At 70.8% G+C, this 55,740-nt stretch carries 50 protein-coding genes and 1 pseudogene (2 of these 51 only partly in view); 29 read left to right on the plus strand and 22 right to left on the minus strand.

The genetic code is table 11. The features are described from left to right. Positions 1-437, minus strand: partial view of a PepSY-associated TM helix domain-containing protein gene (locus ACZ68P_RS02090; protein WP_471001181.1) — the 5' end (the start) only. 1,072 nt of this gene lie to the left of the window's left edge; 437 of the gene's 1,509 nt are visible here — the first part of the coding sequence; it begins with the start codon at positions 435-437; its stop codon lies beyond the left edge, outside the window. Between the two features lie 45 nt (positions 438-482). Continuing rightward, positions 483-1,121: a hypothetical protein gene (locus tag ACZ68P_RS02095; protein WP_471001184.1), complete on the minus strand. Its 639-nt coding sequence runs from the start codon at positions 1,119-1,121 to the stop codon at positions 483-485. A gap of 313 nt (positions 1,122-1,434) precedes the next feature. Here ACZ68P_RS02095 and ACZ68P_RS02100 point away from each other — a divergent pair, with 313 nt between their 5' ends. Continuing rightward, positions 1,435-2,427, plus strand: coding sequence for an NAD-dependent epimerase/dehydratase family protein (locus ACZ68P_RS02100; RefSeq protein WP_471001186.1), 993 nt, complete (start codon positions 1,435-1,437; stop codon positions 2,425-2,427). A 65-nt stretch (positions 2,428-2,492) separates the two neighbouring features. Further along, a complete protein-coding gene (locus tag ACZ68P_RS02105) occupies positions 2,493-3,905 on the plus strand; it encodes a DUF1996 domain-containing protein (protein ID WP_471001189.1) in 1,413 nt (470 codons plus the stop codon). 77 nt (positions 3,906-3,982) lie between these two features. Here the strand turns inward: ACZ68P_RS02105 and ACZ68P_RS02110 are convergent, their stop codons facing one another. Continuing rightward, positions 3,983-4,411, minus strand: coding sequence for a hypothetical protein (locus ACZ68P_RS02110; RefSeq protein ID WP_471002392.1), 429 nt, complete (start codon positions 4,409-4,411; stop codon positions 3,983-3,985). A 117-nt stretch (positions 4,412-4,528) separates the two neighbouring features. On the opposite strand from ACZ68P_RS02110, the gene ACZ68P_RS02115 reads away from it, so the two are divergent. The 4 genes from ACZ68P_RS02115 (at position 4,529) to ACZ68P_RS02130 (ending at position 9,588) form a co-directional block, all read left to right on the plus strand. Next, positions 4,529-5,329 carry a tyrosine-protein phosphatase gene (locus ACZ68P_RS02115; RefSeq protein ID WP_471001192.1) on the plus strand — a complete coding sequence of 267 codons (801 nt, stop codon included), beginning with the start codon at positions 4,529-4,531 and terminating at the stop codon, positions 5,327-5,329. An 83-nt stretch (positions 5,330-5,412) separates the two neighbouring features. After that, positions 5,413-7,362, plus strand: coding sequence for a hypothetical protein (locus ACZ68P_RS02120; RefSeq protein ID WP_471001195.1), 1,950 nt, complete (start codon positions 5,413-5,415; stop codon positions 7,360-7,362). A gap of 262 nt (positions 7,363-7,624) precedes the next feature. After that, positions 7,625-8,509 (plus strand): metal-dependent hydrolase, encoded by an 885-nt coding sequence (locus tag ACZ68P_RS02125; RefSeq protein WP_471001197.1) that lies wholly within the window; start codon positions 7,625-7,627, stop codon positions 8,507-8,509. Then, complete coding sequence (locus ACZ68P_RS02130; protein WP_471002395.1) at positions 8,506-9,588, plus strand: PDR/VanB family oxidoreductase; 1,083 nt, start codon at positions 8,506-8,508, stop codon at positions 9,586-9,588. The genes ACZ68P_RS02125 and ACZ68P_RS02130 overlap by 4 nt, the downstream gene beginning before the upstream one ends. 33 nt (positions 9,589-9,621) lie before the next feature. Here the strand turns inward: ACZ68P_RS02130 and ACZ68P_RS02135 are convergent, their stop codons facing one another. Beyond that, positions 9,622-10,119: a hypothetical protein gene (locus ACZ68P_RS02135; RefSeq protein ID WP_471001200.1), complete on the minus strand. Its 498-nt coding sequence runs from the start codon at positions 10,117-10,119 to the stop codon at positions 9,622-9,624. A gap of 38 nt (positions 10,120-10,157) precedes the next feature. Between ACZ68P_RS02135 and ACZ68P_RS02140 the strand changes: the two genes are divergently transcribed. Continuing rightward, a complete protein-coding gene (locus ACZ68P_RS02140; RefSeq protein WP_471001203.1) occupies positions 10,158-10,871 on the plus strand; it encodes a TetR/AcrR family transcriptional regulator in 714 nt (237 codons plus the stop codon). Here ACZ68P_RS02140 and ACZ68P_RS02145 read toward each other — a convergent pair. From ACZ68P_RS02145 to ACZ68P_RS02180, 8 genes are all read right to left on the minus strand, one after another. After that, entirely contained in the window at positions 10,856-11,188 is a 333-nt protein-coding gene (locus tag ACZ68P_RS02145) for a 5-carboxymethyl-2-hydroxymuconate Delta-isomerase (RefSeq protein WP_471001206.1), read from the minus strand. The genes ACZ68P_RS02140 and ACZ68P_RS02145 overlap by 16 nt on opposite strands. A 197-nt stretch (positions 11,189-11,385) precedes the next feature. Then, positions 11,386-16,770: a pullulanase-type alpha-1,6-glucosidase gene (gene pulA, locus ACZ68P_RS02150; RefSeq protein WP_471001210.1), complete on the minus strand. Its 5,385-nt coding sequence runs from the start codon at positions 16,768-16,770 to the stop codon at positions 11,386-11,388. Positions 16,771-16,837: 67 nt separating this feature from the next. Further along, the gene (locus ACZ68P_RS02155; protein ID WP_471001213.1) at positions 16,838-18,538 is read right to left on the minus strand and encodes a carbohydrate-binding module family 20 domain-containing protein; all 1,701 of its coding nucleotides are present in this window, start codon (positions 18,536-18,538) and stop codon (positions 16,838-16,840) included. 291 nt (positions 18,539-18,829) lie between these two features. Further along, positions 18,830-19,888 (minus strand): LacI family DNA-binding transcriptional regulator, encoded by a 1,059-nt coding sequence (locus ACZ68P_RS02160; RefSeq protein WP_471001216.1) that lies wholly within the window; start codon positions 19,886-19,888, stop codon positions 18,830-18,832. Beyond that, positions 19,876-21,543, minus strand: a complete 1,668-nt coding sequence (locus ACZ68P_RS02165) for a glycoside hydrolase family 13 protein (RefSeq protein ID WP_471001219.1) — start codon at positions 21,541-21,543, stop codon at positions 19,876-19,878. Before ACZ68P_RS02165 ends, ACZ68P_RS02160 begins: the two co-directional genes overlap by 13 nt. A gap of 61 nt (positions 21,544-21,604) precedes the next feature. Then, a complete protein-coding gene (locus tag ACZ68P_RS02170; protein WP_471001221.1) occupies positions 21,605-22,456 on the minus strand; it encodes a sugar ABC transporter permease in 852 nt (283 codons plus the stop codon). Further along, the gene (locus ACZ68P_RS02175; protein ID WP_471001224.1) at positions 22,453-23,466 is read right to left on the minus strand and encodes a carbohydrate ABC transporter permease; all 1,014 of its coding nucleotides are present in this window, start codon (positions 23,464-23,466) and stop codon (positions 22,453-22,455) included. Before ACZ68P_RS02175 ends, ACZ68P_RS02170 begins: the two co-directional genes overlap by 4 nt. A gap of 20 nt (positions 23,467-23,486) precedes the next feature. Continuing rightward, positions 23,487-24,761, minus strand: coding sequence for an extracellular solute-binding protein (locus ACZ68P_RS02180; RefSeq protein WP_471001227.1), 1,275 nt, complete (start codon positions 24,759-24,761; stop codon positions 23,487-23,489). Between the two features lie 346 nt (positions 24,762-25,107). On the opposite strand from ACZ68P_RS02180, the gene ACZ68P_RS02185 reads away from it, so the two are divergent. The 3 genes from ACZ68P_RS02185 to ACZ68P_RS02195 all read left to right on the plus strand — a co-directional run bounded on the left by ACZ68P_RS02185 (position 25,108) and on the right by ACZ68P_RS02195 (position 29,050). Beyond that, complete coding sequence (locus ACZ68P_RS02185) at positions 25,108-26,910, plus strand: glycoside hydrolase family 13 protein (protein ID WP_471001230.1); 1,803 nt, start codon at positions 25,108-25,110, stop codon at positions 26,908-26,910. Positions 26,911-26,935: 25 nt separating this feature from the next. Beyond that, the gene (locus ACZ68P_RS02190) at positions 26,936-27,964 is read left to right on the plus strand and encodes a LacI family DNA-binding transcriptional regulator (protein WP_365722693.1); all 1,029 of its coding nucleotides are present in this window, start codon (positions 26,936-26,938) and stop codon (positions 27,962-27,964) included. 102 nt (positions 27,965-28,066) lie between these two features. Then, positions 28,067-29,050, plus strand: coding sequence for a phosphatase PAP2 family protein (locus ACZ68P_RS02195; protein WP_471001233.1), 984 nt, complete (start codon positions 28,067-28,069; stop codon positions 29,048-29,050). Positions 29,051-29,140: 90 nt separating this feature from the next. Here the strand turns inward: ACZ68P_RS02195 and ACZ68P_RS02200 are convergent, their stop codons facing one another. Continuing rightward, positions 29,141-32,134 carry a bifunctional [glutamine synthetase] adenylyltransferase/[glutamine synthetase]-adenylyl-L-tyrosine phosphorylase gene (locus ACZ68P_RS02200; protein ID WP_471001236.1) on the minus strand — a complete coding sequence of 998 codons (2,994 nt, stop codon included), beginning with the start codon at positions 32,132-32,134 and terminating at the stop codon, positions 29,141-29,143. A gap of 429 nt (positions 32,135-32,563) precedes the next feature. On the opposite strand from ACZ68P_RS02200, the gene ACZ68P_RS02205 reads away from it, so the two are divergent. After that, entirely contained in the window at positions 32,564-32,995 is a 432-nt protein-coding gene (locus ACZ68P_RS02205; RefSeq protein ID WP_471001239.1) for a VOC family protein, read from the plus strand. Positions 32,996-33,031: 36 nt separating this feature from the next. Here ACZ68P_RS02205 and ACZ68P_RS02210 read toward each other — a convergent pair whose 3' ends face one another. The 3 genes from ACZ68P_RS02210 to ACZ68P_RS02220 all read right to left on the minus strand — a co-directional run bounded on the left by ACZ68P_RS02210 (position 33,032) and on the right by ACZ68P_RS02220 (position 34,819). After that, the gene (locus ACZ68P_RS02210) at positions 33,032-33,544 is read right to left on the minus strand and encodes a GNAT family N-acetyltransferase (protein WP_471001241.1); all 513 of its coding nucleotides are present in this window, start codon (positions 33,542-33,544) and stop codon (positions 33,032-33,034) included. A gap of 95 nt (positions 33,545-33,639) precedes the next feature. Then, a complete protein-coding gene (locus ACZ68P_RS02215) occupies positions 33,640-33,966 on the minus strand; it encodes a GYD domain-containing protein (protein ID WP_365722703.1) in 327 nt (108 codons plus the stop codon). A gap of 76 nt (positions 33,967-34,042) precedes the next feature. Further along, positions 34,043-34,819 carry a helix-turn-helix domain-containing protein gene (locus ACZ68P_RS02220; RefSeq protein WP_471001244.1) on the minus strand — a complete coding sequence of 259 codons (777 nt, stop codon included), beginning with the start codon at positions 34,817-34,819 and terminating at the stop codon, positions 34,043-34,045. Between the two features lie 255 nt (positions 34,820-35,074). Between ACZ68P_RS02220 and ACZ68P_RS02225 the strand changes: the two genes are divergently transcribed. Beyond that, a complete protein-coding gene (locus ACZ68P_RS02225) occupies positions 35,075-35,746 on the plus strand; it encodes a DUF4097 family beta strand repeat-containing protein (protein ID WP_471001247.1) in 672 nt (223 codons plus the stop codon). 213 nt (positions 35,747-35,959) lie between these two features. Here ACZ68P_RS02225 and ACZ68P_RS02230 read toward each other — a convergent pair. Continuing rightward, a pseudogene (locus ACZ68P_RS02230) lies at positions 35,960-36,049 on the minus strand (glutamine synthetase); the annotation flags it as partial. Positions 36,050-36,279: 230 nt separating this feature from the next. Beyond that, positions 36,280-36,531 (minus strand): hypothetical protein, encoded by a 252-nt coding sequence (locus tag ACZ68P_RS02235; RefSeq protein WP_471001249.1) that lies wholly within the window; start codon positions 36,529-36,531, stop codon positions 36,280-36,282. A gap of 121 nt (positions 36,532-36,652) precedes the next feature. Between ACZ68P_RS02235 and ACZ68P_RS02240 the strand changes: the two genes are divergently transcribed. Both ACZ68P_RS02240 and ACZ68P_RS02245 read left to right on the plus strand, forming a co-directional pair. Beyond that, positions 36,653-37,243, plus strand: a complete 591-nt coding sequence (locus ACZ68P_RS02240) for a hypothetical protein (protein ID WP_471001252.1) — start codon at positions 36,653-36,655, stop codon at positions 37,241-37,243. Between the two features lie 1,407 nt (positions 37,244-38,650). Further along, the gene (locus ACZ68P_RS02245) at positions 38,651-40,570 is read left to right on the plus strand and encodes a hypothetical protein (protein WP_471001254.1); all 1,920 of its coding nucleotides are present in this window, start codon (positions 38,651-38,653) and stop codon (positions 40,568-40,570) included. A gap of 392 nt (positions 40,571-40,962) precedes the next feature. Here ACZ68P_RS02245 and ACZ68P_RS02250 read toward each other — a convergent pair whose 3' ends face one another. Together ACZ68P_RS02250 and ACZ68P_RS02255 are read right to left on the minus strand one after the other, a co-directional pair. After that, a complete protein-coding gene (locus tag ACZ68P_RS02250; protein WP_471001257.1) occupies positions 40,963-41,640 on the minus strand; it encodes a P-loop nucleotide/nucleoside kinase family protein in 678 nt (225 codons plus the stop codon). After that, positions 41,637-42,395, minus strand: coding sequence for a GntR family transcriptional regulator (locus tag ACZ68P_RS02255; protein WP_471001260.1), 759 nt, complete (start codon positions 42,393-42,395; stop codon positions 41,637-41,639). Before ACZ68P_RS02255 ends, ACZ68P_RS02250 begins: the two co-directional genes overlap by 4 nt. A 484-nt stretch (positions 42,396-42,879) precedes the next feature. Between ACZ68P_RS02255 and ACZ68P_RS02260 the strand changes: the two genes are divergently transcribed. The 4 genes from ACZ68P_RS02260 to ACZ68P_RS02275 all read left to right on the plus strand — a co-directional run bounded on the left by ACZ68P_RS02260 (position 42,880) and on the right by ACZ68P_RS02275 (position 44,781). Then, the gene (locus ACZ68P_RS02260; RefSeq protein ID WP_471001263.1) at positions 42,880-43,146 is read left to right on the plus strand and encodes a DUF6284 family protein; all 267 of its coding nucleotides are present in this window, start codon (positions 42,880-42,882) and stop codon (positions 43,144-43,146) included. Then, positions 43,143-43,643, plus strand: coding sequence for a Pycsar system effector family protein (locus ACZ68P_RS02265; RefSeq protein ID WP_471001266.1), 501 nt, complete (start codon positions 43,143-43,145; stop codon positions 43,641-43,643). Before ACZ68P_RS02260 ends, ACZ68P_RS02265 begins: the two co-directional genes overlap by 4 nt. After that, entirely contained in the window at positions 43,640-44,329 is a 690-nt protein-coding gene (locus ACZ68P_RS02270; protein WP_471001268.1) for a hypothetical protein, read from the plus strand. The genes ACZ68P_RS02265 and ACZ68P_RS02270 overlap by 4 nt, the downstream gene beginning before the upstream one ends. Positions 44,330-44,511: 182 nt before the next feature. Next, positions 44,512-44,781: a hypothetical protein gene (locus tag ACZ68P_RS02275; protein WP_471001271.1), complete on the plus strand. Its 270-nt coding sequence runs from the start codon at positions 44,512-44,514 to the stop codon at positions 44,779-44,781. Here the strand turns inward: ACZ68P_RS02275 and ACZ68P_RS02280 are convergent. Further along, on the minus strand, positions 44,778-44,927 hold the full coding sequence (locus tag ACZ68P_RS02280) for a hypothetical protein (protein ID WP_471001274.1): 150 nt from the start codon (positions 44,925-44,927) through the stop codon (positions 44,778-44,780). The two genes, ACZ68P_RS02275 and ACZ68P_RS02280, sit on opposite strands and share 4 nt — an antisense overlap. A 39-nt stretch (positions 44,928-44,966) precedes the next feature. On the opposite strand from ACZ68P_RS02280, the gene ACZ68P_RS02285 reads away from it, so the two are divergent. The 8 genes from ACZ68P_RS02285 (at position 44,967) to ACZ68P_RS02320 (ending at position 52,628) form a co-directional block, all read left to right on the plus strand. Next, entirely contained in the window at positions 44,967-45,341 is a 375-nt protein-coding gene (locus ACZ68P_RS02285) for a DUF6251 family protein (RefSeq protein ID WP_471001277.1), read from the plus strand. A gap of 75 nt (positions 45,342-45,416) precedes the next feature. Next, complete coding sequence (locus ACZ68P_RS02290) at positions 45,417-45,581, plus strand: hypothetical protein (RefSeq protein WP_471001280.1); 165 nt, start codon at positions 45,417-45,419, stop codon at positions 45,579-45,581. Beyond that, positions 45,581-45,760: a DUF6257 family protein gene (locus tag ACZ68P_RS02295; protein ID WP_471001283.1), complete on the plus strand. Its 180-nt coding sequence runs from the start codon at positions 45,581-45,583 to the stop codon at positions 45,758-45,760. The genes ACZ68P_RS02290 and ACZ68P_RS02295 overlap by 1 nt, the downstream gene beginning before the upstream one ends. Before the next feature lie 93 nt (positions 45,761-45,853). Next, positions 45,854-47,965: a P-loop NTPase family protein gene (locus ACZ68P_RS02300; RefSeq protein ID WP_471001287.1), complete on the plus strand. Its 2,112-nt coding sequence runs from the start codon at positions 45,854-45,856 to the stop codon at positions 47,963-47,965. A 302-nt stretch (positions 47,966-48,267) separates the two neighbouring features. After that, positions 48,268-49,137: a bifunctional DNA primase/polymerase gene (locus tag ACZ68P_RS02305; RefSeq protein ID WP_471001290.1), complete on the plus strand. Its 870-nt coding sequence runs from the start codon at positions 48,268-48,270 to the stop codon at positions 49,135-49,137. A gap of 2 nt (positions 49,138-49,139) precedes the next feature. Further along, on the plus strand, positions 49,140-50,615 hold the full coding sequence (locus ACZ68P_RS02310; RefSeq protein ID WP_471001293.1) for an ATP-binding protein: 1,476 nt from the start codon (positions 49,140-49,142) through the stop codon (positions 50,613-50,615). A 475-nt stretch (positions 50,616-51,090) separates the two neighbouring features. Continuing rightward, the gene (locus tag ACZ68P_RS02315) at positions 51,091-51,321 is read left to right on the plus strand and encodes a helix-turn-helix transcriptional regulator (RefSeq protein WP_471001296.1); all 231 of its coding nucleotides are present in this window, start codon (positions 51,091-51,093) and stop codon (positions 51,319-51,321) included. 77 nt (positions 51,322-51,398) lie between these two features. Further along, the gene (locus ACZ68P_RS02320) at positions 51,399-52,628 is read left to right on the plus strand and encodes a tyrosine-type recombinase/integrase (protein ID WP_471001299.1); all 1,230 of its coding nucleotides are present in this window, start codon (positions 51,399-51,401) and stop codon (positions 52,626-52,628) included. A gap of 111 nt (positions 52,629-52,739) precedes the next feature. Here ACZ68P_RS02320 and ACZ68P_RS02325 read toward each other — a convergent pair whose 3' ends face one another. Continuing rightward, positions 52,740-54,101 (minus strand): glutamine synthetase family protein, encoded by a 1,362-nt coding sequence (locus ACZ68P_RS02325; RefSeq protein WP_471001302.1) that lies wholly within the window; start codon positions 54,099-54,101, stop codon positions 52,740-52,742. Between the two features lie 234 nt (positions 54,102-54,335). On the opposite strand from ACZ68P_RS02325, the gene ACZ68P_RS02330 reads away from it, so the two are divergent. From ACZ68P_RS02330 to ACZ68P_RS02340, 3 genes are all read left to right on the plus strand, one after another. Further along, positions 54,336-54,752, plus strand: coding sequence for a hypothetical protein (locus ACZ68P_RS02330; protein ID WP_471001305.1), 417 nt, complete (start codon positions 54,336-54,338; stop codon positions 54,750-54,752). A gap of 78 nt (positions 54,753-54,830) precedes the next feature. Next, positions 54,831-55,478 (plus strand): DUF3105 domain-containing protein, encoded by a 648-nt coding sequence (locus tag ACZ68P_RS02335; protein ID WP_471001308.1) that lies wholly within the window; start codon positions 54,831-54,833, stop codon positions 55,476-55,478. Then, positions 55,475-55,740: the 5' portion of a DUF305 domain-containing protein gene (locus ACZ68P_RS02340; protein WP_471001311.1), read on the plus strand. 391 nt of this gene lie beyond the right edge of the window; only the first 266 of its 657 coding nucleotides appear in the window; the start codon lies at positions 55,475-55,477; the stop codon falls past the right edge of the window. The genes ACZ68P_RS02335 and ACZ68P_RS02340 overlap by 4 nt, the downstream gene beginning before the upstream one ends.

Genomic DNA, 55,740 nt, shown 5'->3' on the forward strand with positions numbered 1-55,740 from the left:
GCCATCAGGACCCGGGTGGTGGCGCCGGGTTCGGCGGAGGGCCAGACGGCGGTGACGGTGCCGTTCGGGTTCACCTTCGTGGCGGCGTGGACCTGCTGGGACAGCGGCAGGGTCCGCTCCCCGACGGGGACCTCCAGTTCGTGCGCGTACAGCACCTTCTCCGCCTGGAAGGAGAGGGCGTAGAGCAGGCCGCTGGTGGCGGCGACGAGCAGGAAGGGGGCGATGAGCAGGCCGGCGTGGAAGTGGAGGCGCAGGACGAGGGGGCGCAGGGCGCTCCAGCCCCGCGGCCGCGAACCGTGGCCGGAGCCGGACTCGGCGGCGGGCCGGTGGGGGGGCTCGGTGACCGGCTCGGTGCCGGGGTCGGCGAGGGCGCCGCCGGCGGTCTCGGTGGTTCTCGGTTCGGCCGTGTCAGGGCGTGCGGGATCGTCGATGGTCATGACTGTCCTCGGAGTCGGTGTCGACAGGGGGAATCGGCCCCCGGGTCAGACGTGGACTCCGAGGGCGGTGGCGCGGGGTGCGGACAGCCGGGGCGGGCCGCGCCGGGAGAGGGTGTGCGCGAGGACGACGCCGCGCAGCCGGTGGTGGTGGTGCGGACGCGTGCGGACAGGTCGTGGGCGCGGTGGAACCGGTACGGGTGCGACGGCGAGCAGCAGCCGCAGCGGGGTGAAGGTGCGCGCCGCGACGGCCCGGGCGAGGGCGAAGAGCGCGGCTTCGCCGTGGGCCAGCCAGAGGCCGCAGATCACGGCGGCGAGGAGGTGCGCGGCGAACATGCCGACGGAGGTGTGGCCGGTGACCGTCTCCAGGGCCGTGTCCAGGAGCGTGTCGGCCGTGGGCGCGTCGCCCACGGCGGGACCGGCCGCGGAGGTGTGCCCCACCGGCGGCCGCCCCATGAGCAGGTGGTCCGTCGGCGTGTGCGCCGAACCGGTCGCGCCCGCGTGGGTGTCGGCGGCGGCGTGCGACTCGCCCCACGCGAAGACCAGGTGCAGCGCCGACTGGACGGCGAGCAGGCCGGCGCCGATCGCGAGGGGCCCTCGGCGCCGGCCGCTCGCCGTCCAGGCCAGGGCGGTCGTGCAGGCGAATGCGACGTACAGGCGGCCGGGGTCGATGTCGTGCGCAGACATGGACGAATGCCCCACGGCGGCCAAGGTCACGCACACCGCCGCGAAGAGGGCGGCTCGCAGGGCGCGTACCGGCGACCGGGCATCCGTCATGGTCCTGACATGGTGCCATCCCGCCGTCCGGGGCGGGAGACCACCGGCCGCGTCCCGCCGGGACGCCGTCTCCCCCGCCGGCTGTCGCCCCTGCCGGACGGCCTCTCCCCCGTCACCGGCCGCGTCCCGCCGGACGGCCTGCCCCGCGTCCCTGACCGGTTCCCCTTTCCTCCCGTGGCGGAACGGCTGGGGGAACGGCCCTGCCCGGGTGCACAGTCGTGGCATGAGACTTCTGATCTTGGGTGGAACGGAGTTCGTCGGACGGGCCGTGGCCGAGGCCGCGCTCGCTCGCGGCGCGGAGGTGACGGTCTTCCACCGGGGGCGCCACGAACCGCCGGACGGTGTCCGCACGCTGATCGGCGACCGTACGGCGCCGGCGTCCGAAGGGCTCGCCGCGCTCGCCGACGGGGAGTGGGACGTCGTCGTCGACACCTGGTCGTCGTCGCCTGCGGCGGTGCGGGACGCGGCGCGACTCCTCGCCGACCGGGCGGGGCGGTACGTCTACGTGTCCAGCCGCTCGGTCTACGCCTGGCCGCCGAAGGCCGGTCTGGGCGAGGACGGACCGCTGGTCGAGGGGGATCCGGACGCCGGTGAGGTGCCGTACGCGGAGGCCAAGCGGGGCGGCGAGCTGGCGGCGCTCGACGCCTTCGGCCCCGACCGGACCCTGTTCGTCCGGGCGGGGCTGATCGTCGGCCCGTACGAGAACGTCGGCCGGCTCCCCTGGTGGCTGGGCCGGATCGCCCGGGGCGGCCCGGTCCTCGCGCCGGGACCGCGCACACTGCCGCTCCAGTACATTGACGTGCGCGACCTCGCCGCGTGGACGCTCGACGCCGCCGGAGCGGGGCTTTCCGGCCCGTACAACCTGGTCTCGCCTCCCGGGCACACCACCATGGGCGACCTCCTCGACGCCTGTGTCCAGGTCACCGGTTCGGACGCGGAACTGCGCTGGACGGACCCGGAGACGATCCTGGCGGCGGGCGTCGAACCCTGGTCCGACCTGCCGGTCTGGATCCCACCGGGCGAGCTGTACGACGCGATGCACACCGCCGACGTGTCGAAGGCCGTCGCCTCGGGGCTGCGGTGCCGGCCGGTGGCGGAGACGGTCGCCGACACCTGGGCATGGCTGGAATCGATCGGCGGCGCGGCACCCCAGCGGCCGGACCGTCCGTCGCTCGGTCTCTCCGCGGAGCGGGAGGCGGCTCTGCTGGCGTCGTGACGTCGCACCGATGTCCGATCGGAATCGGGTTGAACACCCGGCGCGTCCCGTCCGTATAGAGCCGCATGGGACGCACACGAAAACGTTCGACACGCGCGAAGCGTGTGGTGGCCGCCTCCGTCGCACTCGTGCTGGGCGGAGGCGGACTCGTCGCCGCCAATGTGTACGCCTCGGCCGGTGAGAGCCGGGGCGATCCGGCCGCGGTCCGGGCCACGCCGCTCTCCACGATCGACTGTCCCGACGTGGGCGAGGAGCTGCCCGAGGTGCCCGGGTCCGTACGCGGCGCGGTGGACAGGGAACTCGCCACGCTGGACAACCAGATCACCGTCGCGTACCAAAGGTTCGCCGACAACAAGCAGCGGGCCGAGAGCGATCCGGGCTTCGCCGAGCAGCAGATCCTGACCCCGCTGAAGAACGAACGCGTCAACATTCTCCAGCGCATCAGCCTGATGCTCCAGCAGCCGTCGATGGAGGGCCTCGCGCCGTGCACCCTGCGCGCCGACGACGAGGACCCCGCGGAGGGCGGCCAGGAAGGCGGGCAGGACGACGGCGAGGAGGGTGGGCAGGAGGAGGAGCCGGGGCAGGCCGGCAACGGGCCCGAGGCCTCGGACTTCGTCGACATCCAGTCCGTACCGCCGAACGTGAAGCTGCCCCGGCAGCGCAGCGGCGCCTCCCGGGGCACCTTCACGACGAACTGCGGGCGGAACGAGAACGGCAAGTTCAACCCGGACAACGTGATCGTGGCCCCGGGCGTGAGCAACGGCGCGCACCACATGCACGACTACGTCGGCAACCAGGCCAACGACGCCTTCGCCGGAGACGACGATCTCGCCAGGGGGCGGACGACCTGCCGCAACCAGGGTGACCGTTCCACCTACTACTGGCCGGTGCTGCGGCTGCAGAACGGGCAGGCGGAGGACGACGCCGAGGCGGACGGCGGCGGCAAGGACCAGAACGTGGGCGAGATCCAGACCCCGGCGCAGGTCACCCTGAACTTCGTCGGCAGTCCGGTCTCCAAGGTCACCGCGATGCCCCGCTTCCTGCGGATCATCACCGGGGACGCGAAGGCGTTCACGAACGGCGACGCCAACGCCAACGCCTCCTGGTCGTGCACCGGTTTCGAGGACCGTCAGCTGAAGGACAAGTACCCGATCTGCCCGCAGGGCAGCAAGGTGGTGCGGACGTTCCGCTTCCAGAGCTGCTGGGACGGGCAGAACACCGACAGCGCCAACCACCGGACGCACGTGGCCTTCGCGGATCCGGCCTCGGGCCGGTGCGGCAACGGCTTCCGGGCGATTCCGCAGCTCGTGCAGCGGATCGTGTACGACGTGCCTCCGGGGCCGGGGTTCGCCGTCGACTCCTTCCCCGAACAGCTGCACAAGCCGATCACCGACCACGGCGACTTCATCAACGTCTTCGACCAGCGCCTGATGAAACGGGTGGTGAGCTGCCTCAACGATGGACGCCGCTGCACCTGACCCTCACGGGTGCCCCCCGGGGCGCCCCTGACGGTGTCCCCCGGGGACGCCCTCAGGGGCGCCCTCCGTCGTGGTTCTCAGTGGTGCCCCTCGGCGTGGGAAGGGCTCGCGGAGTGCGAGGAGTGCGGCGCGTGCGGCTCGGTGGTCTCGACCTGACCGCCGAGCCGTCCGCGTACGCGCTCCACCGTCCGCTCGTCCCCCGCCACGGTCCACTTCCGGCCCACGAGATAGGCGCCGCCGTAGTCCTTGGCCTCGTTGATCCACTCGCGCTGGCCACGGTCGCTGGCGAAGGTGAGAAGGACGTACGTGCCGTCGCCCGTCGCGCACTTCGCCTGGCGCAGTTCGGCGGCGTCCGTCTGGAGGTCGGGCTCGCACTCGGCCTTCGCGGCGATCTGTTCCAGGGTGCCGGTGGCCTCCTCGGGGGCCTCGCCCCCGGCGCCGCACCCGGCCGTCACCAGCACCGCGGCGGCCAGGACCGCCGCCTCCACCGTTCGCCGCGTACGCATCACCATGGGCTCATCCTGCCCCTCCGGCCCTCCGTTCGGGGCCCGAACGCCAGGAGTGGTGGAATCCGATCGATTACGGTTTGGTACGAAAAGGACCGATCCGGAGGAGTCGACGCCATGCCCGCCATTCCCGCCGCCACCGTCGCCAACCTCCGGGACCTCGGCACCCTCCCCCTCGGCGAGAACCGCAGCGTCCGTTCCGGCCGGATCTTCCGCTCCGGCCGGCTCGACCGGATGGACCCGGCCGACCCCGTGGTGGCCGGACTGGGCATCCGGACCATCGTCGACTTCCGGACCGCCGCCGAGCGCGCCGACCGGCCGGACCACGTCCCGGACGGCGGGCGGCTGCTCGTCGCGGACGTGCTGGCCGACCATCTGGCCGCGAGTGGCCTGCCGCCCGCGGCCCGGCTGAAGACGCTGCTCGCCGACCCGGCGCTGGCCGAGGAGCTGCTGGGCGGGGGCAAGGCGCGCGAGGCCTTCGTCCGGACGTACCGGGCCTTCGTGGCCAGCGACTCCGCCCGCGCCGCCTACCGGGCCTTCCTGATGGAGCTGGGCGATCCGCACACCGGTCCGCTGCTCTTCCACTGCACGGCGGGCAAGGACCGCACCGGCTGGGGGGCGACGATCGTGCTGTCCGTGCTCGGCGCGGACGACGAGACGGTGATGACGGAGTACCTGTCGGTCAACGCGGCCGTCCGGCAGGCCTTCGCCCCCATGATCGAGGGGTTCACGGCGCAGGGCGGCGACCCGGAGCTGGCGCTGGCGCTCATCGGGGTCGTACCGGAGTACCTCGCCGCGGCGCTCGACGAGGTGGCGGTCCGGCACGGCTCGATGGAGAAGTACGTACGGGAAGGGCTCGGGGTGCCCGACGACGTGACGGCCGTGATCCGCGAGCGGCTGACGGTCCACGGGGCCTGAGCGGCCCGACGCGCCCCGCGAGCCCCGGCCTCAGGGCCGTACGGCCGGGGTGACCATCGCATGATTCGCTCGTTCTGCTGAACGTGACCACCCAGGAACTCGCCACCTCCCCCCACGGCCCCGGGCGGCCCGGCCCCGGTCCCGTCGACGTCGAGCAGGCGGAGGCCGCCCTCGTCGAGCACTACCCCCGGCTGGTCCGGATCGCGTACCTCGTGCTGCCGCCCTCGCTGGGGCGCAACCGGCGGGTGCTGACCGCGCACGCCCTCGTCCAGCGCTCGCTGCCACGCCGCCGCGTCTCCGGCGGTGGCGTCCCGGCAGCCCGCCGCCCGGAGGACGCCGTCGACCCCGGGTACGCGTACGTACGCGGCGCGGTGCTGCGCCAGGCGCTGGTCGCCGGGCTGCCGTTACGGCGCCCGGCGCTGCCGCGGCGGGCCCAGCTCCCGCCGCTGCTGCCGCACGTATGGGGACTCCGGCTGTTCCCGCGGGCCGGCGGCGCCGACGAACTGGCCCTGGACCAGCGGCTCTCGGCGCTCTCGGGACCGGCGCGGGCGGCCTACGTCCTGCGCGGCCTCGAACGCCAGGGCGACCCGGAGGTGGTGCGGGTGCTCGCGGCGGCGGGCGTGCCGGAGGCGGACGCGCGGGCGGCGCTCGTGGAGGCGGACGGGGTGGAGGCGGCGGGAGGTGTCGGTGCGGCCGCGCTCCTCGACTCCCCCGAGTTCGACCCGTGTTCGCTCCAGGCCAGGCCGACGGATCTCATGCGCCGCCGCCAGCACGGCAAGGCGGCCCTGGCTGCCGCGGCGGCCGTGGTGGTGTGCGGGACGCTGCTCGGACTGCCCGGGGACGGCTGGGGCAGAAACGGTGCTGCGGCGCCGTCGTACGCCCGCAACCCGGCGGCGGAGGCGGCCCTGGACCCGGAGGGCCTGAAGCGGGTCCCGGCGGGTTTCTGGCAGCGCTCGACGCGCAGGGACTTCTCGGTGTGGCCGGAGCGCGGGGGCCTGGCCGGGGACCGGGCGCTGCTGCGCCGGGCCCTCGCGGTCTGGGCCCGGCCCGGCGGGTCGGTGCAGACGTCGGCGACGCCCGGCACACCGGCGGGGCCGCCGATGGGCTCGCCGCAGCTGCTGTACGCGGGCGAGGTCGACGGGGCCCGGGTGGTGCTGTTCCACGACGGGTTGCGGGCGGTGCGGTACGCGGAGCCCGCCGGGGGAACGAACGGGGCGGCACTGGACTTCGCGCGGACGGACGGGGCGGACGAGGTCGGCTCGTCGGCGCTCGTGGTCTCGCGTGCGGCGGGCAACGTCCGCTATCTGACAGCGCCGTGGGTGCGCGAGACGGCGGTACGGGACCTGCTCGCGCCGTCGAAGGAGCCCTGGCCGCTGGAGCGGGACGCGGACGGTCTCACCCGTGCGCTGCCCAGCCCGGTGGCGGCGCGGGGGTGCACGGTCTGGAACACCCTCCAGCTGCGGGACACGGCGGGAGTGCGGCTGCTGACCGACCTGGGCGAACTGGCCCCCGCCCGGCTGACGGCGGGGCCGCCGACCGCACCCGTGGACGCGACGGGCGAGGAGGCGCGGACGGCGTGGGCGCGGACGGCGTGCGGCCTGACGGCGGTCCGTTCGCACGGGGTCAGGGCGGTGAACTCCTGGCGGTTCGCCGCGCAGCGGCTTCCGGAGGACGGGGGCCGGGCCGCCTGGCTGTGCACCCGGGCGGAGACGTGGCGCGGCACGGGCGGCAGGGTGCTCGCGCAGTTCCAGGCGTCGGCCGGGGCTCCGGCGGCGCTCGTGGCGAAGGCCGAGGAGACACCGGCCTGCGGGGTGCGTGACCCGCGGGTGCTGGCGGGTGTGCTGTGGCAGGCGAAGAGCGGACAGTGGTACGTCCTGGCGGCCGGGAGCGAGGACGTCGCGTCGCTGACGACCTCGGGGGGTGTGGTGGGCCGGGCGGACGGGCACCTGCTCGCGCTGAAGGCGAGGCCGGGCGCCCGGGCGGATCTGCGCGGCACGCTGAAGGACGGCACGCCCGTGGGGGCGCTGCGCTGAGCGGCGGTGCCGCTCAGCTCGTCGTCCGGCATCGACCGGTGTCCCCGGACGTCCCGAGACGTCCGCGGGGCTCCACGGGCGCCGACCGGGCACCGGCCAGGCGCCCGACCACCCGCGACCAGGCGAGGACCAGCCGCGCCCAGGCGGCGGGATCAGGCGCCTCCCAGGCGCCGGCCAGGCCGGATCGCGGGTGAGGCCCGCCGTGGGAAAAGCCGGTGCACGACCCTGTTGCCAACCGCTTACCCCTCAGTACATTGACGCCATGTCTAATACGCAGCCTGCACCGGTGGCGTCGGAGCACATCGAACTCAAGGCCCGCAAGGTCTCCTTCGCCTGGGAGGAGACCCCGCTCCACTGGGTGCCCGGCGACCCGTTCACCACCCACACCATCAACGTGCTGCACCTGCTGCTCCCGGCAGGCGAACGCTGGTTCGTGCACGTCTACAAGCAGGTGCTCCCGCTCATCACCGACGACAGGCTGCGTGCGGACGTCATCGGCTTCATCGGACAGGAGGCCGTCCACTCCCAGGCGCACGACGACGTCCTCCCCCACCTCAAGAGGCTCGGCCTCGACCCCACGCCGTACACCGCGCAGGTCGACTGGTTCTTCGAGAAGCTGCTCGGCGACCGGACGCTGCCGCCCGGCAGGCCGCGCCGCTGGTGGCTGATGGAGCGGGTCGCGCTCATCGCCGCCATCGAGCACTACACCGCCTTCCTCGGCGACTGGGTGCTCAACGCCGAGGAACTCGACCGCCGGGGCGCCGACCCCACCATGCTGGACCTGCTGCGCTGGCACGGCGCCGAGGAGGTCGAGCACCGCTCGGTCGCCTTCGAGCTCTTCACGCACCTCGACGGCGGCTACCGTCGCCGCGTCCGCACCTGGGCGACCGCCTTCACCGCGATGGTCTTCCTCTGGCAGCGCGGCACCCGCTTCTTCATGGAGAACGACCCCACCCTCACCGACGGCAGGGCGTCGGTCGGGCAGCTCGTCCGCAAGGGACGGGAAGGGGTGCTGCCCTCCACCCCCGACCTGCTGCGGTCCATCCCCCGCTACCTCAGCCGCGCCTACCACCCCTCCCAGGAGGGAGACACCGCCCAGGCCGTCGCCTATCTGGCGAACTCCCCCGGCGCCAACGGAGGTCGCTGACCATGCCCCGCCTGCGTACCGTCGTCCTCGTCGCCGGGACGGCCCTCCTCGCCACGCGCGCCAAGCGCGCCGTGCGCCGCCGCATCGAAGCGGCGCCGCTCTGGCCGATGCCCGCCCTCGAGGAACCGGTGTCGGGCCGCGGCCGCCTCGCCACCGTGACCCGCAGGGTCCTCGTCACCCGGCGCACCGAGCCCGCCGAGGGCGTGGTGCGGCTCCGTCTGGAGGGCACCGGCCTGCCCCGCTGGCAGCCCGGCGCCCACCTCGACCTGGTCCTGCCGTCCGGGCGGGTGCGCCAGTACTCGCTCTGCGGGGACCCCGCCGACACGGACGCCTACACCGTCGCCACCCGGCTGATCGAGGGGGAGCGAGGGGGCCGGGGCGGCTCGCGCGAGGTCCACGAACAGCTCCGCGAGGGGACGGAGGTCGAGATCCGGGGGCCGCGCAACCGCTTCCCGCTCGTCGACGCCCCCGCCTACGTCTTCGTCGCCGGAGGCATCGGCATCACGCCCGTCCTGCCCATGCTGCGCGACGTGGAGGCGGCGGGCGCCGACTGGCGGCTGCTGTACTGCGGGCGCTCGCGCGCCACCCTGCCGTTCCTCGGCGAGATCGAGCGGCTCGCCGAGGCGGGCGACCGCCTGACGGTGGTCGCCGAGGACGAGTCCGGCCTGCCCGACCTCGGCTTCCTCGCGGACGTCCCGCCCGAGACGGCGGTGTACTGCTGCGGCCCGGACGGACTGATGGACGCGGTGACCGCCGCCCTGCCCACGGGCCGCCTCCCGTATCTGGAGCGCTTCTCCCCCGCCGCCCCGGCCGCCGGGGGCGCCTTCGAGGTCGAACTGCGCCGCTCGGGGCGGACGGTGGCGGTCGGGCCGGAGCAGTCGGTGCTGGCCGCGGTGCGGGCCGCGGTCCCGGGGGTCCCGTACTCCTGCGAGCAGGGGTTCTGCGGGACCTGCCGCCAGGGGGTCCTGGAGGGCGAGGTCGACCACCGGGACGAACTGCTCACCGACGCCGAGCGCGCCGACTCGATGCTGCTCTGCGTCTCGCGGTGCGCGGGCGAACGGCTGGTCCTCGACCTGTAGTTCCGGCAGGTGCGGCAGGTCCGGCAGGTCCGGCTACGGGAGGATCAGCCAGTCGAAGGCCAGCGCGGCGGCGAGGCCGCTCACCAGGAGCCAGGTCCCCAGCCGCGTGCGGCCGTTGCGGGACAGTTCGATCACCACGCCGCAGAGGATCATGGCCAGTCCGTACACGCCGACGACCAGGACGGACGTACGGCTGGCCAGCCGGATCACGAGGACGACCGCCATCGCGACCAGCAGGACGGAGGCGGCGGCTATCCGGAGCCGGCGGGCCTGCGTGGGCGTCATGCCCGCCGTCACGGACCCGTCCGCGTCCTCGGCCTCGTCGGCCGCCGGCCCGTCCTCGGCCCCGTCGGTCTCGTCGGTCTCATCGGCTTCCGCGGGGCCCTCCGCCTCGGTGCCGGGCGTCCGGGTCGCCGTCGCCTCGGAGTCGACTGCCTCGGTCTCCGTCGTCGCCGTCGCCTCGGTCGCCGTTGCCTCGGTGTCCGGTACCGGTGTGCCCTTGGCCGGTGTGTCCTGGTCGGAAGCGCTCATGTGGTGGGAGCGTAACGGACGCCCGTTAGGCTGTTCGCATGACGACCGGGGTACGCCGCAGGATGGGCGTCGAGGAGCGCAAGCAGCAGCTGATCGGGGTGGCCCTGGAGCTGTTCAGCCACCGATCGCCCGACGAGGTCTCCATCGACGAGATCGCGGCCGCCGCGGGCATCTCACGGCCGCTGGTCTACCACTACTTCCCCGGCAAGCAGAGCCTGTACGAGGCGGCGCTGCGGCGGGCGGCCGACGAGCTGGCGGCCCGTTTCGTGGAGCCCCCGCAGGGCCCGCTGGGGGCGCGGCTGCTGCGGGTGATGGGCCGGTTCTTCGACTTCGTGGACGACCACGGTCCCGGTTTCTCCGCGCTGATGCGCGGCGGCCCCGCGGTGGGCTCCTCCACGACGAACGCGATGATCGACGAGGTGCGCCAGGCCGCCTACGAGCAGATCCTCGCCCATCTGGAGGTGGAGGCCCCCTCCGCCCGGCTCGAGCTGGTCGTCCGCTCCTGGGTCTCGCTCGCCGAGTCGACCGCGCTGATCTGGCTGGACGGGCGGCGGATCCCGCGGGCGGAGCTGGAGCTCCAGCTGGTGCACGACTTCGCCGCGCTGGCCTCGGTGAGCGCCGCCTACGACCCGGAGATGGCGGAGGTCCTGATCCGGATCCTGGGCGACGAGCCGGCCGACGGCCCCTTCGGGGACCTGGTCGGCCGGCTCCTGGCCCTGGCGCCGCGGATTCCGGCTCAGCCCTTGCGGTAGGACGCCTCGAGGTCGCGCACCTCGACGGAGAGCCGTACCCCCTCCGTCGCCTTGAGGTGGTCGGGCAGCAGCGCGAGGACGGCCTCGGAGAGCCGCGCCTTGAGCTCGTCGGAGCGGCCGGGCAGCAGGGCTATCTCCACGTGCACGATCTCGTCGTCGGTCGAGCCGTCCCCGACGACCGTCTCCTCGACCTCGCGGAAGCGGGTCTTGCAGCCGTCGAGCCGCGTGTCGACGGTCTCCACGACGAGCGGGTGGAGGGCGAGCGCGAATCCGCGCCGGTCGAGCGGTGCGGAGTGGTCCACGGTGATCTGCGGCATGAGGGCTCCCGGTCGAAGGGTTGTCTGGCCACACCTTGGCGGTGATCGCCGTGACCGCACAAGTGACCTTCCGGCAGGCGGACATCGGCGCTCCGGGACGTCCGGCCGGCCACGCGGAGCGGGAAGGGTCCGGCACGCGGCGAGGCCGGCCGGGTGGGCCCGGCCGGCCTCGCGTGACGCGGTGCGGTGGGGTGCGGTCAGCGCGTGGTGAACACCGCCACCGTCCGGGCCGGGACCGTGAAGGTGCCCGAACCGGTGTCGTAGGCAGCGGACTTGACGGTGGTGTCCGTGCCCGACGCCTGGACCGGGTGGAGGGCGTAGCCCTGGCCGGCCAGGGCGGCGACCCGCTGGGTCTGCCGCTCGGGGGTGGCGTTGAAGACCACGACCAGGCCGCCGAGGCGCATGGTGATCACGCCGGGCGTCTCACCGGTGCCGGAGAGGGGGAAGGACAGGGCGTCCTGGACCTGTCCGGTGGTGGCGAGGGAGAAGGCGGGCTCGGTCGTACGGATCCTCTGAAGGTCGCGGTAGGCGGCCGCGGCCCCGTCGATCTGCTCGCAGCCGACGGTGAGCGCCCCACTTGTCAGGAGCGGCTTTCCGAAGGCCCACTTGGCCTGGTTGTCGGGCGCCGGGGGCAGGCCGCGGCCGAAGCCGTTGCCGTCGCGGCAGTCCCAGTGGATCGCGTTGAACCAGTCGCCGCTGTCGTACGAGTTGCGGTCGAGGGACTTGGACCGCAGCAGGTCCGAGCCCGCCTGGGAGAGCGCGGGGCCCTGCGAGAGCGTCGCCGTCGCCATGGCGAGGACCTGCATCCTGGCCCGGTCTGCGGGCGAGGTGGCCGCCGGGAGCTTGAAGGCGAGCGCGTCGTACAGGGTCTCGTTGTCGTGGGCGTCGGCGTAGGCGAGGGCGTCGCCGGGGGCGGCGGCGTAGCCGGCCGGGGAGCCGTTGTAGTCGACCTCCGAGCCCTTGACCGTCCGGCCGGAGGTGTCGGTGAAGGAGTAGGAGGCGAGGTTGCCGGAGAGGCCGACCTTGATCAGGTCCTGGTAGTGCAGGAGGCGGGCCTTCTGCTGCTCCGGGGTGCCGTTGGCGGCCTTGGGGTTGGGGTCGGTGTAGAGGCCGGAGGCGAAGCCCTGGACGCCGGGGTCCTCGTCGAAGGGGCCGCCGCCGCGGACGGCGTCGCGGGCCCGGTCGGAGAAGGTCGCGATGCCGGTTCCGGCCATGTTCTTCTGGGTGGCCTGGACGAAGCGGGCGTCGTCGGCGATCTCGCCGAAGTTCCAGCCCTCGCCGTAGAGGACGATCGCCTTTCCGTCGACGCCGTCCTTGGCGAGGGTGAGTGCGTCGAGGGCCTTGCGGACGGCGAGGATGTTCTCCTTCGGGTGGTGGCCCATGAGGTCGAAGCGGAAGCCGTCGACCTTGTACTGCTTGGCCCAGGTGACGACCGAGTCCACGACGAGCTTGCCCATCATGGCGTTCTCGGGCGCGGTGTTGGCGCAGCAGGTGGAGGTGGCGACGGAGCCGTCGGCCAGGAGCCGCTGGTAGTAGCCGGGCACGATCCGGTCGAGGACCGACTTGTCGGACTGGCCGGCGGCGACGGTGTGGTTGTAGACGACGTCCATGACCGTGCGCAGGCCGGCGCCGTTGAGGGCCTGGACCATCCGCCGGAACTCGACGGTGCGGCGGGTGCCTTCGGGGTCGGTGGCGTAGGAGCCCTCGGGGACGGTGTAGTGGAGCGGGTCGTAGCCCCAGTTGTAGGCGTCCTTGGCAGCGGCGGCGGCCACGCAGGCCTGCTGCTCCTGGGAGTCGGGGGCGTAGACCTTGAGGTCGCAGGCCGGCTCGGTCCGCTCGGACTTCTTCTCGGGGATGGTGCCGATGTCGAAGGCCGGGAGCAGGTGGACGTAGGAGGTGCCGGAGGCGGCCAGCTGCCGCAGGTGCCGGGAGCCCTTGCTGCCGGGGTCGGTGAAGGCGAGGTACGTGCCGCGGTGAGCGGCGGGGGCCGTGGTGTCCGCGACGGAGAAGTCGCGGATGTGCAGCTCCTGGATCTGCGCGTCCCGCAGGGGCACGGCCGCGGGCTTGGCCAGCGACCTCCACCCCGTCGGGGCGAGCTTCGGGTCGGCGAGGTCGGTGACCAGGCTGCGCGCCGAGTCGGTGGTCAGGGCGGTGGCGTAGGGGTCGGTGACGTGGTTGGTGACGATCTGGCGCACGCTGGGCGCCCAGATCTTCACCACGTACCGGTACGGCTTTCCGGTCCACGCGCGCGTGCCGGTGACCGACCAGACGCCGGAGGCGTCGTCGCGGCGCATGGGGACGGTCTTCCCGTCGAGTTCGAGGGCGACGGACTGGGCGGTGGGGGCCCAGAGGGAGAGGGTGGGGGTGCCGCCCCGGAACACCGGGCCGAGGGAGGCGGTGGTGGCTTTCGGGGCGTACAGGTCGTCGAGGACGCCGGCGAGCTGGACGCCGGTGGCGGTCAGGACGGCGCCGTTCGCCGCGTACTGGGCGGCGACGAGCTGGCCCTTGAGCGCGTGCCGGACGCGGTCGCGGTCGCGGGGGTCGACGGTGAACGCTCCGTACGCCTTCAGGTGGGGGAAGGCGGCCTTCTGCGCGTCGGTCAGCTCGGTCCTGTTCAGGCGGAGCACCTGCCGGTCGCCGGTGAGGGCGCCGTTCTCGACGGCGATCGATCCGTCGCGGGAGGTGAGGAGCATGCTGGAGGCGGCGGCGTCGCTGCCGTTCCAGGCGAGGGTGGTCGCGTCGAGCCAGACGGCCTGGGCCTTGGTGAGGTCGAGCGCGGCGCCGCTGCCCTTGGGCTGCGGCAGCAGGTACTTCTCCTGGCCGCCGAGCATCCAGACCTCGTGGCCGTGGGCCTTCAGGTCGAGGGACTGGTCGGTGGGCAGGTCCTTCTCGTCGCCCTTGTGCAGGATGTAGGAGAGGGAGGTCGCGCCGGGCGCGAGCGGGACTTCGTAGACGGCTCCGTAGGCGTCCGTGCGGACGGGCTCCAGGGGCTTGGTCCAGTCGGTCGGGTTCGCCGCGCCGGTCCAGGTGTGCAGGCCCCAGCCGTCGTACTTCCCGTCGGCGCGCTGGTAGTGCAGGACGGCCTTCGTGGTGTCCTGGGGCGGGTACGCGCCCGCGGGGGCGGCGTTCAGGACCTCCGGCCTGCCCTGCTCGATCCACACCTCGCCGGTCTTGGAGAGGTCGACGGCCCGGTCGGCGTCGGTGTCCTTGACGCCGTCCTTGTTCACGGCGATGAAGCCGACCGAGGAGGCGCCGGGCTTGAGCTTGACGTAGGCGAAGGCGCCGTAGGCGTCACGGCCGGTGAAGGGCTTGCCGGCGGGCCAGGTGGTGCCTTCGCCGTCGGCGATGTCGCCCCAGGTGTAGAGGCCCCAGTCGTCGTAGTTCCCGTCGGCACGCTTGTAGTGGACGATCGCGTGGTCCCGCTGGGTGGCGGTCGGCGGCTGCTCGACGGCGGGGGCGCCGCTGGTGGTCGCGGCGGTGGCGCTCGCGGTGCGGCCGGCGGTGTCGATGACGACGGCCTTGTAGCGCAGCGCGGTGCCGGCGGGTGCGGTCACCTTCTGGGTGACCTTGTACGGGGCGTGGTCGGCGGAGCCGAGGACCTGCCACTTCCCGTTGCCGGTCTGGGCGGCGAAGACGACGCGGTCGAGGCCGCCGCCCGTGACGTCGGCGGAGATCTCGACGGTGCCGGTGGCGCCGGCCTCGGGGGCCTCGAGGGTGAGCGCGGGCGCGGCGGCGGGGGCGGCGAGCGGCTTGGACGCCTTGAGGACGAGGGAGCCGAGCGCGGGGACGGTGACCTTGACCGTGGAGTCCGCGCCGCTGGTGACGCGGGCGTCGCCGCCGTGGATCGCGGTGAAGGCGGTGTGCGCGGCGGATCCGGTCGGGATCTCGACGGTCTTCGCCTCGGTGGAGCCGTTCACGGCGACGACGTATTCGACGGGCCCGGTCTTCGCGCGGGTGTCGGTGCGGGAGAAGGCGTAGACCTGGCCCTCTGCGTACCGCTGCTGCTGGACGCCGTCGCGCAGCGCCGGGTGCCTCGTGGTGAGGTCGGCGAGTGCGGCGATCTGCCGGTAGAGGGGGTGGCCGGTGTCGTACGCGTCGTCGGCGTGCGTGCGGTCGGTGCCGAGCTGATCGTCGTCCAGGTAGTCGGCGGTCTTCGACGCGAAGAGCGTCTGGCGCGCGTCCTTGTCGCCGCCGGGGCCGGTGAAGCCCTGCTCGTCGCCGTAGTAGACGACGGGGTTGCCGCGGCTGAGGAACATCAGCTCGTTGGCGAGCCGGTAGCGGGCGAGCAGCTCGGCGTCGCCGGCCTTCGGGTTGTCCTGCTTGAGGAAGGCTCCGAAGCGGCCCATGTCGTGGTTGCCGAGGAAGGGCACCGACTCGTAGGCGTTGGCCTTGTCGGTGGTGTAGCGGTAGTCCTGGGCGAAGAGGTTCGCCAGCTTGTCGGCGGAGCCGCCCTGGGAGGCGAAGGTGCGGGCCGCGTCCTGGAAGGGGAAGTCGAGGGTGGCGTCCAGGCGGCCCTCGGTGACGTACGGCGCGGTGATCGCCGGGTCGGCGGAGTAGACCTCGCCGAACATGAAGAAGTCGTCGCGGCCGCGCCGGGCGGCGTACTCGTCGAGGGCGGTGGCCCACTGGGTCCAGAACTCGGTGTTGACGTGCTTGACGGTGTCGATGCGGAAGCCGTCGATGTCGAAGTCGCGCACCCAGCGCTGGTAGATCTTCTCCATGCCCTCGACGACCTCGGGACGCTCGGTCCACAGGTCGTCGAGACCGACGAAGTCGCCGTACGCGGAGGACTCGCCGGCGAAGGTCGAGTCGCCCCGGTTGTGGTACATCGTCGGGTCGTTGAGCCAGGAGGGGACCTTGAGGTCCTTCTTGTCGGGGGCCACCACCGGCGTGCGCGGGAAGGACTCCCCGTCCACGCGCGGGAAGCGCTTCGTGCCGTCGGCGTAGTCGGCGTCGTCGAAGGGGACGCCGTCCTTCGTCAGGTAGGGGAAGGCGCCCTTGGAGAGGTAGTCGTAGGACTTCTCCCGGTAGTCGACGACGTCGGCGGTGTGGTTGGTGATGACGTCGAAGAAGACCTTCATGCCCTTGGCGTGGGCCTGGTCGATCAGCTTCTCCAGGTCGGCGTTGGTGCCGAAGTGCGGGTCGACCTGGGTGAAGTCGGTGATCCAGTAGCCGTGGTAGCCGGCGCTCGCGTCCTTGCCGGCGCCCTGGACGGGCTGGTTCTTGAAGATCGGCGCCATCCAGATGGCGGTGGTGCCGAGGCCCTTGATGTAGTCGAGCTTCCGGGTGAGGCCCTTGAGGTCGCCGCCCTGGTAGAAGCCCTTGTCGGTGGGGTCGTAACCGGTCTCCAGGCGGGTGCCGGTGAGGCCGCCGCGGTCGTTGCGGGTGTCGCCGTTGGCGAACCGGTCGGGCAGGACGAAGTAGAACTGCTCCCGGGTGAGGTCGTGGCGCGCGGGCTGCGCGGCGAGCGCCTTGTCGGAGGGCGGGGGCGGCGGCGGGGGCGCCGCGGCGGCGGGAAGGGCGGGCACCAGCGCCGCGCACAGGGCGGTGGCCACGACGGCCGCCGTTCTCTTGCGTATCACGGGGGTTCTCCCTGGAGGTACGGGAAGGGGGGCCGCCCCGGTGGGGCGGCCCTGGTGGGAGGGGCGGTCAGTTACGGAAGGTGTCGTCGAGGACGATCTGGCCGGAGGCGGGGACCGTGGCGACACGGTTCGCGCCGGATTCCCAGGTCACGTTGCCCGCCGCGTCCTTGCGGACGTACTTGTACTCGAAGGACGTGCCGGCGGGCAGGGGGACCGTCAGCTTCCAGACGGGGTAGCTCGTCGGGTCCAGCTTGGGGGCCGCGGCCGGGGACCAGTTGCCGAGGGCGGCGTGGTTGCCGGTGACGTGGATGTTCTGGCCGAGGGCCGTGGTGGCGTTCACCTGGAAGGCGGCGGCGCTGCTCGCGGGCGGCGGGGTCGTGCCGCCGGCCTGGCAGGTCTTGGCGTTCACGTGCAGGGCGAGCGCGGTGTGGGCGCCCAGCGTCGCCGTGAACTGGCCGGCGGAGTTCACCGTCACGGCGGTGTTGCTCTGGACGTCGCAGTAGGTGCCGGCGGCGAGGCCGGTCTGGAAGGTGCGGGAGAGCGTGGAGCCCTCGCGGTTCAGGGCGACGTAGGCCTTGTCACCGCGGCCGAACGCGATCGCGTTGTTGCCGTTGTCCCACCAGTGGGATACGGCCGCGCCGCGGGCGGCGTTGCGGAAGCCGACCATGGAGGAGATCTCGCGCCAGGCGTGCTGGCACTTCCAGCCGTCGGTGTAGCAGGCGTTCACCTGGCCGCCGTTCGGCGCGCCGGCGTCCTTGTCGGACCACTCGTAGCCGGAGTGGACGTCCGGGGAGCCGTAGGGCCAGGCCAGCATGAAGACGCTCGCCAGGGTGTAGGCGGAGCCGCTCTTGTAGGTGAGGGTCTCGCCGTTGCGCTCGGTGTCGTGGTTGTCGACGAAGACGCCGGACTTGCCGGAGGGCATGTAGCCCCAGGACTCGCCGAAGGTGGCGAGGTGCGCGAGCTTCTCGGAGCCGAAGATCCGCTTGAGGTCGCGGGCGTAGCGGAACTCCTGTACGTCGCCGTTGCCGAGGTACTCGCTCGGCGAGACGGCCTCTCCCCCTCCGTATATCGCCTCCTGCTTCCAGTGGACGCCCGGGTTGCTCAGCCGCGACTTGATGTTCGCGAGGTCGGCGGCCGGCATGTGCTTGGCGGCGTCGATGCGGAAGCCGTCCACGCCGAGGGAGAGCAGGTCGTTCATGTAGCCGGCGATCCGGCCGCGGACCCAGTCCTCGCCGGTGTCGAGGTCCGGCAGGCCGACGAGTTCGCAGTTCTGGACGTTGGCCCGGTCCTGGTAGTTCGCGATGGTGGCGCGGCAGTCGTCCATGTCGCCGCCCGAGTACAGGCCGGGGTAGTCGTACTTGGAGAACGAGGTCCCGCCCGTTCCCGTGCCCGAGGCGTTGGCCATGTGGTTGATCACGGTGTCGGCGACGACCTTCACGCCCGCCGCGTGGCAGGTGTCGATCATGTTCTTGAAGGCGGTGCGGTCGCCGAGCGGACCGGCGATCTTGTAGCTCACGGGCTGGTACGCGGTCCACCAGGTCGATCCCTGGATGCGTTCCTGCGGCGGCGACACCTGCACGTAGCCGTAGCCGGCCGGGCCGAGCTGCTCGGTGCAGGCCTTCGCCACGGAGGCGAACCTCCACTCGAACATCACCGCGGTGACGTCCTTCTCACCGGGCGGGGCGGCCTGCGCGGGGGCGGGCGCCGTGACGGCCACAGCGGCTCCCGCCACGATGGCGAGTGCAGCGGCCACGGTCTTCTTGGCCATGATTCCTCCTGCTGAATCCTCGGGGGATGGGAGGTGCGGGGGGCGAGGATCGCAATCTCTTGCTGCAAGACAGCAGCAACTATTTTCGGTCGTGACCGTACGAGGGCCCCGGCCCGGGGTCAACCCCTCGGACACACTCGCGCCACATACCGGAAATCCGCAGGAAGCTTCAACGCAAGGACTTACGCAAGGAGTTGCAGTGGTGCTACGTTCAACCACAGCTCCGGGCCGGCCGGCCGAGGGTCCCGCTCCCCCCGGGGCGGGTCCCACGCGCCCGGCCGGCCGGTCCGGTCATCGACCGGGCTGGGCGGTGGAGCCCCGTACCACCAGCTCCGGCTGGAAGACGAACTCCGTGCGCTGCACGGGGTTTCCCTCGATCTCCTCGAGGAGCGCCCCGACCGCGGCCGTCGCCATCGCCTGCACCGGCTGACGGACGGTGGTGAGCGGCGGACTGGTGAACGCGATCAGCGGCGAGTCGTCGAATCCGATCACCGACACGTCGTCGGGCACGTCCAGACCGCGCGCGCGCACCGCGCGGATCGCTCCGAGCGCCATCAGGTCGGAGCCGCAGACGATCCCCGTGCACCCCTGGTCGAGCAGGATGTCGGCCGCCGCGTGCCCGCCCTCGACGCCGAACAGCGTGGGGCGGACGTAGCGCTCGGCCTCCGCGCGCTCGATGCCGAGGAGATGGTGCAGCTCGGCGGCGAAGCCCTCCGCCTTGCGGCGCGAGGGCACGTAACGGGTGGGACCGATCGCGAGGCCGATCCGCTCGTGGCCCAGCTCGACCAGATGCCGTACGGCCATCCGCGCCGCCGCCCGGTCGTCGGGCGACACGAAGTTGGCGTCCACGCGCTCGTTGAAGCCGTTGATGAGGACGAACGGCACGCCCCGCGCGGCGAGGCGCACATAGCGGTCCGGGTCGGCCATGGCATCGGCGTGCAGTCCGGACAGGAAGACGATGCCGTTGACCCCGCGCTCCTCCAGCTGCTCGACCAGCTCGTCCTCGGTGGCGCCGCCGGGCATCTGGGTGCAGAGCACCGGGGTGTAGCCGTGTCCGGCCAGGACCTGCTCGATGACCTGGGCGAACGCCGGGAAGATCGGGTTGGTCAGCTCGGGCACGACGAGGCCGACCAGGCCCGCGCTGCGGCGTTTGAGGCGGACGGGACGTTCGTACCCGAGCACGTCGAGCGCGGCCAGCACCCGGTGCCGGGTCGCCCCGGCCACGCCGGCCTTGCCGTTGAGGACACGGCTGACCGTGGCCTCGCTGACGCCGGACTGGGCCGCGATGTCCGCGAGCCGCGGGGTGCCGTTCCCGGCACCCCGCGGCAGGGGGATCGTCACACCGCCCACCAGACGGTGGTGTCGGCGGGCAGCTCCACGACGCCTTCCCCGTGGGAGACAGGCTCGTTGGAGAGGAGGAACCGGCCGGGCAGCGGGACGGAGATGGCCCGGCCGGTGGTGTTGGCGGTGCACACGAAGCCGTCGCGGCGGAAGGCGAGGACACCCTCGGGCGCCTCCATCCACGCGATGTCCTCGCCCGCACCGAGCCCGGGCTGTTCGCGGCGCACGGCGAGCGCGCTGCGGTACAGCTCCAGGGTGGAGCCGGGGTCCCCGGCCTGCGCCTCGACGCTGAGCCCGCCCCAGGTCGCCGGCTGCGGCAGCCAGCTGCCGCCGTCGCCGAAGCCGTACGACGAGCCCTCGACGGTCCACGGGATGGGCACCCGGCAGCCGTCGCGGAAGCCGTCCTGGCCGGTGGCCCGGAAGAAGGACGGGTCCTGGCGTACCTCGTCGGGCAGGTCGGTGACGTCCGGCAGGCCCAGCTCCTCGCCCTGGTAGACGTAGGCGGAGCCGGGCAGCGCCAGCATCAGCAGGCTCGCCGCGCGGGCCCGGCGCAGACCGAGTTCGCGGTCTCCGGCCTCCCGCAGCTGGGTGCCGAGGCCCGCCGGGTTGGCGAACCGGGTGGCGTGCCGGGTGACGTCGTGGTTGGACAGCACCCAGGTGGTGGGGGCGCCGACCGGACGCATCGCGGAGAGCGAGGCGTCGATGACCCGGCGCAGCTCGGCGGCGTCCCAGTGGGTGCCCAGGTACTGGAAGTTGAACGCCTGGTGCATCTCGTCGGGGCGCACGTAGTTCGCGGTGCGCTCGACGGTCGGGGTCCACGCCTCGGCGACGAGGACGCGCTCACCGTCGTACTCGCTCAGCACCTGGCGCCAGGAACGGTAGATCTCGTGGACGCCGTCCTGGTCGAAGAAGGGCATGACGTCGTTGCCGAGCAGCTTGAGCTGGTCGTGCGCGCCGATGTCGGGCAGGCCCTCGGCCTTGACCAGGCCGTGGGCGACGTCGACGCGGAAGCCGTCGACGCCCATGTCGAGCCAGAAGCGCAGGATGGAGCGGAACTCGTCGCGTACGGCCGGGTGCTCCCAGTTGAAGTCCGGCTGCTCGGGCGCGAAGAGGTGGAGGTACCACTCGCCGGGGGTGCCGTCCGGCTCGGTGACCCGCGTCCAGGCGGGGCCGCCGAAGATGGACTCCCAGTCGTTGGGCGGCAGTTCGCCGTCCTCGCCCTTACCGGGTCGGAAGTGGTAGCGCTCGCGCAGCGGGGACCCCGGGCCCTCGCGCAGCGCGCGCTGGAACCACTCGTGCTGGTCGGAGGAGTGGTTGGGGACCAGGTCGACGATGATGCGCAGGCCCAGCTCGTGCGCGTCGCGGATGACCGCGTCGGCGTCGAGGAGGCTGCCGAACATCGGGTCGATGGCCCGGTAGTCGGCGACGTCGTAACCGGCGTCGGCCTGCGGGGAGGCGTAGAAGGGGGAGAGCCAGACGGCGTCGACGCCCAGCTCCTTCAAGTACGGCAGCCGGCTGCGGATGCCCTCCAGGTCGCCCATGCCGTCGCCGTTACCGTCGGCGAAGCTGCGCGGATAGACCTGGTAGATCACCGCGTCTCTCCACCAGCCCGTGTGCGTGCCGGTGGTCGGGGCGGCGGCGGGGGCAGCGAGGTGCTGGGTCATGACTTCCCTGGGAGGTAAGGAGTTGCGTACACGTACGGGCGGGTGGGCCGCCAAGGGGTGCTCAGCCCTTGACGGCGCCGGCGGACATGCCGGTCACCAGGTGTCGTTGGGCGACGAGGAACACCAGCGCGGCCGGGATGGCGATGAGCACGGAGGCCGCGGTCATCGGGCCCCACTGGGCGCCGTACTGGTTGACGAACTTCTGCAGGCCGCCGGCCAGGGTGAGGTTCTCGTCCCCGACCATGAAGGCGGAGGCGTAGGCGACCTCGCCCCAGGCGGTGATGAAGGAGTAGAACGCGGTCACCGCGATGCCCGGCTTGGCCAGGGGCAGGATCAGCCGCCAGAAGGTGCCGAACGGGGTGAGCCCGTCGACCTGGCCCGACTCGTCGATCTCGCGCGGGATGGTGTCGAAGAAGCCCTTCATCATCCAGGCGCAGAACGGCACGGCGATGGTCAGGTAGGTGATGACCAGACCGGCCGGCTGGTTGAGCAGCCCCATCGACGACATGATGTTGTAGATCGGCACGATGAGGACGGCCACCGGGAACATCTGGGTGATCAGCAGCGTCCACATCAGCCCGCGCTTGCCCGGGAAGCGGAAGCGGCTGACGGCGTATCCGGTGGTGGAGGAGATGAAGACGCCGAGCAGGGTGGTCAGGCCGGCGACGAGCAGCGAATTGCCGAACCAGCTGACGAACTCGGTGTTCTCCAGCAGGTCGGTGTAGTTCGCGAACGTCGTCTCCTTGAAGAAGTCGGTGGTGTTGGCGTACTGCGCCGGCTTGATGGAGGTCAGGAAGACCCACAGCACCGGGAAGACGGCGATCACGGAGGCCACCGCGAGGGTGGTGTGCAGCGCGATCGAGGCGAGCGGCGAACGGCGACCGCGGAGCGGCGCGTTGGTGGCGGTGGTCACCAGACTTCTCCCTGCTTGCGGAGGACTCGCCGGTAGACCGCGGCGAAGATCATCAGGAGGACCAGGATGAGGACGCCCCAGGTGGACGACTGGGCGTAGTCACGCGGGCTGATCTCGAAGGAGAACTTGTACGCCTGGGTGACGAGGATCTGGGTGGCCTCGCCGGGCCCGCCCCGGGTGAGCAGGAAGATCACCGGGAACATGTTGAAGGTCCAGATGGTGCTCAGCAGGATCACGGTGGTGGACACCGAGCGCAGGCCGGGCAGGGTGATGTGGCGGAAGCGCTGCCAGGCGCTCGCGCCGTCCATCTCGGCGGCCTCGTACAGCTCGCCGGGGATGGACTGCAGGCCGCCGAGCAGGGCCACCATCATGAAGGGGATGCCGAGCCAGACGTTGACGGCGATGACCGAGAACTTGGCCCAGGTGGGGTCGTTGAGCCACGGCACGGCGTCGATGCCGCCGCCGGCCAGGATCTGGTTGAGCATGCCGCGGCGCTCGTCGTAGAGGAAGCGCCAGGCGAAGACGGAGACGAAGCCGGGGACGGCCCAGGGCAGGATGAGCAGCATCCGGTAGACGGAGCGGCCGGCGATCCTGCGGTTGAGGATGTTGGCCAGGGCGAGGCCGAGGACGAAGGTCACCGAGACGCAGGCGACCGTCCACACCAGCGTCCAGCCGAGGGTGCCGAGGAACTGCGTTCCGGTGAGCGCGTCGACGTAGTTGTCCAGGCCGACGAACTCGTAGGTCGCCGGGATCTGGTTGACGCCGATGCTCCGTGCGACGTTCCGCTCGTTGGCGTCGGTGAGCGAGAGGTAGATACCCCGGACCAGCGGATAGCCGATGATCACGCCGATCACCACGGTCACCGGGGCGATCATCGCCCAGGCGTACCAGTGGGTGGAGAACGAGCGCCTGAGCTTCCGCTCGGGGGTGCCAGTACCGCGGCTCCGGCCGCGGGCGACGTCGTCGCCCGCGGCCTTCGCCACCGACTGGCTGGTGGTGTCCACAGCCATCAGCCGGCCTGCCTTCCTTGTTACTTCCAGTCCTTCAGGAGCTTGCGGTAGGCGTCACCCGTCGCCTTGGCGCCCTGCTCCGGGCTGGTCTGGCCGGTGAGGACCTTGGTGTACTCGACCTGCAGGGGGGCGAAGAGGCTGCCGCCCTCGGGGACCCAGGGGCGCTCGACGGCCTTCTCGACGACCGGCTTGAAGAAGCTGATCATCTGGTTGCTCGCGACGTCGGGCTTGATGTAGACGGACTCACGGGTGGGGAGCAGGCTCAGCTCCGTGGCCGCGGTGGTCTGCGCCTCGACGGAGGTCATGTACTCGGTGAAGGCGTAGGAGGCCTCCAGGTTCTTGGAGCCCGCGTACACGGCGAGGTTGTGACCGCCCTGCGGGGCGCCCTGGCCGGCGGAGCCGGCCGGGACCGGCGCGATGCCGAGGTTCGCCTTGTCGGCGAACTCCTTGCCGGCGTAGGTGTCGGTGACGGCCCACGGGCCGTTGATCATCATCGCGACCTTGCCGTCCTTGAACGCGGACTGCATGTTGTCCCAGCCGTTGGTGGCGTCCGTGATCGCGGCCTTGGAGTCGACCAGCTCCTTGACGGTGGTGAAGGCCTTCACGCCGGCGGCGTTGTCGATGGTGATCTTCTTCTGCTCGGCGTTGACCATGTCACCGCCCTCGCCGTAGAGGAAGGAGAGGAACCAGTAGGCGTCGTCGCCGCGCAGGTAGAGGCCGGTCTTGCCGGTCTTCTGCTTGATCTTGGTGGCGACGCTCTTCAGCTCGTCGATGGTCTTCGGCGCCTCGACACCGGCCTCCTTGAAGATCTTCTTGTTGTAGAAGATGCCCATGGAGTCGATGACCTGCGGGACGGCGTAGGTCTTGCCGTCGTACTTGGTGGAGGCGGCGGCCTGCTCCAGGAAGTCGTCCTGGTTCTTCAGGGCGGCGGTGCCGTCCAGCGGGGCGAGGTAGCCGAGGTTGGCGAAGTCCGGGGTCCAGGCGACCTCGGAACGAATGACGTCGGGAGCGCCGGAACCGGACTGGGCGGCGTTCTTGAACTTGTTCTGCGCCTCACCGAACGGCACGTTCACGTACTTGACGGTGACCTTGGGGTGCTTCTTCATGAAGCCCTCGGCCAGCTTCTTGAAGACCTTGTCCTCGCTGCCGACGTTGGACGTGTCCCACCAGGTCACGGTGCCGGAGAGCTCGCCCGAGCCCTTCGAGGCACCGGTGTCGCCGCCGTCGCTACCGCATGCCGCCAGGGTCACTCCCAGGGCCGCGACCAGCGCGGTGGCCGCTATGCCACGCCGCATGTGAACTCCTTCAAACGATCCCGGGTGAACGAGGGGCGAAGACCTTCCTCATGCGACCGCTCCCTCGCGGCGCGCCGGGTTGCCAGGAACGTAACAGGGATGAAAACGAGCCGAAAGAGCTTGCGAGAAATTTCTGCAAGGACCGGGGATCGTTACATCCGCGTGTCCCGAAGGTTGCCATCGAGTCGCTTGACAGGGTGGTGGGAGGGGTTCTTGCGGAGTCCGCCCCGGCCTGCAAGCCTTTGCGTGATTCCTTGCAGGAGCGTTTCAAGACCGGCCTGACCTCGTTGTCAGGACGGAAGACCGCAGATCCTCGGCCCTGGAACACGCGAGAGGGACACCGCACATGGCCCACGAGCTCACCGACCCGTCGCCGCTGCCGGACCTTGCAAACCCTTGCGAGCGCCGCGCGGGGTGGTGGCGGGACGCGGTCATCTACCAGGTGTACGTCCGCTCCTTCGCGGACAGCGACGGCGACGGGATCGGCGACCTGCGAGGTGCCCGCGAGCGACTGCCCCATCTGGCCCGGCTGGGCGCGGACGCGGTCTGGCTCACGCCGTTCTACGCCTCCCCCCAGGCCGACGGCGGCTACGACGTGGCCGACTACCGCGCGGTCGACCCGGTCTTCGGGGACCTGGCGGACGCCGACGCCCTGGTGCGGACGGCGCACGGGCTCGGCCTGAAGGTCATCGTGGACATCGTCCCCAACCACACCTCGGAGCGGCACCCCTGGTTCACGGCGGCCCGGGCGGCGGCCGGTCCGGAGCGGGACCGCTACGTCTTCCGGCCGGGGCGGGGCCCCGACAGCTCCCTGCCTCCCAACGACTGGGAGTCCGTCTTCGGCGGCCCGGCCTGGACGAGGGTGGCCGACGGATCCTGGTACCTCCATCTCTTCGCCCCCGAGCAACCCGACCTCGACTGGGAGAACGCCGAGGTCAGGGCGGAGTTCGACTCCGTGTTCCGGTTCTGGCTCGACATGGGCGTGGACGGCTTCCGGATCGACGTCGCCCACGGCATGGTCAAGGCGGACGGCCTCCCCGACATCGGCCACGGCCGTCAGGCGAAGCTGATCGGCACCCAGCGGCTGCCGTTCTTCGACCAGGACGGGGTCCACGAGATCCACCGGGGGTGGCGGCGCCTCCTCGAGTCGTACGGCCCCGACCGCATCGGGGTGGCCGAGGCCTGGGCACCGACCCCGGAGCGCCTCGCCCTCTACGTACGCCCCGACGAGATGCACCAGGCGTTCAACTTCCAGTTCCTCAACTGCCCCTGGGACGCGGCGGCGCTGCGCTCGGTCGTCGAGGAGTCGCTGCGGGCCACCGCATCGGTGGGGGCCGCGACGACCTGGGTGCTCTCCAACCACGACGTCGTGCGGCACACCACGCGGTACGGTGCGGGCGACCCGGTCACGGGCCTGCGGCGGGGCCGTGCGGCGGCGCTGCTGATGCTGGCGCTGCCCGGCTCGGTCTACCTCTACCAGGGCGAGGAGCTGGGCCTGCCAGAGGTCACCGACCTTCCGGACGCGCTCCGCCAGGATCCGGCGTTCCTGCGCGGCGAGGGACAGGACGGGCTGCGCGACGGCTGCCGGGTCCCGCTGCCGTGGACGGCCGAGGGCCCCTCGCTCGGCTTCGGCCCGGCCGGCGCCTGGCTCCCCCAGCCGCCCGAGTGGGCCGCTCTGAGCGTCGCCGCCCAGAGCGGCGACCCCGGCTCCACCCTGGAGCTGTACCGCCGCGCCCTGCGGCTGCGCCGGGAGCACCCGGCGCTCGGCGCGGGCGCGACGGTGGAGTGGCTGGACGCCCCCGCCGGTGTCCTCGCCTTCCGGCGCCGCTCGTCCGACGGCGACGTGCTGGTCGTCCTGAACACCACGGACCGGGACGCGGCGATCGAACCGCCGGGTCCGGTGGCGCTCCTGCTGAGCAGCGAAGGCGGCGAGGCGCCGGGGACGGGGGGCACGGGCGGGCCCGCGGACAACGCCGGAGGCGGCGAGGGGATCGGCAGGGGGGACGGGATCGCCGTCGGCGCGGGGGGCGGCGCGGGCGATCCCCTCGTCCCCTCCCCCGCCCGCGAGCCGGCCCCGGCCACCGTCCCCGCGCAGGACACCGCGCACGTCCTGGTGCCCGCCGAGTCCTGCGTCTGGTGGGCAATCTGACGTGCGACCGGTACAGTCCAACTCCATGACCGCGCGGCTTGCCGACATCGCAACCCAGGCGGGGGTCAGTGAAGCCACAGTCAGCCGCGTGCTCAACGGCAAGCCCGGTGTGGCCTCGGCCACCCGTGAGTCCGTGCTTGCCGCGCTCGACGTCCTCGGCTACGAACGTCCCGTGCGGCTGCGTCAGCGCAGTGCCGGGCTCGTCGGACTGATAACCCCCGAGCTGGACAACCCGATCTTTCCCGCGCTCGCGCAGGTCATCGGGCAGGCCCTGACCCGGCAGGGCTACACCCCCGTCCTCGCGACGCAGACCCCCGGCGGGTCCACCGAGGACGAGCTGACCGACATGCTCGTCGAGCGCGGGGTCTCCGGCATCATCTTCGTCTCGGGCCTGCACGCCGACACCACCGCCGACATGACGCGCTACGACCAGCTGCGCGGCAAGGGTGTCCCGTACGTCCTGATCAACGGCTTCTCGCCCAAGGTCCAGGCCCCCTTCGTCTCGCCCGACGACCGGGCCGCGATGCAGCTGGCCGTGACGCACCTGGCCGCCCTCGGGCACACCCGGATCGGGCTCGCGGTCGGGCCCAAGCGGTTCGTGCCGGTGCTGCGCAAGATCGAGGGCTTCCAGCTCGGCATGCGGGACCGGCTCGGGCTCTCGCCCGAGGAGTCCGAGAAGCTGATCCAGCACTCCCTCTACACCCTGGAGGGCGGGCAGGCCGCCGCGGGCGCGCTGATCTCCGGCGGCTGCACCGCCGTCGTCTGCGCCAGCGACATGATGGCGCTGGGCGCCATCCGCGCCGCCCGGCAGCAGGGCCTGCACGTCCCCAAGGACGTCTCGGTGGTCGGCTTCGACGACTCGCCGCTCATAGCTTTCACGGATCCGCCGCTCACCACCATCCGCCAGCCCGTGCAGGCGATGGGGCAGGCCGCGGTCCGCGCGCTGCTCGAGGAGGTCGGGGGGACCCCGGCCCCGCACAGCGAGTTCGTGTTCATGCCCGAGCTGGTGGTGCGCGGTTCGACCGCTTCCGCCCCAACCCCGAGAAACCCCTGATCCCAGCGGCCTCCGCCTCGTTCCCCAGGCGGAGCACATGCGGCCCGGACCCGACCGGAGGATGATCGGTCGAGGGGCGTGGATCTGGCAGACTCTCTCCCTATGGGTGAAACGACCGTGAAGAGTTTGGAAGGCCGGACAGCGGCCACCCCGTCACCCATCGTGGCCGGCGGCAGGTGGGCGCGGCTGCGGACGCGCGTACCCCGGCGCCCGCGGATCTGGTTCGAGATCCTGCTCATCGCGGTCAGCTACTGGACGTACTCGCTCATCCGCAACGCGGTGCCGGAGCAGAAGGCGCAGGCGCTGCGGAACGCCGACTGGATCTGGCGGGCGGAGGAATCCGTCGGCCTGGCCTTCGAGCAGACCGTCAACCACGCCGTGAACTCGGTGACGTGGCTGATCGTGTCGATGAACTACTACTACGCCACCCTGCACTTCATCGTGACCATCGGCGTGCTGGTGTGGCTGTACCGATGGCAACCGGGCCGTTACGCCGGGTTCCGCACGGTCCTGTTCTCCACCACCGGTGTGGCGCTGGTCGGTTACTACCTGTACCCGCTCGCACCCCCTCGGCTGATGAACGGCCAGGCGTTCGTCGACACCGTCCTGGTGCACCACACCTGGGGCTCGATGGCCTCGGGCAACCTCAAGAACATGTCGAACCAGTACGCGGCCATGCCGTCGATGCACATCGGCTGGTCGCTCTGGTGCGGTCTGACCATCTTCCTCCTGGCCAAGGCGCCGTGGGCGCGTGTGCTGGGCCTGCTCTACCCGGCGGCGACGCTGGTCGTCATCGTGGCCACGGCCAACCACTTCTGGCTGGACGCCGTGGGCGGCATGATCTGCCTGGCCTTCGGCTTCGCCGTCTCCTTCGTCCTGTACGGCGCGATGCCCCACCGGCTGCCCCGCGAGGTGGCCGTTCCGGAGCCCGCGCGGCGCGGTGCCGCACCGGACTCCGCGGCGCCGCAGGACTCCGCGCCTCAGGACTCCCCGCGCCCGGACTCCGCAGCTGAGGACGAGCGGCAGGGCGCCGCTCGGGACACCGACCGTGACACCGAGCAGCCACGGGTCGGCTCCCGTAGGTGACGCCGCCGGTCGCCGAGGGCCGGAGGGGCGTGCGGCCTGTCTCGTCGGCCGGGGCCTCCGGCGGAGCGCGACAGGCTTCCGGGGCGCGGGTCAGCCGCCGTAGAACAGCTCCTCGACCACGGCCCTGGCCCGGCGGGTGATCCGGCGGTAGTCGTCGACCATCTCGCCGATGCGACCGGGGCCGTATCCGAGGTAGCGCCCCACCGCCGCCAGCTCGCGGCCGTCGGAGGGGAAGGTGTCCCCCGGCCTGCCGCGGACCAGCATCACGGCGTTGCGGACGCGGGTCGCCAGGACCCAGGCCTCGTCCAGGATCCGCGCCTCGTCCGTCGGGATCAGCCCCGCCGCCCGCGCGGCGGCCAGCGCCTCACGGGTACGGGTCGTGCGCAGACCGGGTTCGGCCCAGCCGTGGCGCATCTGGAGCAGCTGGACCGTCCACTCGACATCGCTCAGCCCGCCCCGGCCCAGCTTCGCGTGGAGCGTCGGATCGGCGCCGCGCGGCATGCGCTCGGTCTCCATCCGGGCCTTGAGGCGGCGGATCTCGCGGACCGCGTCCTCGCCGAGGCCCTCCGCCGGATAGCGCAGGGGGTCGACCAGCTCGATGAACCGCTTGCCCAGCTCCACGTCCCCCGCCATGGGCTCGGCGCGCAGCAGGGCCTGGCTCTCCCAGACCAGCGACCAGCGACGGTAGTACGCCTCGTACGACTTCAGCGTGCGGGCCAGGGGGCCGCTCTTGCCCTCTGGCCGCAGGTCCGCGTCGATCAGCAACGGCGGATCGGCGGTGGGGACCTGCAGGAGCCTGCGGATCTCGGTGACGACCCGGTTCGCGGCCCGGGCCGCCTCGTGCTCGGGTACGCCCTCGCGCGGCTCGTGCACGAACAGGACGTCGGCGTCGGAGCCGTATCCCACTTCGTGCCCGCCGAACCGGCCCATGCCGATGACCGCGAAACGGGTCGGCAACCGGTCTCCCCACTCGGCGCGCACGGCGGCCCGCAAGGCGCCGGCGATCGTGGCGGCGTTCAGGTCGGTCACCGCCTGGCCGACCCGGTCGACCAGCGCCGGGTCCGGCTCACGCGGGCTGTCCTCCGTCCCGTACGAGCCGATGAGGTCGGCCGCCGCCGTACGGAACAGCTCTCGGCGGCGTACGCCACGGGCCGCCGCGACCCCCTGCTCGGCGCCGTCGGCGCGGCCCACCGCCGCCAGGACCTCCTGCTCCAGGTGGTCGCGGCCGCGCGGCTTCAGCCCCTCCGGATCGCCGAGGATCGCCACCGCCTCCGGCGCCCGCAGCAGCAGGTCGGGGGCGAGGCGTCCGGCGGAGAGCACCCGGGCGAGGTTCTCCGCCGCCGCGCCCTCGTCCCTCAGCAGCCGGAGGTACCAGGGCGTCTTGCCGAGCGCGTCGGACACCTTGCGGAAGCCGAGCAGTCCGGCGTCGGGGTCGGCGGAGTCCGCGAACCAGCCGAGCAGGACCGGCAGGAGCGTCCGCTGGATCGCGGCCTTGCGCGTGACGCCGGAGGCGAGCGCCTCCAGGTGCCGCAGGGCCGCGACCGGGTCGGCGTACCCCAGCGCCTCCAGACGCTGGCCGGCGGCCTTCGGGCTGAGCCGGGTCTCGCCGGGGGTGAGCTGGGCGACGGCGTCGAGCAGCGGCCGGTAGAAGATCTTCTCGTGCAGCCGGCGGACGACGGCGGCGTGCCGCTTCCACTCCCGGTTGAGCTCCGCGACCGGGTCGGTGCGAAGCCCGAGCGAGCGGCCCAGGCGCCGCAGGTCCGCGTCGTCCTCGGGGACGAGGTGCGTGCGGCGCAGCCGGTAGAGCTGGATGCGGTGCTCCATGGCGCGCAGGAAGCGGTACGCCTCGTCGAGCTGGGCCGCGTCCGCGCGGCCGACGTACCCGCCGGCGGCGAGCGCCTTCAGGGCGTCCAGGGTGGAGCCGCTGTGCAGGGTGGCGTCGCTGCGGCCGTGCACCAGCTGCAGGAGCTGGACGGCGAACTCGACGTCGCGCAGGCCACCGGGGCCGAGCTTCAGCTCGCGCTCGACATGGGCGACGGGGATGTTGTCGACGACCCTGCGGCGCATCTTCTGCACGTCGGGGACGAAGTTCTCGCGTTCGGCGGCCTGCCAGACCAGGGGTGCGACGGCGTCGATGTAGTCGGCGCCCAGCTGGAGGTCGCCCGCCACGGGGCGGGCCTTCAGCAGCGCCTGGAACTCCCAGGTCTTGGCCCAGCGCTGGTAGTAGGCCAGATGGGAGGAGAGGGTGCGGACCAGGGGGCCGTTGCGCCCTTCCGGCCGAAGGTTGGCGTCCACCGGCCAGATGGTGCCCTCGACGGTCGTCTCGGAGCAGATCCGCATGAGGTGGGAGGCGAGCCGGGTGGCCGCCTGCACCGCCTTGCCCTCCTCCGCGCCGGACGCGCCCTCGACCGGCTCCCCGACGAAGATCACGTCGACGTCGGAGACGTAGTTGAGCTCGTGACCGCCGCACTTGCCCATCGCGATGACGGCCAGCCGGCAGAGGGCCGCGTCCTCGGGGGCGGCGGCCCGGGCGAGGGCGAGGGCGGCGCGCAGGGTCGCGGTGGCGAGGTCGGCCAGCTCGGCGGCGGTCTGGGCGACGTCGGCGGTGCCGCAGACGTCGCGGGCGGCGATGGCGAGGAGGCAGCGGCGGTAGGAGACGCGCAGGGCGACCGGGTCGCCGGCGTCGGCCAGGCAGCGCTCGAACTCGGCGACGCCGGGGTTCAGATCGGCCGCCTCGTACGTGACGAGGGCCTTCCAGTCGCGGGGGTGGCGGGCCAGGTGGTCGCCGAGCGCCTCGGACGCGCCGAGCACGCCGAGGAGCCGGTCGCGGAACGGTTTGGCGGAGAGCAGCGTGGAGGTGAGGGTCTGGCGCTCCTCCTCGGGCTGGGCCTCGACCAGCCGGACCAGGCCGCGCAGGGCCAGGTCGGGGTCGGCCGTGGCCCCGAGGGCGTCGAGGAGCACGGAGTCGCCGCGCACGGCGGCCAGTTCGGGGACGTCGAGCAGACGCTCGGCGCCGGACGGATCGGTGAACCCGTGCCGCAGCAGCCGCGTGAAGATACTGCTCCTGCGTCCCGGCACCGTCATTCCGCCGCTCCCTCCACCGTCCACGGATTCGAGCCTATCCGCAGCGGGGTTCGGGGTCGCCCCGGGCACGGGCGGGCGAGGGGCCGCCGGGCTGCGGGGGCCCTCGGCCGGGGGCTCGGCCCAAGGCTCCGGTCCCGCGGGATCTCTGCCCGGCGGGGGTTCTCGGCCCGGCGCCTCTCGACTGGGGCCCGGCCCGGGAGACCGGTTTCCGTGCTGCCGGCGCTGTGCGCGCGAGGGCCGGTCACGCCCCCGGCCCACGCCCTTTGTCGACACGTGCGGGACCCGTTGGGCGATTCGACGTGCGGGAGGGCCCGTCCGTGGGCCACGGTGGACCCGCCCCGGTCCTCGCCGCCGCGCCCGTACGGCCTGCGGCTGTGCCCGGGGCGGGCCGTTCGGCCACACCCGCTGGTGTTTCTGAGGAGACTCTCCATGAACTGGACGCTCGAAGTCGTCCCCGTGCCCGTGACCGACATGGACCGGGCGAAGGAGTTCTACGGCGACAAGTGCGGTTTCAAGATCGATCTCGACGACGAGGTCGCGCCGGGGATGCGGATCATCCAGGCGACCCCGCCCGGCTCGCGCTGTTCCATCGCGATGCTCAGTGGTATGCCGACGATGCCGGGTACCCGGCAGATGGCCCCGGGCTCGCTGCACGGCCTCCAGCTCTGCGTGACCGACATCGAGGCGGCCCGCGAGGAGCTGGTCGGCCGTGGCGTCGAGGTCACCCCCATCCGCCATGTCGGCGAGAGGGGCTGGGAGGACGGCAAGGGCGAGACGTGGAACTCGTTCATGTCGTTCGAGGACCCGGACGGCAACGGCTGGGTGGTGCAGGAGGCGCCGTCGGACCTGTCGGAGCGCTGAGGCGGCCGAGGAGTGGGCCGGGGGTGGCGGGACGCGTCAGGCGGTGAACTCCACCCGGTGGAAACGCAACCGCTCGTCCTCCCCCACGCACGTCATCCCGACCGCCTCCATCACCCGCTGAGAGGCCACGTTCCCGAGGTCGGCGTCGCCCTTCACCCCGGCGGCGCCCGCCTCGCGGGCGAGGTCCAGCACGGCCCGCAGCGCCTCGCGGGCGTACCCGCGGCCCCGTGCGCCCGGCACAAGGCCGTACCCGACGGTCACGAACCGCCGCTCGTCCGGCGGCCCGTGGAACCCGATGCCGCCGACGGTGACCCCGTCGTCCCCGCGCCGTATCTCGTACGCCCGGAACACCCCCGGATCCCCGCTCTCGGCGTGGCCGCGCAGGAACCGGCCGACCCCGGCGACGTCCCCGTCGCCCGGATAGCCCTCGGCCCAACGGTCCCCGGGACCCGGCTCCCGGGCCACGACGCGCTCGCCCTCCTCGACGGTGAGGGGGTGCAGCAGGAGCCGCTCGGTGGTGAGCGGCGCGGGGGTCTTCACGATCTTCATGCGCGCAGTGTTCGGCGCCCGCCCGGCGCCGTCAACGGAGTTTCCGGCGTCCGGCTGCCGGCGTGGCGCCGGTGGCGTGCTGCTGCCCGCCGCCGCTACGAGCCGGGGGCCCGGTATCCGACCCGACTCGCTGTCCGCAGGGCTTCGAGCGTCTCGTCGACGGTCAGGAGGACGGTCGTCTCGAACGAGCTGAGCGCGCCCCCTCCGCTGATCGCGAGCGCGACCCCGGCCATGGACACGTTGTCCGGCGCCTCCCAGAGGTTGTAGCCGTCGTACGTCCCGAAGGCGTACCAGAAGCCGTGGAGCTTCCCGCCGACGGACTCGATGTACGTCCGGGCGGCCGCGGCCCGGTCCTCGGGATGGCCGGTCAGCCTCGCCCAGGTCTCCGGGGTGTAGCTGAACCTCGACAGATAGAGCGGCATCACGCGTCCCTTTCGTTCCGACAAGGAATGCCCCGGCGAAGGCCCCGGGGAGCGCGATCCCGCCCGGGAGGTGGCCTCATGTCCCCCGAACGGCGGCCTCTCGGCGATCGGCGGGCGGCTCGGCGGCCTTCTCCGAAGCCGGCTCGACCTTCGTGTGGAGGATCTCCCGTGCCTGCTCCGCGGCGCGGGCGATGCTCTCCGAGACGAAGTCGAGGAAGCGGGCGATGTTCTCCAGGCGGGCGGCCGCCGGGCTGTCGGCGCCGAGGACGCCGACGCCCTGCCGTGCCGTCTCGACCAGCTCGGCGGTGGACCGGGCGCTCACCATCATCGACTGGTACCAGACGTCGTCGTCGACGATGTAGCGCTCGCGACGGCGCTCGTCGCGCTCCCGGCGGACGAGGTTCTGGCCTTCGAGGAACGCGATCGCCTTGGAGACGGACGCCGGGCTGACCTGGAGGCGCTGGACGAGTTCGGACGCGGTGAGGCTGCCGGTGTCGCTGGTGTAGAAGCAGGTCAGCACCCGGGACATCATCTTGGGCAGGCCCGATCCCATGAGGACGGTGGTGAACACCTCCTCGTACGCGCGCACGGCCTCGGCGTCGCGCCCGTCGGACCGCGGGGGCGTCCTGCGATCGCGCGTCGCGGTCTGGGCGCGGCGGTGGGCGCGGTGTTCGGTGGCGCGGTGGGCGAGGTCGGCGCGGTAGGCGGCGGGGCCGCCGTTGCGCGTCACCTCGCGGGTGATCGTCGAGGTGGGGCGGTCGAGGCGTCGGGCGATCTCGGCGTAGGCGAGGCCGTCGGCAAGCCCGAGAGCGATCTGCTGACGTTCCTGCTGAGTGAGTCTGCCTCCCGGCATCGCGGTCCCCTCTGCGGTCGTTGCTGCTGCCTGATGTCTCCACCATAGCGTTCACCGTCATTCCATTGCAATGAGAGAGGGGAAGGTCGTTGCGTTATCCTCGAAACCATTGCAATGAAATGCCACCTTCCACCTGCGGCTACTGCATTTACAGGCAACGACATTGTTGCCACTTCCCTGAACGCAACGTAGCGTTTCTCTCATCGGAAACGACGCTTCGGGCGACGGAGCGCACGATGCCTCAAGGAGAGCACCATGCAGAAGTTCGACACCCCCGCCCCGGTCTCGGCCGTCCTCGACATTCCCGCGGGCCGTATCCGGCTCATCGCCGCCGACCGGTCCGACACCACGGTGGAGGTCCTGCCGGCGGACGCCTCGAAGAGCCGCGACGTGAAGGCGGCCTCGCGCACCGAGGTCACCTACGCCGACGGCGTGCTGCGCGTCGCGGTCCCCGAGGCCGCCCCCCGGATCCTGGGCGCCGCGGGATCCGTCGAGGTCACCGTCCAGCTGCCGGCCGGCTCCCGTGTCGAGGCGAAGGCCGCCGCCGCCGAACTGCGGGGCGTGGGACGGCTCGGCGACGTCTCCTTCGACACCGCGCAGGGCACGGTCAAGCTCGACGAGAGCGCGGCCACCCACCTCACCCTCCTCGCCGGAGACCTCCGCATCGGCCGCCTGGCCGGACCCGCCCGGATCACCACCCAGCAGGGCGACATCCACGTCACCGAAGCCCTGCGCGGCACCCTCACCGTCCGCACCGAGAAGGGCGACATCACCATCGGCGCGGCCCGCGGCGTCTCCGCCTCCCTGGACGCCGGCACCACCTACGGCCGCATCCACAACACCCTGAACAACACCGAAGGCTCCGCCGCCGACCTCGCCATCCACGCCACCACCGCCTACGGCGACATCACCGCCCGCAGCCTCTGACCGACAGCCCGGAGAAGGAGCACTCCTCATGACCTTCTGGTCGAAGTCGGTCGTCCACCGCGACCCGCGGTAGCGGCGATGGGCACGCGGGGCACCTCCCGCGACGCGCGACGGCCCACCAGGGGCCCGCGGCGCGTGAGACGGATCAGGGCCGGCGGCTGAATGCCGTCGGCCCTGATCGTCGTGAGGGGCTGTACCCGCTCCGACCTGCGGTTACAGCACCGGAAGGTTCTTCCGCAGCTCGAAGGCGGTGACCTCGGAGCGGTACTCCTCCCACTCCTGCTTCTTGTTGCGCAGGAAGTAAGGCCCCACTAGCGCAAACAGGAACGATCGGGGACGCTGCACGTGAGAACACGTATCCGTCGGTGGCCAACGGTGGGTATCAGCGGCCCACGGTGGCCCTCGGACGGCCCACAGACGGCCCAGCACTGGGCAGCCTCAGGCCCACCAGGCTGTTATGCAATGCCCGTGTGGGCGCGGCTGGATCCTAGCGTCGAGACTCCGATGGGGCTGCGCTACAGCGCCCGGGCCGATTACTCAAGAAGTCCGAAACGCTCGCGCACGCGATCGTCCAGCTTTCCTCCTTCCAGGTCGCTAAGCGCGGCTGCGTACCCGGCCAGGGCCGCCTCGTGTACGAGCTCGTGCACTTCGACCGGGATCATCGCGTAGACGCCCGAGCAGATGTTCTCGGCTGCGTCGTGGGCTGGGCGATAGTGGGGATCACGGATGTTGCCGCCCAGATGACGGACAAGCTCGTGTATGTCTTTCTGCAGGTCGTCGGCCATGTTGAGCCAACTACCCTTCCCTGCTGAGCGACAACCTCACCGCCAGCCGTGCACGGGTCAGCTCTCGTCCCGTCCACAGATACGGCACTCAAGGCCCGCTTGCGACGGCATCATGGGCGTCATGGATGCGGGGATAGCCGCCGTGCTGGGCGCGGGAGTCGGAACATTGGGCATGATCGTGACTGGTTGGACTGCAAGGTCAGCAGCCAAGCTGCAGATGCGCAACGAGTCGCTGCGTGAGCGGAGGGAGCCACGAAAAGCCTCCTATGAGGCGTTTTCCTCGGCTGTTACGACGCTCCACGATCACCTACAACCCTGGGTGCACTTCGGGCGACTCCTCGACCAGTCGAGGACCTCTGTTGATGGGATCACGGAGGCTGTGGCATTCCTGAAGCACAGCGAGTTTAAGGATGGATATGTCGATCAGGCCCTTGCGCTCGCTGACGAGGTTAGCCGCTACGGTCGGCATGTTGTCCTGGACGGACCGGCAGAACTCGAACCATTCGTAGCAAAGGTGGCGGGATTGTCGAGTGACCTCGTAGCCCCGTTTCGAATCCTGCTGAGCTTCGCTCGCCTCTCCGACGGGGTACGCGACTCAACCGTTGCTTACGACACTTCGCAGTTCCCCGAAAAACTTAAGCAGTTGGACCATGGGGTGCGGGAGTTCCTTCAACATGCGAGTTCGGCGTTGGACCGTGACATCGCCAGGTGATCGAGCAGTCGACGGGATTCCCGTGACTCCAGTCAAGCATCGACGACCGTGTAATGGAGCGCTGCTTTGTAAGCCTGGCGCCGAGCACACAGGGGTCTTGGCTGGTCAACGGGCGTACAACGGCACTGCGCGCCCTACGCTCGTCTCCGCCGAAGCGAACCCCGTTTGACCGTGGCTGACTGAGCTTCTTCAGAACGGCTCCGATCGGGTGACGGCTGCGTCTCGCGACGTCGACTGCTGTCGCAGCTCAGAAGCCAGTCAACCGAGAAGAGCCGTCCACCCCCTGGTGTGACCGCTGAAGAAGCTCACTGCTCGATCTGGCACGGATCTGGCACGAGCCCTACACCCGGCACTTGATCGAACCCACCGCGCACGGCCAACCGCCGAGGGCTCGTCCACTTTTCTGAGACCGCCTTCGATCACCTCGCGTGCTCACCTGATGATGTCAGTTGCTGGTCACCACCACGACCACTTCCTCTTCCGAAGCTCGTGCTTCTTCGCTTCGGCTTCCTTCTTCTTACTGGCCGCCAGTGCACGAGCTGTCCACGCTCCTTGATGCTCCCAGCACTGACCGCTGCCCAGGTCGGCCGGCCGCCTACACCGGCCTCCCTTCTTCTTCGGAGCCCCGCACTTCGGCTGGGTCACGCTCTCTCCTCTCCCCGCCACGAACCTGCATGGACCTGGCAGCATCCAGGCGACACCGCAACCCGGGAAGGCGCACACGGGTGCGCAGTGAGGCACACGGCTCCAGAGACCCGCTGCGCCTGAGCCGTCTGAGCCGGTCAGGGGCCTACCGTCGAGTGGCGACGCCTTGTCGGTCCACGAAGAGACCGCAACGCAGGAAGCCCGTGTTTGGGCTACGCCTCGCTCGCTGACGCCCTACGCCGTAGCCCGCCGAGCCTGCAGGCGACCCCGGGCCCGCGACTACCGGCGGACACCTGCTGCCTTGATTCTGAGGCACTCCTGCGGCAATCCAACGGCGGGAGCGCCCTGCCGTCGTACAGAATTGCTGGCGTGGGTGATCTAAGTGGAAGCGTCTACATCCGACCCATCCGTCTGGCGATGGCGTTGGCTCCAACGCCCGTAAGCCTGCTACGAGCGGTCGAAGCGGCAACGTCAACGTGGGGTGGGGTACACCATGTCTTGCTGACACCAGGAGGCTCAGAGGGCATTGACCTGGCCCGCGCAGCTGGCGTCGATGTCGTCCATGCTCTGGATGACACGCCTGAATGCCAAAGGCTCGCGGACACACCGGGCTTCCAGTGGCAGGGAGCGGGGAACTGGGGGCCCCTTGGGGACCCCAGCACCGGCGTCAGCAAGAGGATCATGGGTCCTGAGGCCTCCATGGCTCAAGGCGCCCTGAATCGATTTCACCCCAAGTGGGAGCCAGACGATCCACTCGCTCTCATGTTCGCCGTCTGGTTCGGACAATATGGCGCTTCCCGTTACGAGCAGCACCTAGCGGAGCGATTTTACGACGGCGCCCACCCCCTGAATATTTGTCCGCGTGATGAGCTACAACTACCGACTGGAGGATTGACGCCCCTCGCCGCAACGGCGATGGATGTCGAGTGCAGCACTCATGACGGGATGACGGGAATCGTGCCGCTCAGACCGGGTGAACCTCTCGATCTGGTCACATTTTGGAATATTCGCGCATGCGGCGGGCGTGTAATCCCTTGGCCGATTGGGTACGAGAATAGATTCATCGATTTGACGAAAACATGGCTGCGAGACGTCATGGAGATTCATGGCTCCGGAGGCGCAGCACGTCACACTCCCCAGGTTTGGAGCAGCAGCACCGCTCCCGATGCTGACCTCGCCCCCGTCCCCGAAGATATCGCTGAAATTTACCGAACCGAAGGCATCGAACCTCCACAGAGCCTCTCTATCTGGAGCCGAGAGACCATGTGGAGAAGAGTTCACCCTCTTTCAACTAGTTACTCGCGAACGTTCTCGGTGACTGTTGGCGAGGGTGAAATCGGCGCGAATCTGCCGATGCCATCTTGGCAACCTCAAGCTTATGGCGACGACAGGTTTCCAACCCGGCTAGTGGCCGCACAGGTTGAAATCCTAGAGGAATCCGGTTTCCCGCCTGAGGCGACCTTCTGCGTGCCGAACTCGCGGCCGCTCGCCCCTCTACTTGCAACCCTCGGTGGAAACTGGCCCGAGCCGTTCCATCGCCCCACGCACAATGGCCGCGTCGTTGGTGTCGGCTGGGATTCTGAACACATCAGGGTGAATTGGGTTCCCACCTTTGATGTTTTCAGGACATTGCTGGAAGGGGATGGCTGGTCATGCGGACGGAGCGAAAGCGGCCGTTTCACTACCAGGATCATCGAACTTTTGGGCGGCACCAATTCAACCGCAGGAAATCAGCCCGCTATTAGATGGGTGCTCGATGAAGCTGCACGATCGCCGCACGGCCATCCGATTTCGCGACTGATTGAAACGGCGCGCAGAAATCAGGGCACGTGGGCGGCGAGATCCTTCGATTCCAACTACCCTAAGAATGCCGTCTATTATCTCCTTTCTAAGAAACTGCTCCGGCCGTTGCTCCCGGTTCGATGCCCCGCTTGTGCAACGACATCTCACCTCCCCCCCGAAGAACTGACTACTGAAGTCAAATGTGACATGTGTGAACGCACCTCTCCCCTCGGCTGGATACTCGGGTTGTCGGGAAAGAATGCAGACTGGCATTATCGGCCCGCTTCTGCGCTGACAGCGAGCCGACTTGCTGAAACCATGCCAATTATGGCTTCCTTGAACGTGCTTCGTAACGTACTCTCCGGCTTCACGGGAAGCACGGGCGCCCAGTTGGGTCTTACGGTTTCAGAGGGAAAGTCGTGGGCATGCGAAATCGACGTAGCGCTTTTCGCCTCTGAACGCGGAGCACCCTTGGTAATTATCGGAGAAGTAAAAAGCTACCGCGATTCAATTACTCCAACAGACCTAAGGAACCTCGCCAAGGTGCAGCAGCGCCTGCGCTCAAGAGGTATCGAATGCCTTGTTCTTGTGGCCACGCTACGGAAGCAATTCGAGGCAGATGAACTAGAGGCGCTACGCTCCTTTGCCGAAAAATCCCCACCGGACAGCGTCTTCAACTTCGGCCAAGTGCGTCCAGTTCTTCCGATTGCCCTCACAAGCGAATCTCTTTCAACTCCCCCTTTCAGTGAAGGCCATCCAACACACTGGGATCGCCCCACTCTCGAAGTGCTGGGGTTGGCGCAAGCGTCATGCGAGCGAAATCTCGGACTCAGCCGGGTCGAAATCGATTGGACGCCTCAAGAAACCGGCTGGACTTTCTCTTGGGAGTCGGACGCATAAGGCTGGGCACCCCACCTTCGCATCCCAAACTCCCATCCCGTTTGCCGTCGGCCCACACTTATGTCTGCTCGGCTCTGCCTGGGTCGACGGCGGACGGGATGGGAGTTCCCAACCGCCACACCCCACCGGCCGGCACCCGCGTACGGTGCCCCCGCCATCCCGGAGCCTGAGGCCCCCGCCGGAGGCATGTCGGTGACCTTGAGAATCAGCGGCCGTCGGGGCTCGACTCATGCCCTTGGGGCCTTATCCCGTCTTGCAGGGGCGGGCGTCGGCGCAGCGGGGGCGGAGCGGGCCGAGGGCAGGAGCGGCGCCCCGAGCGGAGCTGGGAAAGCCCGCCCGGCGGAGCGGAGCGCAGCCGGGTGCCTTGATGAGGTAGAGGGAACTCGAACGCGTTAGGGGCGTGCGGCTTCCAGAGCCGCAATCACGGTTGCAGGGTCCCCGTCGTACAGCAGGTGTGGTTCGTCTGCCTGAGGGGGGATGAATCGGGTTCGGTAGCGCTGGAGGTCGCTCTCGGAGAAGTAGATCGCGTTCGGATCATTCGCGTGGAACTCGTTGCGCATGCTGATCCGTGCCCACAACTCGTCGTGGCTGGCCGGGAGATAGACGAGGACGGGAGTCGCGCCGGCATCGTTGGCGATCGCTCGCCACCTCTCTCGGTCCTCCGGAGTCCAGAAGCCGTGGTCCACGACGACATCCCGCCCGGCCTTGAGCTGTTCCCTGAGATCGGCCGCCACGTCCTCTAGGACCGGCCGCTCAAGGGTCGGGAAGAGGCCCCGGGGGAAGTCGACCCCGTAGACGCCGTGCCGGCGGAACATCTCTTCGTCAGGACACAGGCGCGCGAAGCCGCGGGCAGTGAGAGCGCGAGACAGGGTGGTCTTGCCAGAGCCGGGGAGTCCGGCCATCAGGACGCAGAACGGCGGGTGCTGGGGCATGGGCCTTGTCAGAGTCCGGGAGATGGCGTCCATCTCCGCTTCAACTTCGGGCGTGCTTGCGCCTGCTCGGCGGACCGCGAGCAGGGCCCCTAGGCGGTCTTCGAGCATGTTCGCGAGCGTGTCATCTACGACCGTCACGGGGTGACCTCCGATTCCGTGCGCCATGTCCGGCCAGGCCCCCCAAGGTCTACCCCGTACTCCACGATGTTGCCCTCGCTGTCGACGAACTTGGCGGTCATCACGACCACTGGCTCCATCGGCAGGTTGCCGGCGTCCAGCTCCAGGAGCTGCGCGTAGTCGGGCGTCAGCAGGGAGGCTGATGCCGTGTCGATGCGGTGGCTGATCGGGTTTCCGGTTGCCTGGGCGATGAGCTGGAGCGAGGTTCCCCCCGCCAGGCGCTCGCTCTCTGCCAACTGAGGGATCAGCTTGCCGTAGCGGGCGGGGATCCAGGACGTGCTGTGCGCGACGATTCCGTGCCGATCCCTGTACACGCGGCTACGGCGTACGACGTCGGAGCCAGGCTCGATGTCCAGGGCTTGCGCCACGTCGGCGGGTGCGGGCACTACGGCTGCCTGATGGGAGTCGGACCTCTCGCCGTCCCCCCAGCTAGAACCGGTCCGGCGACCGCGGTCCTGCCGTTGGGATCCGGAGGACATCGGCGACGGCGGGTCCAGGACCTCGGTGCCGATGCCGTGGATGCCGCGAATCAATCCCTCGTTCCGCAGCTTGCGCAGTGCCTTCTCGGCCGTCGCGGTGCTCACCCCCCACTCTTCCGAGAGGTTCTTGATGCTCGGCAGGAGCGTGCCCGGCTGAAGCTGACCCGACGTAATCAGCTCCGTGTAGTGGGCCGCGATCCTTGCGTACGGCGCCCGATTGTCGGCCTGACCTGCCATGTCGCACGCTCCCTTTCGCCACTTCCCTGAGGTTCCCTAGCTTACTGCTTGACACCACAGGGAACCCTAGGGAACCTTAGGGATGTGCCCGCCGATCGGTCCAGCCGGTTGGTGGGTGCAGGACCTCAGTGCGCCCGATACGCAGGGCTGTTCGAGGTCAAGGGGCCCGGGACAGAGCGGGCCGAGGGCGCCCCCGACCCTGGTCATTCGGGAGGGCTTAGACCGAAAGGTCACGTCTCCATACGCCTACAACGGGGTCATGCCGCGCTACCTAATACGGGCGCGATACCCCCGAAGGAGACACATTCCCCGCCCCGGCATTAGCCGCGAAGGGTGCCGGATCGAATCCGGCCCGGGGCACTGGCCGCCGCTTATGCGGTCAGCCGCACCGTCACGTGCGGCATTCCCTCTACGGCGTGAGCCCCCGGTGCGGGAACACCGGGGGCTCTGTTCGGGCCGTTCCTGAAAGAGAGGAACACACCCAATGAAGTTCATCGCTGCACTTCAGGCCGTTGTTACGGCCGTCCCGTTCGACGGTGAGCCGTCGGACGCGGAGCTGGACGCGATCGAGGGCGAGATGCCGCTGATTCTGGCGGAGGTCGACTTGCTCGACGCGCAGATCATGGCCATCGACCGGCCGGCCACCGAGCTGGACGCCCGGCGGATCCGCAGGGCCCGTAACCGGGTCATGGCGGCTCACCGGGACCTGACCAACCGCGCCGGCGTCGTCCAGTCGGGCGGTGCCGCATGAGCACCCAGCCCGACGTTCCGCTCACGTCTGAGGCGCGGGTGGAGGCGAATCTGACCGCGGCGCATGCGGAGGTGAAGGCGGAGATCGCCCGCACCGACACCAAGGCGTCGCTGCTCCTGGCGTTCGACGGCGCGGCCCTGGCCGCATGCTGGACGGCCGTCACCGGCCTGCGCCTGCCGACCGCGACGCTGATTGTGGCCGGTGTCGGGGTGGCGCTGCTGGTGGCCGCTGCCGGCGTGCTGCTCGCGGTGGTCCGGCCCCGGCTCGGCGGCCCCGCGCCGGTCGGCTTCCCTCGCTGGGCGACGCTGACGGCCGAGGAGATCCGGGCCGAGCTGCACGGCGATCACCGGCCGCAGGACATCGCGGCCCTGGCCCGGATCGCGGTGGCGAAGTTCGCCCGGCTGCAGAGGGCCGTGGACCTGACCCGCGCGGCCGGCGTCGTGTTCGCCCTCGCCGCCGTAATCGCCCTGGCGGCGCGGATCGGCGTTGCAGCATGAGCACGCAGACGCGGGAGCTGTCCAAAGCGCAGCGGATCGTGCTGGCGGCCGCGTTCGTACCGATGGTCGGCACGGGCGTGGCGGGCGGGATCGGGACGTTCTCCAACATCGAGGCCGCCTACGGGCGGGGCACGGCGGTGGGAGCGGTCGCGGCCGGCGAAGGAGCGACCGCAGTTCTGGCGATCGTGCTGCTCGGGCTGACGATGCTGGGGCAGTCCTCCCCGCGCGTCATCCGGGCAGGGCTATGGGCTCTGCCCGCTGCCGCGTCGGCCATGTCCGCCACCGCCGCCACCAGCCCCGGCGAGATGGTCATCTACGCCCTGACCCCGATGGGCATGACCGCCTCTGCCGAGGGCGCCGCGTTCCTGGCACGCAGGATCGTGGTCTACCGCGACGGCCGCGATGCCGAAGCCGAAGCACACGCAGCGGCGATCGTGCAGTCACTCGCCTACCACCAGGCCATGGCAGCCAACCACCCCGACGAGAAGGTCCGGCGCAAGTCGGAACTGGAGTCGTGGAAGCTCGCGAAGAAGGTCGGCACCGGCGACCTCTCGTTGGGGGATCGGCTGATCGACGTCCAGCGCGAGCGGGTCACCGCCGGCGCCGGCGCGGCCTGGCAGCCATGTTCGGAGCCACGATCGACGCCCCCAACATCGCGGACCGTTCGGCTCCGGTCGTGGAGCTAGAGGTCGACCGGTCCACCCGACCGATCGACCCCGCGAATGCGGAGGAATCTACCCAGTCCACAATAGAACGGTCTATCTCTGACCTGCAGGTTCCGGCCCTGGAGCCCGCTCCGGTCGACCCCGTCCCGGCCGAGGAGGAAGAGTCCACCCCGGCCGCTCCCGACCGCTCGACTGGTCGGGTCGTGGTCAATGCGGTTGCGGCCGCGCAGGCGCCCCGCCGCCGGGCGACCGGTCGGGTCCCTGCCGCCGCGAAGGCGACCCAGCCGCGCCGCACGAAAGACGAACTTCTCGCCGAGGCGCGACAGCTCACAGAGTCGTGGCCGGCCAACGACCTGACCGCCGACCGCATCCGGCGGGCGGTCCGCACCTCGCCGGAGAAGGGCCGGTGGCTGCGCGAGACCCTGCGCGCTGAGCGAGGCGGGGCCCCCTCCACCGCGCCCACCCGCGCCTAGCCGAACAAGGCGTCGGCGATTTCTTCCACCCAGTACCGCACCTGGTGCCGCCGGCGGCAGAACCGCTTCGGCCGTCGCCACCGGCGGCCGTCGAGCGGCCGGTGGCACTGCTTGCACTGCTTCACGCGCGTCTGTCGTTCCCCCATGGCCGCGACTCTAGCGGCCCCTCTGACCAGGGAGAACCCGTGAACAACCTTCCCGAGCCCGCGCCCGTGGTGCGGCTCCCCGACGGCACCTACGCCTACGCCGACCACCTGCCCGCCCCGATCCAGTCGGCCGGGCCGCAGGTGGTCCACCAGCACATTCACCAGGCCGCCCCGGACCGGACGGTCCAGCGGCTCGCTCTCGGCTCTGGGGTCGGTGCCGGCGCGGTCGCCGCCGGGGTCTACTTCGGCCCGCTGCTCGTCGGCGCGCTGACCGCGATCGCCGCGAACCTGGCCATCCTCGCGTTCCTCGCCGTCGCCCTCGCCTGGGGCGTCGTCACCGTCGTGAAGACCGTGGGCGGCACGGACGGCAAGGCCGCCGCCAAGAGCCTGCGCAGGGCCCGCCGCCGTCGCTGACGGCTGCCTGTCCGCCCCGGATACCCGGGGCGGGCGGGGAGCCGGACAGCCCGGCCCCGGAAGGGAACGTCCGCTGTGACCAGCAACGAGTACCGCGAACGCGCCGAAAAGCTCCTGGCCGCCCAGGTCTACCGCGACCAGTGGCCCGGGATCGTCGCGGAGGCCGCCGTGTGGGCCCAACTCGCCCTCGCCGCCGCTGTGACCGAGACCGCCGACCAGAAGAACGCGGAGGTGAAGTGATGGCCGATCACCCGAAGCTGACCGCCGGGGAGCACGCCCGGATCGCGTTGACCGTCGCCCGCATGGCCAAGCGCTCGATCGCTGGGGAGAACGTCCACCAGCGCGACCTGGAACGCAAGGTCGAGCGCGTCATCGACAAGGCGCGTAAGCGCGCCGAGAAGGACGCCAAGCGCAAGTAGCTGTGCCCCGGGGACGGCCGTCCCGGCCAAGGAAACCGCGCCGTCCCCGGGCCCTGCACGACCGCCCTTATCGAGCAGCAGCAGGAGACCAGCATGACCGAGAACGTCATACCTCTGTTCAAAGACCCGCAGACCGAACACCCCACTAGCGCGCCTGCCCCGGCCCTGGCCGTGGTGGAGCCGGTCAAGCCGGTGAGGGTGTGGAAGCGCACCGGCCGCGCCGTCGCCGCCACCGTGACGCATGAGCGCACCAAGGGCGTCGGTCGGGCCGTCGTCCGCCACGGCTCGTACGTGATCGGCGGCACCAGGATCGTCACGCGTCGGGCGTGGGACGGCCGGACCGGTGCCCGCTATGAGCGGCTGTTGCGTGCGGCCGAGGCGGCGGGGAACTACGAAGCTGCGGGCGACTGGGAGGAGCGTCTGCACCGGTTCCGCGAGCAGCGGCACAAGCGGCGCATGGATCTGCTGATGGCCCCGGAGAAGCTGGTGAAGGGCGCCGCCTACGGCGCCGGCGGCGGCATCGGCGCCCTGCTGGCGATCGGGGTCGCGCTGGCCATAGCCAACAAGGACATCACTGACGTCGTTACTCCGCTGATGGCCCTGGTGGAGCTGATCCGTCTGCTGGTCACCCTGGTCACGATCCTGTGGGGGCCGCTGGTCGCCGTCGGCCCGTGGCTCGCCCTCATGGGGGTGTGGGCGGTCGGCCGGCACCGGGAAGCTGCCCCGCAGTGGGCCCTTCCCGCGAACTCCCGCAGCGACGACGCTGGAGCGCCGATCACCCCGTCCATCGTCGTCACCGCCCTGCGGGACCTGGGTGTGGCTCCGCTGCGCAACGCCATCAAGGAGATGGGCGACGCCGGGGCGGCGATGCTCGGCCCGATCCGGATCGCCGGATGCGGCGTCGAGGTCGACGTCACCCTCCCGTCGGGGGTCTCGACGGCGGAGGTTCAGAGCCGCCGGCGCAAGCTCGCCGAGAACCTGGCCCGGCATGAGCACGAAGTGTTCATCACCATCCCGACCGCCGCCCGCACCGTCCGGCTGTGGATCGCCGACTCCGGCGCGCTGGACGAGCCGATCGGCCCGTCCCCGCTCACCACGGACGAGACGATGACCGCCGACTACACCAAGGGCAAGGCTCCGTGGGGTCAAGACCTGCGCGGCGACGCGGCCGCCCTGAGCCTGTATCAGCGCCACCTTCTGATCACCGGCCTGTCCAACCAAGGCAAGACCGCCGCCCTGCGCTCCCTCGCCCTCTGGCTCGCTCTGGACCGGTCGGTGGAGTTCCGGGTGGCGGACCTGAAGGGTGCCGGGGACTGGGCCATGTTCGACGGGCTCGCCACGGTCCTGATCCAGGGCCCGACCGACGAGCACGTCATCGACGCGACCGAGATGGTCGAAGGCGGGGTCACGGAGATGGAGCGCCGTCTCCAGGCCCCACCCGGCACGAAGTTCGACCCGCTGATCCTGCTGGTCGATGAGGCACAGGTGGCATTCATGTGCCCGGCCGTCGACGGCGACAGGCGCCCCTACGGCGGGTCCAAGGCTACGTCCCGGTACTTCATGGCCGCCCGGAAAATCCACAACCAGGGCCGGGCGGTGAACGTGCTCCTGTGGCAGGGCACGCAGGACCCGACCGACCAGAACCTTCCCAAGCTCGTCCGCGAAGGCGCCCACACCCGCGCCTCCCTCGCCCTGGGAACCGAGTCACAGGCCCGCATGGCGCTGGGCGACAAGGCCGTCGACGGCGGCGCCGCACCGAACCTCCTGCGCCCGGGCCTGGACAAGGGCACGGTCGTGGTCGCCTCGGACGGCATCACGATCCCGGCCGGACAGGCCTCCATCACCGTCCGCACCCACTACATCGACACGGACACCGCGACCGCCATCGCCCAGCGGGCGAAGGCGCTGCGGGACGGGGTCACCACCCTGCACGTCATCGACCAGGGCGAGGAGCGCGACGCCCTCGCCGATATCGCCACCGTCCTCGGCGACACCCCCCGGGTCCTGACGGCCGACGTCCTCAAGCGGCTGTCCGCGCTCAGCGAGAAGACCTACGGCACCTGGACGCCCGGCGACCTCAAGCGCGTCCTGGAGGACGCCGGCGCCGAGCCGTACAAGTCCGACGGCCGCATGGTCGTCGGCCGTGAACGCGTCACCCGCGCCCTCGCCAACCGCACCGATGGTTCCACTTCCGCCGAAGCATGACAGGGAACCGACCCCCGAAGCGGCAGGGAGGCAGGGAGAACTCCCTGAACCCCTCCCTGACCCGCCTCCCTGGCCCTGACCTGCACAAACAGTCGATCAGGGAGGCAGGGATGCGCCCCGCCACCACCTGCGGAAACCCCCTCCACAAGCCACCCGGCAGGGGGTGCACCCGCCTCCCTGGGCGACCGCAATCAGTGGTTCCGGTTGCCGTCGCCACAAACGCCGAGAGCGGCCCCACAAGTCCGCCAAGACCGGGCCGCTCTCGCCATCCAGCACCGTCTGCAGAACTGGAGACACCCAGCATGACCCATGCGACCTCGATCCGGCGAGATGCCCGGATCGGCCGACACCTCGGCGTCGCCCTGACGCTCGCCGCAGACGGACTGCCGGTCCTGCCGCTGCGGGCGGGGAAGGTGCCGTTCGGCAACTGCCGTGCCTGCGATGACCTTGCCTGCGGCGGCCGGCCGAACATGAAGACCCCCGGCCCCTGCGCCTGCCCCCGGCCGTGCCACGGGTGGGCCGCCGCCACGACCAACCCGCACGTCCTCACCTTCCCGGCGTGGAAGGCCGCGTGGCAGCACGCCGAGACCGTCGCCTACCACCCCGGCGGCGCCGGCGTCACTGTGGTCGACCTGGACGACGCCGACGCGATCGCGTGGGCCCGCGAGAGCCTGCCGCCGACCCGGACCGTGGCCACGACGCGGGGCGAGCACTGGATCTACCGGGGCACGATGCCCTCCGCCAATGGCGTGAGGCCGGGCGTGGACATCAAGTCGTCCATGTCCTACGCCCGGTGGCTCGGCCCCGGAAGCGGCACCCTGGCCCCCCTCCCAGCGGCCGTCCGCGCCCTGATCGTCAAGGCGCCTACCGCCGTCCGCCCGACGCGGTGCAGCGTGCCCGCGCCGGCCGGGAACGGGAAGTGCCCGCACCGGTCGCCCGTGTTCCTGGAGCGCGGTATCGCCATGGCGGAGCAGCGCATCACCGACGCCACCAGCGCGGTGCACACCACCGTCTACCGCACCTTCCTCGCGGTGCTGTCCGCGCACGGGCGATGCGGCTGTTTGACCGAGCCGCACATCGACCGGCTGTTCACCGCCGCTCAGGCCAAGGGCGAATCCGCCCGGCACTGCACGGACGCCTGGACCAATGCCCGCACCGCACTGGGGATGTGACCATGTCCGACGACGAGAAGACCCCGGCCCGCGAAGTCATCACCGACTACGCCCAAGCCCACTTCCGGTACTTCCGCACCGCCGACGGCACCGTCTACGCCCAGAAGAACGGACACCCCGTCGCCCGCCCGATCCGCTCCCAGGGCACCACCGGCAGCCACCGCCAAGAACTCATGGTCGGCCTGTTCAAGGACGGGCACGGCGTGTTCAACGGCACCGCGCTTAAGGAAGCCCTCGACCTCATCGAGGCCCTGGCGCTGACCGAGGACGTACAGCCGGTTCACATCCGCGTCGCCCCCGGATTCGACGGCGCAACCTGGCTCGACCTCGGCCGCAACGACGGACAGTCCGTCCGCATCCACCCCACGGGCTGGGACATCACCGTCCCCGCCCCGCGCGAGGTGTGCTGGCGGCGCACCCAGCTCACCGGGGAACTGCCCCTGCCTGCCAAGGACACCAACGGCAAAGGCATCGACCTGCTGATGCGGTTGTGCAACTTCGCCAATGCCGAGACCGAGTGCCTGGCCATCGCCTGGCTGATCGGCTGCCTCGGCCCGTCCGTGCCCGTCCCCGCCCCGTTCCTCACCGGCCCCCAGGGCGCGGGCAAGTCCACCGGCGGCCGGATGCTCGTGCGGATCATCGAGGGCATGAGTGGCGACCTGCGCCGCGCTCCGAAGGACGAGGAGAACCTGATCGCGGCCGTCGCCGCCGGATGGGTCACCGCCCTGGACAACCTCTCCCACATGACCCCCGACCTGTCCGACGCCATGTGCTGCATCGTCACCGGCGCCGAAAGCGTCAAGCGCGCCCTGTTCACCGACGGCGACGTCGTCCGCTCCCGCTACCGCCGCCCGATGCTGCTGACCGGCATCGACGTCGGCGTGATCCGCCCCGACCTCGCCGAACGCCTCCTGCCGCTGCGCCTGGAACGCCCCCGCGTGCGGCGCACCGAGGCGGAACTGTGGGCGGAGTACGACGAAGCCCTGCCCGTCATCCTGGGCTCGCTCCTCGACCTGACCGTCAAGGTCCGCGCCGCTCAGGCCGACATCCCGACCGACCTGCGCATGGCCGACTTCGCGCACCTGTGCGCGCAGCTCGACGCCGCGACCGGCCTTGGGGCGCTGGACGCCTACCGGGCCAGCCTGGACGACCTCAACGACGACGTCATCGAGGGCGACCTTCTGGCGCAGACCGTCCTCAAGCACGCCGCCGGCCTCGCTCCGGGCGCGGACGTTCGGATGACGTCCTCGGAGTGGCTGCACGCCCTCACCGCCCTTTACAGCGGCGAGGAATGCCGTCCCCTGCCCAAGGGGTGGCCCACCACCGGCAAGGTCCTCTCCGACCGACTGAAGCGTCTCCAGCCGACGCTCGCCGCCAGGGGCGTCCTGGTCGACTGGGGCCGCACCGCCACCGCCCGGTACGTCGAAATGACCCGCCGCGCCGCCCCGGCCCCGGAGCAGCCCAACCCGATGTTCTGACCCGCCCCGCCACACCGGCTCACGCACAAGCAAGAGGAGCACCCCCGCCCCCGGCCAGGGGTGCTCCTCTTGCTGTTCGGCGGCTCGCCGCCGCCCAACGGACTCGCCGCGAAGCGGCTCCCCTCTTCTCACCCTGAGGCCCGCACAACCACAGACACCACCCCTCTTCTTTTCCTAAGAAGGGAAGCGCTGCGTCACCCGCGTCACGACGGCCCCGCGTGTGGCTCGTGACCTGGGGCTACGGCGCTGACGCAGGAGCGAATCCGTGCGTCACTCCGCGTCCCCTGCGTCATGGCGTGACGCAGGCAGTGACACGGCCTATGACACACGAACCGGTTCCTGCGTCGAACGAAACCGCAGGTCAGACGCGCGAAAGACGCAGATGACGCGATGACGCAGAAATCCTCACCTCGGACAGAGGCAGCCGCCCGAGGCGGGAGAGCCGACGTCACTGCAATCCCCGGAGGGCCATCCAGTGTCGCCCACATCCGATCCACGCTCCGCGCTCCGCGGCGGTCTGCCGGACCGCTACCTCACCCCCGAGGACATCGCCGAGCTGTTCGGCGTCCCCATCGAGACCGTCTACCACTGGCGCAAGCAGCGCACCGGCCCACCCGGATTCCGCGTCGGCCGCCACGTCCGCTACGACCCCGCCGCCGTCCAGTCCTGGGTCGTTCAGCAGAGCGACCTCGACGCTGCCGCCTGATCCTCTCTCCTCGGCCCGTGGCGCTCCCACAGGAGCTCCACGGGCCTTCCCCGTAGCTGAAGGGACCGCAGCCACGCATGGCAGGCCACATCCAAGACCGCTGGTTCAAGACCGAGACCGGCTCCGACGGCAAGACGCGCCAGGTCAAGACCGACCGCTACGGCCTCGGGCTCCGCTACCGCGCCCGCTACATCGGCCCCGACGGCACCGAGAAGTCCAAGAGCTTCCCCGACAAGCAGAAGCGCCTCGCCACCCAGTGGCTCGCTCGCATCGAGGCGGACATGTCCCGGGGCCACTACATCGACCCCGCCGCCGGCCGGACCACGTTCCAGCAGTACGGCGAAAGGTGGCTCGCTTCTCAGACGACGGACCCGACAACGCGCACGGCCGTCAACGTGCAGCTTCGGCGCCACGCGTTCCCGTACCTCGGGACTCGGCCGCTCGACTCGTTCCGGCCCGAGCACATCCGTGACTGGCTCAAGGAGCTGGAGACGGCCCTGCCCGTGTCCTCGTACCGACGCGTCATCTTCGCCAGCGTCTCGGCGGTGCTCGCCGCGGCCGTGGACGACGAGCTGCTCGCCAAGAACCCGTGCACGTCACGCTCGGTCCGGCCGCCGGCGCCGGTACTGCCCCGGGTGAAACCGTGGACCCCGGATGTGCTGTTCGCGGTGCGCTCGGCGCTGCCCAGGCGATACCAGGCGATGGTCGACGTCGGCGGCGGGTGCGGGCTCAGGCAGGGGGAGATCTTCGGTCTTGCCGAGGAGCACGTCAGGTTTGACACCGGATGGCTTCACGTGGCGAATCAGGTGAAGGTGGTCAACGGTCACCTCGTATTCGGCCCGCCAAAGCGCGGAAAGGAGCGTGACGTGCCACTCCCCCGCCAGGTCGCCCGAGTTCTCCGCGAGCACGCCGAGGAATTCCCGCCTGTTGACGTCACCCTGCCGTGGGCAAGCCCCGAGGGGCCACTCGTCACGAAGCGGCTGTTCTTTTCGCTCACGGGTGGCGGCGCCGTTCGGCGGACCGACTTCAACACCCGGGTCTGGAAATGCGCGCTCGTCCAGGCCGGCGTCCTTCCCGAGCCCGAGGAGGGCGAGCGCCACCAGGCCGCCCGCGAGCACGGGATGCACGCCCTGAGGCACTTCTACGCCTCCGTCCTCCTGGACGCGGGGGAGAACATCAAGGCGCTGAGTACGTACCTGGGCCACAGTGACCCCGGCTTCACGCTCAGGGTCTACACGCACCTCATGCCGAGCAGCGAGGGGCGGACGCGCGGAGCCGTCGACGACATGTACGGGGCGCTCGGTTAGACGTCGGACGGCCCACAGACGGCCCAAGGCGTCTGAGACGACTCAGGGCCAGCGGCAGTCAGCCGCTGGCCCTGATCGTCGTTTCGGGGCTACACCCGCCCTGACCTGCTCTTACAGCACCGGAAGGTTCTTCCGCAGCTCGAAGGCGGTCACCTCGGAGCGGTACTCCTCCCACTCCTGCTTCTTGTTGCGCAGGAAGAAGTCGAAGACGTGCTCGCCCAGCGTCTCCGCCACCAGCTCGCTCTTCTCCATCAGTGCGATCGCCTCGCCCAGGTTCTGCGGCAGCGGCTCGATCCCCATCGCGCGGCGCTCGGCGTCCGAGAGGGCCCAGACGTCGTCGTCGGCGCCGGCCGGAAGTTCGTAACCCTCCTCGATGCCCTTGAGGCCCGCCGCGAGGAGGACCGCGTAGGTCAGGTAGGGGTTGGCGCCGGAGTCGATGGAGCGGACCTCGACGCGCGAGGAGCCCGTCTTGCCCGGCTTGTACATCGGGACGCGGATCAGGGCCGAGCGGTTGTTGTGACCCCAGCAGATGTAAGAGGGGGCCTCGCCGCCCGCGCCCGCGCTGCGGGCCGAACCGCCCCAGATGCGCTTGTAGGAGTTCACCCACTGGTTGGTGACCGCCGAGATCTCGGCGGCGTGGCGGAGCAGGCCCGCGATGAAGGAGCGGCCCACCTTGGAGAGCTGGTACTCCGCGCCCGACTCGTAGAACGCGTTGCGGTCGCCCTCGAAGAGCGAGAGGTGGGTGTGCATGCCCGAGCCCGGGTACTCCGAGAACGGCTTCGGCATGAACGTCGCCTGCACACCCTGCTCCAGCGCGACCTGCTTCATGACCAGGCGGAAGGTCATGATGTTGTCCGCCGTGGAGAGCGCGTCGGCGTAGCGCAGGTCGATCTCCTGCTGGCCCGGCGCACCCTCGTGGTGGGAGAACTCCACCGAGATGCCCATGGACTCCAGCATCGTGATCGCCTGGCGGCGGAAGTCCATCCCCACGTTCTGCGGGGTGTGGTCGAAGTAGCCGGAGTTGTCGGCCGGGGTCGGCTTCGAACCGTCCAGCGGCTTGTTCTTCAGCAGGAAGAACTCGATCTCGGGGTGGGTGTAGAAGGTGAAGCCCAGGTCCGAGGTCTTCGCCAGGATGCGCTTCAGGACGAAGCGCGGGTCCGCGAAGGACGGCGAACCGTCCGGCATCAGGATGTCGCAGAACATCCGGGCCGTGCCCGGGGCCTCAGCGCGCCAGGGCAGGATCTGGAAGGTGCTCGGATCCGGCTTGGCGATCATGTCCGATTCGTATACACGGGCGAAGCCCTCGATCGCCGAGCCGTCGAAGCCGATTCCCTCGTCGAAGGCCTGCTCGAGCTCGGCGGGTGCCACGGCCACCGACTTCAGGAAGCCCAGCACGTCGGTGAACCACAGCCGCACGAACCGGATGTCACGCTCCTCGAGCGTCCGGAGCACGAATTCCTGCTGCTTGTCCATTTCCACACCCATCTTTGCTGGTCAGGCCGCCTGTTCCCACCGCCTCGGGCACATCGGGGGGCACCTGAGCATCCCACCACATGGTTTCGCGCACGTTGCATACCCATAGTGCCTGGTCGCTGTGACGCAGGTAACGGGGGACCGGCCGATTCCGGGTGCCCGCCCGCCGCCTCCGGTATCGATCGGTACCCCGTCCGGCCCACGGACGGCCTTCTCCCACTACGATCTCCGCCCATGGGGGCCCCGCGGCTCGTACGGCCGCCTCGGCACGCGCGTCCCACGGCACTGGTGAGTGCGGTGGCGACGCTCCTCGCCGCGCTCTTCGTCTGCGCGGGCACCACCGACGCCCCGGCGCACCACGCGGGGGAACGCCGGGTGACGCTCGCCGTCCCGGCCCACCACCCCGGTGAGGCGCGGGTGGCGCTCGGCGCCCGGGCCGACGCGTACGTCTGCCCGTACGACCGCGGCGACTGCTCCCTCTTCCCCTCGCTGAGCCCGGCGGTGCTCACCGCGCCGCCGCTCGACCCGCCGCCGCACGCGGAGGGCCGTCTCCCGCGCCTCGACACGCCGCACCACCCCGGCCGGGCGCCCCGCTCCGGCGCGCAGCCGCGCCCGCCGGACCTGCACGTCCTTCAAGTCCTGCGGACGTAGCGGCCGGATCTGCCTCACCGCTCTTCCCGTACGCCACGCACGTCATGACACCCCTCACCGAAGAAGGACGACATCACCATGGCCGCCAACCGCTCCTCCACCGCCGACCGCCGCGCCCGAATAGAGGAGATGCGCCGCACCGAGCAGGCCCGCGAGCGCCGCAACCGCTTCCTCACGATCGGCGTCGCCGGCGTCGTCGTGCTGGGCCTCGTGGGCTTCGGCGCCTACGTGCTCAACGAGGAGTCCGAGAAGAAGGAGCAGAAGGAGGCCGTCGCCAAGGCCCCCATCAAGGACGAGAAGTCCTGGGACGCCAAGAAGCTCGGCCGCAACCACGTCACCACGGCCGTCACCTACCCGATGAAGCCCCCGGTCGGCGGTGACCACGACCAGGTCTGGCAGAACTGCGACGGCGACGTCTACAAGGCGCCGATCGCCGAGGTGAACGCGGTGCACGCGCTGGAGCACGGCGCCGTCTGGGTCACGTACAGCAAGAAGGCCGCCGAGGCCGACGTGAAGAAGCTGTCCGACAAGGTCGGGAAGACCCCGTACTCCCTGATGAGCCCGGTCGACGACCAGGCCGGCGCGATCATGCTGAGTGCGTGGGGGAAGCAGGTGACGGTGGACGGCGCGAGCGACCCGCGCGTGGACGCCTTCTTCACGAAGTACGTGCAGGGCCCGCAGACCCCGGAGCCGGGCGCCGCCTGCACCGGCGGGATCGGCCAGTGAGCGGCGTCCGGCCCACCCGTACGCAGTGGGCGGCGATCACCGCCGTCGTCCTCGCGCTGCTCTTCGCCGGGGGCGCGGTCACGGTCGCCTCCGCGCAGCGCGAGGAGGCGCCGAGCACGCCCGCGTCCGACTCGGCGGACGCGGGCTTCGCCCGTGACATGTCGGTCCACCACCAGCAGGCCGTCGAGATGTCGTTCATCGTCCGGGACCGTACGACGGACGAGGAGGTGCGCCGGCTGGCGTACGACATCGCCAACACCCA

This window comes from Streptomyces sp. NPDC036822 (assembly GCF_055609145.1).

Excerpts from the sequence above, each read along its gene's own strand:
- ACZ68P_RS02295 (WP_471001283.1), top strand. The coding sequence starts at position 45,581 with ATGGCCGATCACCCGAAGCTGACCGCCGGGGAGCACGCCCGGATCGCG.
- ACZ68P_RS02270 (WP_471001268.1), top strand. The coding sequence starts at position 43,640 with ATGAGCACGCAGACGCGGGAGCTGTCCAAAGCGCAGCGGATCGTGCTG.
- ACZ68P_RS02155 (WP_471001213.1), bottom strand. The coding sequence starts at position 18,538 with ATGGCCAAGAAGACCGTGGCCGCTGCACTCGCCATCGTGGCGGGAGCC.
- ACZ68P_RS02210 (WP_471001241.1), bottom strand. The coding sequence starts at position 33,544 with ATGAAGATCGTGAAGACCCCCGCGCCGCTCACCACCGAGCGGCTCCTG.
- ACZ68P_RS02320 (WP_471001299.1), top strand. The coding sequence starts at position 51,399 with ATGGCAGGCCACATCCAAGACCGCTGGTTCAAGACCGAGACCGGCTCC.
- ACZ68P_RS02265 (WP_471001266.1), top strand. The coding sequence starts at position 43,143 with ATGAGCACCCAGCCCGACGTTCCGCTCACGTCTGAGGCGCGGGTGGAG.
- ACZ68P_RS02105 (WP_471001189.1), top strand. The coding sequence starts at position 2,493 with ATGGGACGCACACGAAAACGTTCGACACGCGCGAAGCGTGTGGTGGCC.
- ACZ68P_RS02335 (WP_471001308.1), top strand. The coding sequence starts at position 54,831 with ATGGCCGCCAACCGCTCCTCCACCGCCGACCGCCGCGCCCGAATAGAG.
- ACZ68P_RS02215 (WP_365722703.1), bottom strand. The coding sequence starts at position 33,966 with ATGCCGCTCTATCTGTCGAGGTTCAGCTACACCCCGGAGACCTGGGCG.
- ACZ68P_RS02185 (WP_471001230.1), top strand. The coding sequence starts at position 25,108 with ATGGCCCACGAGCTCACCGACCCGTCGCCGCTGCCGGACCTTGCAAAC.
- ACZ68P_RS02205 (WP_471001239.1), top strand. The coding sequence starts at position 32,564 with ATGAACTGGACGCTCGAAGTCGTCCCCGTGCCCGTGACCGACATGGAC.
- ACZ68P_RS02145 (WP_471001206.1), bottom strand. The coding sequence starts at position 11,188 with ATGCCGCAGATCACCGTGGACCACTCCGCACCGCTCGACCGGCGCGGA.
- ACZ68P_RS02235 (WP_471001249.1), bottom strand. The coding sequence starts at position 36,531 with ATGGCCGACGACCTGCAGAAAGACATACACGAGCTTGTCCGTCATCTG.
- ACZ68P_RS02110 (WP_471002392.1), bottom strand. The coding sequence starts at position 4,411 with ATGCGTACGCGGCGAACGGTGGAGGCGGCGGTCCTGGCCGCCGCGGTG.
- ACZ68P_RS02310 (WP_471001293.1), top strand. The coding sequence starts at position 49,140 with ATGTCCGACGACGAGAAGACCCCGGCCCGCGAAGTCATCACCGACTAC.
- ACZ68P_RS02190 (WP_365722693.1), top strand. The coding sequence starts at position 26,936 with ATGACCGCGCGGCTTGCCGACATCGCAACCCAGGCGGGGGTCAGTGAA.
- ACZ68P_RS02245 (WP_471001254.1), top strand. The coding sequence starts at position 38,651 with ATGTTCGCCGTCTGGTTCGGACAATATGGCGCTTCCCGTTACGAGCAG.
- ACZ68P_RS02240 (WP_471001252.1), top strand. The coding sequence starts at position 36,653 with ATGGATGCGGGGATAGCCGCCGTGCTGGGCGCGGGAGTCGGAACATTG.
- ACZ68P_RS02325 (WP_471001302.1), bottom strand. The coding sequence starts at position 54,101 with ATGGACAAGCAGCAGGAATTCGTGCTCCGGACGCTCGAGGAGCGTGAC.
- ACZ68P_RS02280 (WP_471001274.1), bottom strand. The coding sequence starts at position 44,927 with ATGGGGGAACGACAGACGCGCGTGAAGCAGTGCAAGCAGTGCCACCGG.
- ACZ68P_RS02225 (WP_471001247.1), top strand. The coding sequence starts at position 35,075 with ATGCAGAAGTTCGACACCCCCGCCCCGGTCTCGGCCGTCCTCGACATT.
- ACZ68P_RS02140 (WP_471001203.1), top strand. The coding sequence starts at position 10,158 with ATGACGACCGGGGTACGCCGCAGGATGGGCGTCGAGGAGCGCAAGCAG.
- ACZ68P_RS02305 (WP_471001290.1), top strand. The coding sequence starts at position 48,268 with ATGACCCATGCGACCTCGATCCGGCGAGATGCCCGGATCGGCCGACAC.
- ACZ68P_RS02115 (WP_471001192.1), top strand. The coding sequence starts at position 4,529 with ATGCCCGCCATTCCCGCCGCCACCGTCGCCAACCTCCGGGACCTCGGC.
- ACZ68P_RS02255 (WP_471001260.1), bottom strand. The coding sequence starts at position 42,395 with ATGGCAGGTCAGGCCGACAATCGGGCGCCGTACGCAAGGATCGCGGCC.
- ACZ68P_RS02100 (WP_471001186.1), top strand. The coding sequence starts at position 1,435 with ATGAGACTTCTGATCTTGGGTGGAACGGAGTTCGTCGGACGGGCCGTG.
- ACZ68P_RS02180 (WP_471001227.1), bottom strand. The coding sequence starts at position 24,761 with ATGCGGCGTGGCATAGCGGCCACCGCGCTGGTCGCGGCCCTGGGAGTG.
- ACZ68P_RS02125 (WP_471001197.1), top strand. The coding sequence starts at position 7,625 with ATGTCTAATACGCAGCCTGCACCGGTGGCGTCGGAGCACATCGAACTC.
- ACZ68P_RS02200 (WP_471001236.1), bottom strand. The coding sequence starts at position 32,134 with ATGACGGTGCCGGGACGCAGGAGCAGTATCTTCACGCGGCTGCTGCGG.
- ACZ68P_RS02165 (WP_471001219.1), bottom strand. The coding sequence starts at position 21,543 with ATGACCCAGCACCTCGCTGCCCCCGCCGCCGCCCCGACCACCGGCACG.
- ACZ68P_RS02300 (WP_471001287.1), top strand. The coding sequence starts at position 45,854 with ATGACCGAGAACGTCATACCTCTGTTCAAAGACCCGCAGACCGAACAC.
- ACZ68P_RS02330 (WP_471001305.1), top strand. The coding sequence starts at position 54,336 with ATGGGGGCCCCGCGGCTCGTACGGCCGCCTCGGCACGCGCGTCCCACG.
- ACZ68P_RS02195 (WP_471001233.1), top strand. The coding sequence starts at position 28,067 with ATGGGTGAAACGACCGTGAAGAGTTTGGAAGGCCGGACAGCGGCCACC.
- ACZ68P_RS02135 (WP_471001200.1), bottom strand. The coding sequence starts at position 10,119 with ATGAGCGCTTCCGACCAGGACACACCGGCCAAGGGCACACCGGTACCG.
- ACZ68P_RS02220 (WP_471001244.1), bottom strand. The coding sequence starts at position 34,819 with ATGCCGGGAGGCAGACTCACTCAGCAGGAACGTCAGCAGATCGCTCTC.
- ACZ68P_RS02095 (WP_471001184.1), bottom strand. The coding sequence starts at position 1,121 with ATGTCTGCGCACGACATCGACCCCGGCCGCCTGTACGTCGCATTCGCC.
- ACZ68P_RS02175 (WP_471001224.1), bottom strand. The coding sequence starts at position 23,466 with ATGGCTGTGGACACCACCAGCCAGTCGGTGGCGAAGGCCGCGGGCGAC.
- ACZ68P_RS02260 (WP_471001263.1), top strand. The coding sequence starts at position 42,880 with ATGAAGTTCATCGCTGCACTTCAGGCCGTTGTTACGGCCGTCCCGTTC.